This window comes from Nocardia sp. NPDC003979 (assembly GCF_053605015.1).
The window spans coordinates 1-51,175 of sequence record NZ_JBSGIJ010000030.1; the positions used below are offsets into that span (position 1 = coordinate 1).

At 68.2% G+C, this 51,175-nt stretch carries 47 protein-coding genes and 1 tRNA gene; 17 read left to right on the forward strand and 31 right to left on the reverse strand.

Features of this window, described 5'->3' with window-relative positions; genetic code table 11:
• Positions 1-106: 106 nt before the first annotated feature.
• The gene (locus ACWEVR_RS31990; RefSeq protein WP_452469987.1) at positions 107-334 is read right to left on the reverse strand and encodes a mycoredoxin; all 228 of its coding nucleotides are present in this window, start codon (positions 332-334) and stop codon (positions 107-109) included.
• 90 nt (positions 335-424) lie between these two features.
• Between ACWEVR_RS31990 and ACWEVR_RS31995 the strand changes: the two genes are divergently transcribed.
• The 3 genes from ACWEVR_RS31995 (at position 425) to ACWEVR_RS32005 (ending at position 3,487) form a co-directional block, all read left to right on the forward strand.
• A complete protein-coding gene (locus ACWEVR_RS31995) occupies positions 425-2,581 on the forward strand; it encodes an ATP-dependent DNA helicase UvrD2 (protein ID WP_452469988.1) in 2,157 nt (718 codons plus the stop codon).
• A 110-nt stretch (positions 2,582-2,691) separates the two neighbouring features.
• Complete coding sequence (locus ACWEVR_RS32000; protein WP_452469954.1) at positions 2,692-3,024, forward strand: hypothetical protein; 333 nt, start codon at positions 2,692-2,694, stop codon at positions 3,022-3,024.
• 136 nt (positions 3,025-3,160) lie between these two features.
• Positions 3,161-3,487: a WhiB family transcriptional regulator gene (locus ACWEVR_RS32005; protein WP_279537537.1), complete on the forward strand. Its 327-nt coding sequence runs from the start codon at positions 3,161-3,163 to the stop codon at positions 3,485-3,487.
• 148 nt (positions 3,488-3,635) lie between these two features.
• Here ACWEVR_RS32005 and ACWEVR_RS32010 read toward each other — a convergent pair whose 3' ends face one another.
• From ACWEVR_RS32010 to ACWEVR_RS32020, 3 genes are all read right to left on the reverse strand, one after another.
• Positions 3,636-4,985, reverse strand: coding sequence for an ABC1 kinase family protein (locus ACWEVR_RS32010; RefSeq protein ID WP_376739939.1), 1,350 nt, complete (start codon positions 4,983-4,985; stop codon positions 3,636-3,638).
• 49 nt (positions 4,986-5,034) lie between these two features.
• The gene (locus ACWEVR_RS32015) at positions 5,035-5,910 is read right to left on the reverse strand and encodes a hypothetical protein (protein WP_452469955.1); all 876 of its coding nucleotides are present in this window, start codon (positions 5,908-5,910) and stop codon (positions 5,035-5,037) included.
• A gap of 207 nt (positions 5,911-6,117) precedes the next feature.
• Positions 6,118-7,536 carry a zinc-dependent metalloprotease gene (locus ACWEVR_RS32020; protein WP_452469956.1) on the reverse strand — a complete coding sequence of 473 codons (1,419 nt, stop codon included), beginning with the start codon at positions 7,534-7,536 and terminating at the stop codon, positions 6,118-6,120.
• Between the two features lie 127 nt (positions 7,537-7,663).
• Here ACWEVR_RS32020 and ACWEVR_RS32025 point away from each other — a divergent pair, with 127 nt between their 5' ends.
• A complete protein-coding gene (locus ACWEVR_RS32025) occupies positions 7,664-8,689 on the forward strand; it encodes a YlbL family protein (RefSeq protein ID WP_452469957.1) in 1,026 nt (341 codons plus the stop codon).
• 24 nt (positions 8,690-8,713) lie between these two features.
• On the opposite strand, the gene ACWEVR_RS32030 is transcribed toward ACWEVR_RS32025, so the two are convergent.
• Positions 8,714-9,292, reverse strand: a complete 579-nt coding sequence (locus ACWEVR_RS32030; RefSeq protein ID WP_067491592.1) for a PPA1309 family protein — start codon at positions 9,290-9,292, stop codon at positions 8,714-8,716.
• Between the two features lie 157 nt (positions 9,293-9,449).
• Here ACWEVR_RS32030 and ACWEVR_RS32035 point away from each other — a divergent pair, with 157 nt between their 5' ends.
• Complete coding sequence (locus ACWEVR_RS32035; RefSeq protein ID WP_452469958.1) at positions 9,450-12,431, forward strand: UPF0182 family protein; 2,982 nt, start codon at positions 9,450-9,452, stop codon at positions 12,429-12,431.
• A 69-nt stretch (positions 12,432-12,500) separates the two neighbouring features.
• Here the strand turns inward: ACWEVR_RS32035 and ACWEVR_RS32040 are convergent, their stop codons facing one another.
• Positions 12,501-13,049, reverse strand: a complete 549-nt coding sequence (locus ACWEVR_RS32040; protein WP_452469959.1) for a transglycosylase family protein — start codon at positions 13,047-13,049, stop codon at positions 12,501-12,503.
• 354 nt (positions 13,050-13,403) lie between these two features.
• Here ACWEVR_RS32040 and ACWEVR_RS32045 point away from each other — a divergent pair.
• Together ACWEVR_RS32045 and ACWEVR_RS32050 are read left to right on the forward strand one after the other, a co-directional pair.
• Positions 13,404-13,477, forward strand: a tRNA-Met gene (locus ACWEVR_RS32045).
• Positions 13,478-13,722: 245 nt separating this feature from the next.
• Positions 13,723-15,054 (forward strand): lipase family protein, encoded by a 1,332-nt coding sequence (locus tag ACWEVR_RS32050; RefSeq protein WP_452469960.1) that lies wholly within the window; start codon positions 13,723-13,725, stop codon positions 15,052-15,054.
• 73 nt (positions 15,055-15,127) lie between these two features.
• Here ACWEVR_RS32050 and ACWEVR_RS32055 read toward each other — a convergent pair whose 3' ends face one another.
• The 5 genes from ACWEVR_RS32055 to ACWEVR_RS32075 all read right to left on the reverse strand — a co-directional run bounded on the left by ACWEVR_RS32055 (position 15,128) and on the right by ACWEVR_RS32075 (position 19,980).
• Complete coding sequence (locus tag ACWEVR_RS32055; RefSeq protein ID WP_357151226.1) at positions 15,128-15,385, reverse strand: HPr family phosphocarrier protein; 258 nt, start codon at positions 15,383-15,385, stop codon at positions 15,128-15,130.
• Positions 15,386-15,427: 42 nt separating this feature from the next.
• Entirely contained in the window at positions 15,428-17,695 is a 2,268-nt protein-coding gene (locus ACWEVR_RS32060) for a PTS fructose transporter subunit IIABC (RefSeq protein WP_452469961.1), read from the reverse strand.
• Between the two features lie 45 nt (positions 17,696-17,740).
• On the reverse strand, positions 17,741-18,724 hold the full coding sequence (locus ACWEVR_RS32065) for a 1-phosphofructokinase family hexose kinase (protein ID WP_452469962.1): 984 nt from the start codon (positions 18,722-18,724) through the stop codon (positions 17,741-17,743).
• Entirely contained in the window at positions 18,721-19,488 is a 768-nt protein-coding gene (locus ACWEVR_RS32070) for a DeoR/GlpR family DNA-binding transcription regulator (protein ID WP_452469989.1), read from the reverse strand. The genes ACWEVR_RS32065 and ACWEVR_RS32070 overlap by 4 nt, the downstream gene beginning before the upstream one ends.
• A 282-nt stretch (positions 19,489-19,770) precedes the next feature.
• Entirely contained in the window at positions 19,771-19,980 is a 210-nt protein-coding gene (locus ACWEVR_RS32075; protein ID WP_067637281.1) for a hypothetical protein, read from the reverse strand.
• 122 nt (positions 19,981-20,102) lie between these two features.
• Between ACWEVR_RS32075 and ACWEVR_RS32080 the strand changes: the two genes are divergently transcribed.
• Both ACWEVR_RS32080 and ACWEVR_RS32085 read left to right on the forward strand, forming a co-directional pair.
• Positions 20,103-21,278, forward strand: a complete 1,176-nt coding sequence (locus ACWEVR_RS32080; RefSeq protein ID WP_439267245.1) for an alpha-hydroxy-acid oxidizing protein — start codon at positions 20,103-20,105, stop codon at positions 21,276-21,278.
• A 138-nt stretch (positions 21,279-21,416) separates the two neighbouring features.
• A complete protein-coding gene (locus ACWEVR_RS32085) occupies positions 21,417-22,178 on the forward strand; it encodes a DUF6319 family protein (RefSeq protein ID WP_067491611.1) in 762 nt (253 codons plus the stop codon).
• A gap of 4 nt (positions 22,179-22,182) precedes the next feature.
• Here ACWEVR_RS32085 and ACWEVR_RS32090 read toward each other — a convergent pair whose 3' ends face one another.
• On the reverse strand, positions 22,183-23,685 hold the full coding sequence (locus tag ACWEVR_RS32090; protein WP_452469964.1) for a diguanylate cyclase domain-containing protein: 1,503 nt from the start codon (positions 23,683-23,685) through the stop codon (positions 22,183-22,185).
• Between the two features lie 262 nt (positions 23,686-23,947).
• Between ACWEVR_RS32090 and galK the strand changes: the two genes are divergently transcribed.
• The 3 genes from galK to ACWEVR_RS32105 all read left to right on the forward strand — a co-directional run bounded on the left by galK (position 23,948) and on the right by ACWEVR_RS32105 (position 27,189).
• A complete protein-coding gene (gene galK / locus ACWEVR_RS32095; RefSeq protein WP_452469965.1) occupies positions 23,948-25,060 on the forward strand; it encodes a galactokinase in 1,113 nt (370 codons plus the stop codon).
• 152 nt (positions 25,061-25,212) lie between these two features.
• On the forward strand, positions 25,213-26,934 hold the full coding sequence (locus tag ACWEVR_RS32100; RefSeq protein ID WP_452469966.1) for a sodium:solute symporter family protein: 1,722 nt from the start codon (positions 25,213-25,215) through the stop codon (positions 26,932-26,934).
• 12 nt (positions 26,935-26,946) lie between these two features.
• Positions 26,947-27,189 (forward strand): hypothetical protein, encoded by a 243-nt coding sequence (locus ACWEVR_RS32105; RefSeq protein WP_356986626.1) that lies wholly within the window; start codon positions 26,947-26,949, stop codon positions 27,187-27,189.
• Here the strand turns inward: ACWEVR_RS32105 and ACWEVR_RS32110 are convergent.
• The 10 genes from ACWEVR_RS32110 to ACWEVR_RS32155 all read right to left on the reverse strand — a co-directional run bounded on the left by ACWEVR_RS32110 (position 27,186) and on the right by ACWEVR_RS32155 (position 37,896).
• The gene (locus tag ACWEVR_RS32110) at positions 27,186-28,766 is read right to left on the reverse strand and encodes an alkaline phosphatase D family protein (RefSeq protein WP_452469967.1); all 1,581 of its coding nucleotides are present in this window, start codon (positions 28,764-28,766) and stop codon (positions 27,186-27,188) included. The two genes, ACWEVR_RS32105 and ACWEVR_RS32110, sit on opposite strands and share 4 nt — an antisense overlap.
• Before the next feature lie 111 nt (positions 28,767-28,877).
• Positions 28,878-30,317 (reverse strand): PepSY-associated TM helix domain-containing protein, encoded by a 1,440-nt coding sequence (locus tag ACWEVR_RS32115; protein ID WP_452469968.1) that lies wholly within the window; start codon positions 30,315-30,317, stop codon positions 28,878-28,880.
• Positions 30,318-30,757: 440 nt separating this feature from the next.
• The gene (locus ACWEVR_RS32120; RefSeq protein WP_452469969.1) at positions 30,758-31,312 is read right to left on the reverse strand and encodes a hypothetical protein; all 555 of its coding nucleotides are present in this window, start codon (positions 31,310-31,312) and stop codon (positions 30,758-30,760) included.
• 49 nt (positions 31,313-31,361) lie between these two features.
• A complete protein-coding gene (locus tag ACWEVR_RS32125; RefSeq protein WP_452469970.1) occupies positions 31,362-33,020 on the reverse strand; it encodes an acyl-CoA synthetase in 1,659 nt (552 codons plus the stop codon).
• A 128-nt stretch (positions 33,021-33,148) separates the two neighbouring features.
• Positions 33,149-34,792, reverse strand: a complete 1,644-nt coding sequence (locus ACWEVR_RS32130; protein ID WP_452469971.1) for an acyl-CoA synthetase — start codon at positions 34,790-34,792, stop codon at positions 33,149-33,151.
• Positions 34,793-34,872: 80 nt separating this feature from the next.
• Entirely contained in the window at positions 34,873-35,364 is a 492-nt protein-coding gene (locus tag ACWEVR_RS32135) for an ArsR/SmtB family transcription factor (RefSeq protein ID WP_452469972.1), read from the reverse strand.
• A gap of 91 nt (positions 35,365-35,455) precedes the next feature.
• On the reverse strand, positions 35,456-36,076 hold the full coding sequence (locus ACWEVR_RS32140) for a hypothetical protein (protein WP_067491624.1): 621 nt from the start codon (positions 36,074-36,076) through the stop codon (positions 35,456-35,458).
• Positions 36,077-36,177: 101 nt separating this feature from the next.
• Positions 36,178-36,555 carry a hypothetical protein gene (locus tag ACWEVR_RS32145; protein WP_452469973.1) on the reverse strand — a complete coding sequence of 126 codons (378 nt, stop codon included), beginning with the start codon at positions 36,553-36,555 and terminating at the stop codon, positions 36,178-36,180.
• Positions 36,552-36,866, reverse strand: a complete 315-nt coding sequence (locus tag ACWEVR_RS32150; protein ID WP_452469974.1) for a type II toxin-antitoxin system Phd/YefM family antitoxin — start codon at positions 36,864-36,866, stop codon at positions 36,552-36,554. The genes ACWEVR_RS32145 and ACWEVR_RS32150 overlap by 4 nt, the downstream gene beginning before the upstream one ends.
• Positions 36,867-36,912: 46 nt before the next feature.
• Positions 36,913-37,896: an AurF N-oxygenase family protein gene (locus tag ACWEVR_RS32155; RefSeq protein WP_452469975.1), complete on the reverse strand. Its 984-nt coding sequence runs from the start codon at positions 37,894-37,896 to the stop codon at positions 36,913-36,915.
• 137 nt (positions 37,897-38,033) lie between these two features.
• Here ACWEVR_RS32155 and ACWEVR_RS32160 point away from each other — a divergent pair, with 137 nt between their 5' ends.
• Positions 38,034-38,996 carry a DUF5996 family protein gene (locus ACWEVR_RS32160; RefSeq protein WP_452469976.1) on the forward strand — a complete coding sequence of 321 codons (963 nt, stop codon included), beginning with the start codon at positions 38,034-38,036 and terminating at the stop codon, positions 38,994-38,996.
• Positions 38,997-39,255: 259 nt separating this feature from the next.
• On the forward strand, positions 39,256-39,846 hold the full coding sequence (locus ACWEVR_RS32165; protein ID WP_452469977.1) for a maleylpyruvate isomerase family mycothiol-dependent enzyme: 591 nt from the start codon (positions 39,256-39,258) through the stop codon (positions 39,844-39,846).
• 56 nt (positions 39,847-39,902) lie between these two features.
• Here ACWEVR_RS32165 and ACWEVR_RS32170 read toward each other — a convergent pair whose 3' ends face one another.
• A complete protein-coding gene (locus ACWEVR_RS32170; protein ID WP_452469978.1) occupies positions 39,903-41,117 on the reverse strand; it encodes an acyl-CoA dehydrogenase family protein in 1,215 nt (404 codons plus the stop codon).
• 33 nt (positions 41,118-41,150) lie between these two features.
• The gene (locus ACWEVR_RS32175; protein WP_372462137.1) at positions 41,151-42,548 is read right to left on the reverse strand and encodes an acyl-CoA dehydrogenase family protein; all 1,398 of its coding nucleotides are present in this window, start codon (positions 42,546-42,548) and stop codon (positions 41,151-41,153) included.
• A 127-nt stretch (positions 42,549-42,675) separates the two neighbouring features.
• On the opposite strand from ACWEVR_RS32175, the gene ACWEVR_RS32180 reads away from it, so the two are divergent.
• On the forward strand, positions 42,676-44,142 hold the full coding sequence (locus ACWEVR_RS32180; RefSeq protein WP_452469979.1) for a glycosyltransferase family 39 protein: 1,467 nt from the start codon (positions 42,676-42,678) through the stop codon (positions 44,140-44,142).
• 19 nt (positions 44,143-44,161) lie between these two features.
• On the opposite strand, the gene ACWEVR_RS32185 is transcribed toward ACWEVR_RS32180, so the two are convergent.
• Positions 44,162-44,923 (reverse strand): alpha/beta fold hydrolase, encoded by a 762-nt coding sequence (locus ACWEVR_RS32185; RefSeq protein WP_452469980.1) that lies wholly within the window; start codon positions 44,921-44,923, stop codon positions 44,162-44,164.
• A gap of 60 nt (positions 44,924-44,983) precedes the next feature.
• Here ACWEVR_RS32185 and ACWEVR_RS32190 point away from each other — a divergent pair, with 60 nt between their 5' ends.
• Positions 44,984-45,364, forward strand: a complete 381-nt coding sequence (locus tag ACWEVR_RS32190; protein ID WP_452469981.1) for a MerR family transcriptional regulator — start codon at positions 44,984-44,986, stop codon at positions 45,362-45,364.
• A 69-nt stretch (positions 45,365-45,433) separates the two neighbouring features.
• Here ACWEVR_RS32190 and ftsX read toward each other — a convergent pair whose 3' ends face one another.
• From ftsX to ACWEVR_RS32220, 6 genes are all read right to left on the reverse strand, one after another.
• The gene (gene ftsX / locus ACWEVR_RS32195; RefSeq protein ID WP_452469982.1) at positions 45,434-46,336 is read right to left on the reverse strand and encodes a permease-like cell division protein FtsX; all 903 of its coding nucleotides are present in this window, start codon (positions 46,334-46,336) and stop codon (positions 45,434-45,436) included.
• Positions 46,336-47,016, reverse strand: coding sequence for a cell division ATP-binding protein FtsE (ftsE, locus tag ACWEVR_RS32200; protein ID WP_210740346.1), 681 nt, complete (start codon positions 47,014-47,016; stop codon positions 46,336-46,338). Before ftsE ends, ftsX begins: the two co-directional genes overlap by 1 nt.
• 70 nt (positions 47,017-47,086) lie before the next feature.
• On the reverse strand, positions 47,087-47,236 hold the full coding sequence (locus ACWEVR_RS32205; protein WP_157102088.1) for a hypothetical protein: 150 nt from the start codon (positions 47,234-47,236) through the stop codon (positions 47,087-47,089).
• The gene (locus ACWEVR_RS32210; RefSeq protein WP_452469983.1) at positions 47,223-48,080 is read right to left on the reverse strand and encodes a mechanosensitive ion channel family protein; all 858 of its coding nucleotides are present in this window, start codon (positions 48,078-48,080) and stop codon (positions 47,223-47,225) included. The genes ACWEVR_RS32205 and ACWEVR_RS32210 overlap by 14 nt, the downstream gene beginning before the upstream one ends.
• A 128-nt stretch (positions 48,081-48,208) precedes the next feature.
• On the reverse strand, positions 48,209-49,327 hold the full coding sequence (gene prfB / locus ACWEVR_RS32215) for a peptide chain release factor 2 (RefSeq protein WP_452469984.1): 1,119 nt from the start codon (positions 49,325-49,327) through the stop codon (positions 48,209-48,211).
• A 54-nt stretch (positions 49,328-49,381) separates the two neighbouring features.
• The gene (locus tag ACWEVR_RS32220; protein WP_452469985.1) at positions 49,382-50,239 is read right to left on the reverse strand and encodes a helix-turn-helix transcriptional regulator; all 858 of its coding nucleotides are present in this window, start codon (positions 50,237-50,239) and stop codon (positions 49,382-49,384) included.
• Between the two features lie 145 nt (positions 50,240-50,384).
• On the opposite strand from ACWEVR_RS32220, the gene ACWEVR_RS32225 reads away from it, so the two are divergent.
• Positions 50,385-50,969: an NADPH-dependent FMN reductase gene (locus tag ACWEVR_RS32225; protein WP_452469986.1), complete on the forward strand. Its 585-nt coding sequence runs from the start codon at positions 50,385-50,387 to the stop codon at positions 50,967-50,969.
• The last annotated feature ends 206 nt before the right edge of the window (positions 50,970-51,175 follow it).

The following is a 51,175-nucleotide window of genomic DNA, read 5'->3' on the forward strand; positions in this document are numbered from 1 at the left end:
CGGCCGTCCCGACGATCAGGTGCCGTTGCGTACGCGACGAAGGAGCAAGCAACGGTGCCTGATCGTCGGGACCGGTGGGGCCGCGAACTCGAGCGCGCCAGCGCTCCTAAGACCGAGCTAGGGCCTGCTTCACCTGGGCGAGCGTGGGGTTGGTCGCCGTGGAACCGTCGCGGTATTTCACCGTCGGGACCACGTGGTTGCCGTTGTTGACGCTGCCGACGAAATCGGCCGAGGCGGGGTCCTCTTCGATGTCGATCACCGTGTAGGTGATGCCCGCCTCGTCGAGCTGGGTCTTGAGGCGGCGGCAGTAGCCGCACCAGGTGGTGGAGTACATCGTCAGGTCAGGGGTTGTTTCGCTCACGCGATGTGCAACGTCTCGACCGGCCCTGGTGTTCCGGCCGGGTTCTTGTCGGCGGGCGCTGTCATGATGGTGGCCGTGTCAGCACTCGATCTCGCCGCCCTCGACCCGGAACAGGCCGCCGCGGTGCGGGCACCGAGGGGACCGGTGTGTGTGCTCGCGGGGGCGGGTACCGGCAAGACCAGGACCATCACCCATCGCATCGCACACCTGATCGCGGGCGGTCACGTGAAGGCCGACCAGGTCCTGGCGGTGACGTTCACCGCGCGCGCCGCGGGGGAGATGCGCGGCAGGCTGCGGGCGATGGGCCTCGGCGGTGACGCCGGGCAGGTGCAGGCACGCACCTTCCACGCGGCGGCGCTGCGCCAGCTGCGGTACTTCTGGCCACAGGTCGTGGGCGATGTGCCGTGGCGGTTGCTCGACAGCAAGTTCCCCGTGGTCGCGCAGGCCGCCAACCGGGCGGGGCTGGGCAGCTCGACCGAACTGATCCGCGACCTGCTCAGCGAGATCGAGTGGGCCAAGGCCTCGCTGATCGCCCCGGAGGACTATCCGGCGGCCGCCGCGAAATACCACCGCGACGCCCCCGTCGAGGTCACCCGGGTGGCCCAGGTCTACGCCGGGTACGAGTCGGCGAAGACCTCCGCCGACGGCCTGCTGCTCGACTTCGACGACCTGCTGCTGCACACCGCCGCCGCGCTGGAGGACTACCCGGCTGTCGCCGACGAATTCCGCGGCCGGTACCGCAGTTTCGTCGTCGACGAGTACCAGGACGTCACGCCGCTGCAGCAGCGGGTGCTCGACGCCTGGCTCGGCGAGCGCGACGACCTCACCGTCGTCGGTGACGCCAACCAGACCATCTACTCCTTCACCGGCGCCACCCCCAACTACCTGCTCGACTTCTCCCGCCGCTTCCCCGACGCCACCGTCATCCGGCTCGAACGCGACTATCGCTCCACCCCGCAGGTGGTGTCGCTGGCCAATCGGGTGATCGGGGCCGCGCGCGGCCGCATCGCGGGCACGCGGCTGGCGCTCGTCGGGCAGCGACCCGACGGCCCGGAACCCGAATTCGCCGAGTACCCCGATGTGCCCGCCGAGGCCGCGGCCGTCGCGGGCAAGATCAAGAAGCTGATCGCCGCGGGCACACCGGCAGCCGAGATCGCGGTGCTCTACCGGATCAACGCCCAGTCCGAACCGTTCGAACAGGCGCTCAACGAGCGCGGTATCCCGTTCCAGGTGCGCGGCGGCGAAGGGTTCTTCCAGCGCCAAGAGGTGCGCCAGGCCGTACAGAAGCTGCGCCAGGCCGATACCCGCGACGACCTGCCCGACGAGGCGCGCAGCGGCGGCGGGCTCATCACGCTTGTCCGCGCGGAGCTGGCCTCGGTCGGACTCACCGCCGAGGAACCCGCCGGCGCCCAGGCCAAGGAACGCTGGTCGGCGCTGCTCGCGCTGGTACAGCTCACCGAGGAACTCGTCGGCCACGACCCCGAGATCGACCTCACCGGTCTGCTTCGCGAGCTCGCCACCCGCGCCGAGGCCAAACACCCGCCGACCGTCGAAGGCGTCACGCTGGCGTCGCTGCATGCCGCCAAGGGCCTGGAATGGGATGCGGTGTTCCTCGTCGGCGTCAGCGACGGCACGCTCCCGATCCAGCACGTGCTCGGCGACGACGGCAGCCCGGCCGACCAGGCAGGCCTGGAAGAGGAACGCCGGCTGCTCTACGTGGGTGTTACCCGCGCGCGCGAACACCTCATGGTCTCGTGGTCGCTGGCCCGCGCCGAGGGCGGCCGACGGGTGCGCAGGCGTTCCCGGTTCCTCAATGGCCTCGTCCCCGACGACTCGCCCGCCTCGCGCATCGCCGCGACGGCCACGGGTCCCAAGGACGCCGACGGCAAACGCCCGCTGTGCCGGGTCTGCGCGAAACCGCTGATCGGCACCTACGCCTCGATGCTCGGCCGCTGCAGGCGCTGCCCGGCCGAACTCGACGCCGACTTGCTCGCGGCCCTGCAGGAGTGGCGCGCGGAGAAGGCGGAGGTCCTGCGCGTGCGCGACTTCGTGGTGTTCACCGACACCACCCTCACCGCCATCGCCGAACAGCTCCCCGCCGACGACAAGGGGCTGGCGGCTATCGCGGGCATCGGCCCGAAGAAGATCGAGCAGTACGGCGCCGACGTGCTCGCGATTGTCGCGTCGCGGATGCGGGCAAAGACACAAAACCCCAGGTAGAAAATAGGTTGTTCGCTTATCGATCTTTGCCTATGGTGGACAGCACGCACCGAGAGTGATCTCGGCGCGCGGAAACTATCAGCACACGAGTTCAGGAGGGAGGCAGTCAGATGAACAGCAACACCGCATTCGTCGCGATGGGCAATCGCGACCTGGTGAACGAATTCATGGTGTCCGCCTCCCGGGGGGTCCTCGCTCTGCAGGGGACCGGTCTGTCCGGCGTCGATACCAACGCTGTCCCGATGACTGTCATGCATCAGCACAGCCCTGTTCGTCTCCAGGACAAGCCCATTGTGGGTTGGCAGCCGACCGCCGTTCCGGCATCGGCAGACACGTTCGCCGATGAGGCCGGATATGCACCGGCGATCTTCGGCGGCGCAACCCGCCTCCGCGTCCACCCAGCGACCGTGCTCAGGTCTCGACACAGATGTCGAACTAGGTAGGAATTCCTCCCTAGACCTCCTGGCCACGGATCGCGAGAAGCGAAATCCGTGGCCATTGTTTTCGGCTCCTCAGCCGCAGGCTCCGGGTTCGCACACCGAACACCACGACCGCTGCAACGAGCTGAAGGAGAACGACGTGTTCACCGCCCAGGACTGGCCGACGGCCACTACTGACGTGACATGCCGAACCGTGGCGCAGACCCCTCGCGTCCGTGAGGTCACCACCAAGACCCTGCCCTGCCGGGCCGGAAACCCCGATCTGTGGTTCGCCGAGAGCCCCACCGATCTCGAGCAGGCCAAGCAGCTGTGCGCCTCCTGCCCGATCCGTAAGGGCTGCCTGACGGCGGCCATCGACCGCGGTGAGCCGTGGGGTGTCTGGGGCGGTGAGATCTTCGACCAGGGTGTCGTGATCGCCCGCAAGCGCCCGCGCGGTCGCCCGCGCAAGGTCGCGATCCCGGCATGAGCGGTCAGCGGCCGGAGGCGGCAGCGGAGTGTAACCACGTAGGCCGCCCGAACATGCCGCATGAACACCGCATGAACCCGGGAAAAGGGTTGTACCGCAAGCGAACCGCTCACCGTGCGTCGGTGGGCGGTTCGTTTGTTCTGTGCGGCTAGGAGGCTTGCTCCGCCGGGAAGCCGGGCACCCAGGTGCGGACAAGCCGCATGAAACCCAGTTCCGCGTCGAGCTGGGCGAGGATGCCGACGGAGCCGCCGAGTACCCGGAAGACCATCACATATTCCGCCGGAAGTTGCAGCGCCCGAGCGGTTTTCATCTCCGGACTGGAGAATTCCGACGCCTTGCCCGCGACCCGCTGCATCCAGGCCCTGGTGAAGTGGAAGGTGTCGGTGCGGATCGGGTCGCTGAACGGGCGCAGGTAGGCCTCGATCTCCTCGTGCGTCACCTTGCGACCCGGAATCACCCAGCCGTGCTCGTAGAGCAGCCGGGTGAGGGCCTCGTGGTCCTCGGCGACCGCGAGCGCCAGCATCTCGCCGAGGATGCGGGGAAAGCCGTCGGGCATCGGAGCGCAGGCACCGAAGTCGAGGACCGCCAGCTTGCCGTCGGGGCGCACGAGGAAGTTACCCGGATGGGGGTCGCCGTGCAGCAGGCCGGCCAGCTCGGGGGAGGAGAAGTGGAAGGTGCCCATCAACTCGGCGATCCGATTGCGTTGCGCGCGGGTGCCTTCCGGGTCCTCGGCGCCCGCCTTGATCAGCGCCGAGACCGGTGTGCCGTCCAGCCATTCGGTGACGATCACCTTCGGCGCACCCGCCACGACCTTGGGGACCACGATGTGCGGGTGCCCGTCGAAGGCGGCGGCGAAGCGGCGCTGGTTGGCCGCCTCGATGCGATAGTCGAGCTCTTCCTCGGTGCGTTCGGTGATCTCGGCGAGCAGCGGCTTCACGTCCGCGCCGGGGATCACCGACGCCAGCAGACCCGACATCCGCGACAGTGTCTTCAGGTCGGCACGCAGCGCCTCGTCGGCACCGGGGTACTGCACCTTCACCGCCACCGCGCGCCCATCCGACCACACCGCCCGGTGCACCTGACCGATGCTGGCCGACGCGGCGGGGGTGTCGTCGAAGGACTGGAAACGATCACGCCACTTGGTGCCGAGCTGCTGGTCCAGGACCCGGTGCACCGTTTCGATCGGCATCGGCGGTGCGGCGGCCTGCAACTTGGTGAGGGCCTCGCGATAGTGCTCACCGAATTCCTCCGGCACGGCGGCTTCCATCACACTCAGGGCCTGGCCGAACTTCATCGCGCCACCCTTGAGTTCACCGAGCACGGCGAACAACTGCTCGGCGGCCTTCTGGTTCAATCCGGCGTTGATCTGCTGCTTGTCACCCCCGACGAGCTTCTTGCCGAACCCGACGGCGGCTCGCCCCGCGATGCCGAGCGGAATTTTGGCCAACTTGGCATTGCGGCTTGAGCTGCGGCGCACGATCTCGGACACGCTACCCATCATGGCCGAACCTGCGGCCGCTGTGCCATGGGAATGCTCACACCGGCGATCATCGGGCCACCTCCGCGCGATGACCGGCCAGTGTCCGGCAGCCGCACTCCGTGTGCGGTGGCCACGGTCTGCGGTGCAGTTCGTGCGAATCGAGGTCGAGTTCCATGGTGGCGTCCAGGGTCGCGGGTCGTCGTCGCGGTGAGCATTCGACGATGGCTTCCAGCTCGCCGAGCGCCAGTGCGGCGGTCGCCGCCACGCCGGCGGGGGAGGCGTGGCCGGTGCGGCCCAGCAGTTGCGCCGCCAGGTGCGGCCAGTCGTGGTCGAGGCCCGCACGGGTGAGGTCGGCACACCGCAGACAGCTGGTCTGACCGGGTAGGACGAGGGGACCGACGACGCCGATACCGTCGCGCACCCGCACCTGCAGGTGCGGCACCCGGCGCAACACCAGGTCGACCGACAGGCGCGGGTCGATCATCAGCGCGTCGGTGAGTACCACCAGATCGCAACCGGGGGCACCGACCACCACCTCGGGGCGGAACGTGCGCGATCGAGAGGGCCGCAAACCCATGCGGCGCAACCCGATCGTCACCGCGTCCGACAACGGGCCGAGCCCGTGCACGGTGATCGACCGGATCTTGGCCTGTTTGCGCTCGGGTTGCAGCAGCAGGCCCGCCCGGTCGATCGCGGTGAGCAACGCGACGGTGCGATCGGGGGAGATACCGAATTCTCCGGCGCGCCAGATGATCTGCGGCCGGGACTGCAGACCGTCGAGCAGCCGGAGGAAGGCGAGCACCGTGCCGGTGTCGAGCTCGGTGGTCTCGAGGACGAGCGCGCGTTCGGGGTCCCAGCCCAGTTGCACCGTGCCCGATGGCCGGACCAGGGTGGTCACCCTCGGGTGCAGCATCGGGCCGCGCAGTGGTGTTGTGGTCGTCATGCCAGAAGTATCGGCATCGCCTGGAATGCGACCAGGGCCCGAAAGCCCAGTTATCCACAGGTTTTGGGCGTGTCGTTTCGGCGATCTCACCTTGTGAACAGACGATGTTCCGCCCGTCGTCACGGCGATTCGAGACGACGCCACGCCGAAAAGCCGTGTCGCGCAACCGCCGACGGAAAGTTGTTCACCGCCGGTGGTCGCGCACCGTCACGAGTGGTCGGAGTCCGGGTCGTCGCCGGTGTCGTCGGACTTCTTCTCGTCCTGCTGCGCCTGGTCGCGCTCGCGGGCCTCGGTCTCGGCGAGCTGGGCCAGTGGATCGTCGAAAGCGCCTGTGCCGCCGCCGATCACGGAGTCGATGAACCCGGCGGGGGAGTCGAGGTCGGTGGAATCGGGCAGCAGGTCGGGGTGTGCCCACACTCCGTCGCGACGCTCCATGCCCGCGTCGTCGGTGAGCCTGCGCCACAGCGCCGAGGCCTCACGCACCTTGCGCGGTCGCAGCTCGAGACCGACCAGCGTCGCGAAGGTCTGCTCGGCGGGCCCACCGGTCGCGCGGCGACGACGCAGCGTCTCCGACAGCGCCGTCGCACCGGGCAAACGCTCGCCGACCGCGTCGGCGACCACCACGTCGACCCAGCCCTCGATCAGCGCCAGCAGCGTCTCCAGCCGTTCCAGCGCGGCCTTCTGCTCGGGCGTGGTCTGCGGTTCGAAGGTGCCCTGCGAGAGCAGTTCCTCCAGCTTGGACGGATCGCTGAGCATCATCGGATCGATGTTCTGCGCGGCGTCCTCCAGCGCGGAGAAGTCCATCTTGATGCCGCGCGCGTACGCCTCGACCGCCCCGAGCACCTGCTGACGCAGCCACGGCACATGCGCGAAGAGCCGCTGGTGCGCGGCCTCCCGCGCGGCGAGGAACACCATGATCTCGCTCTCGGGCTGCTCGAGTCCCTCGCTGAACGAGGCGATCGCGCTCGGCAGCAGCGCGGCGGTTCCGGCCGGTCCGAGGGGCAGACCGATATCGGTGGAGGTGAGCACCTCCTTGGCCAGCTGACCGAGCGCCTGGCCCAGCTGCGAACCGAACGCGAGCCCGCCCATCTGACCGAGCATGCCGACCATCGGACCGGCGAACTGCTTGGCCTCCTCGGGCAACTGCGCGGTCCACATGCCCGAGATCTGCTCGGCCACCGGGTCGCACAGGCGCTTCCAGGTGGGCAGCGTCTCCTCGATCCAGTCGTTGGCCGTCCAGGCCACGGTCTTGCTCGCACCTGCCGGAAGGACGGTCGAACCGTCGAGCCACAGCTCGGCCAGGTGCGCCGCGTCGGCGACGGCGGAGGAGGTCTTCGCGGCGATCGGTGCGACGGTGGCACCGAGTTGCTGACGCGCCAGCCGCTTGGCCACGTCGTAGTTGACCGGGCCGGACTGGGCGCCGCCGGGGGCGCCACCCTGGCTCATGCCGCTGATCATCTGGCCGAGCTGGGTCAGCATCTGACCCAGCTGCGACGGGTCGAAACCGCCCGTGCCGCCCGCCCCGAAACCGAACGGATCCGATCCGCCGGGTCCGTTCGCCTCGTCGCGACGCTTACCGGACTCGTCGTCGTCGCGGTTCGAGAAGCCGAAGGGGAGATCGCTCATGCCTCTTACGTTACGCGGGACCTGCCGGTCCACGGTGTTCGCGCATCGCGAAATCCTCGGCGGGCCCGACGGCGCAAAAGCGTGGCACTGCCGTCGCCCGGCGAAGGTGATCACTACTGTGGTCGGAGTGAATCGTCGGATCCTCACCCTGATCGTGGCCCTGGTACCCGTCCTCGTGCTCGGCGTGGTCGGCAGTGTGGTCACCGTCCCGTTCGTCGCACTCGGCCCCGGCCCCACCTTCGACACCCTCGGCCAGGTCGACGGTAAGCAGGTGGTCGACGTCACGGGCGCACCCCTCGATCCGACCACCGGTCAGCTCAATATGACCACCGTTTCGGTGCGCGACGAGCTGAACCTGTTCGAAGCGTTCGGCTTCTGGGTGAGCGGTGAGCACGGACTCGTCCCGCGCGCCGAGGTGTACCCGCCCGGCGTGTCGCGCGAAGAGGTGGACAAGTCCAACCAGCAGGACTTCAAGGACTCCGAGAGCAATGCCGAGGTCGCCGCGCTGCACCACCTGAAGCTGCCGACGGTGGTCCTGGTGCGCGGTGTCGTCGAGGACGGCCCGGCCAAGGACATCCTCGCCGCCGACGATCAGATCATCAGCATCGATGGCAAGCCCATCACCGCACCGCAGGAAGTGATCGACCTGGTCGGCACCAAGCGTCCCGGCGACGTCATCCGCGTGGTCTACCGCCGCGGCGACGTCGAACAGACCACTCCCATCACCCTGGCCGCGCGCCCCGACGACGGCGAAAAAGGCTACCTGGGCATCGGCCTGGGCGAGGGCGGGCGTCCGCCGCTGAAGGTGGAGTTCAACCTCGCCGACATCGGCGGTCCCTCGGCCGGGCTCATGTTCAGCCTCGCCCTGATCGACAAGCTGTCACCCGGTGAACTCAACGGCGGCAAGTTCGTCGCGGGCACCGGAACCATCGACCAGGAGGGCAAGGTCGGCCCGATCGGCGGCATCCAGTACAAGATGATCGCCGCGCGTGAGGCGGGCGCCGAAACCTTCCTCGTGCCCGCCGCCAACTGCAACGAGGCAGCTCAGCGCATCCCGGAGGGGCTGCGACTGGTGAAGGTCGACACCCTCGACACCGCGATCACCGCCCTGTCCGACATCGAAGCGGGCCGCGAACCCCTCAGCTGCAGTTGACATGGTGGCCGGCGCCGCGGTCGATCACTCGAGAGTGTGGTGCAGGGCCTCGACGAGGCCCGGTGCCAGGTTCGGGTAGGTGCGCAGGTCGAGGTCGCCGAAGCCGTCGTCGTCCTCGGGGCGGATCTGCAGCAGGCACAGCGACGCGCCCTGGCGCAACACGCCCGCGATGAGGCGGGCATCGCGGCGGCCCGGGTGGGCGTGGGCGGCGGCGCGCCCGGCGGCGTCGGCGGCTTCGTCGTCGGCGAGCAGCGGAACGAGCGCCTCGTCCAGATCGCTCTCCGCGTCCGGCGGCAGCACCACGATCTCCTGGACGAGCACGCAGCCCTCGACCGCGGGCGGCCAGGTGGTGGTGGCCAGGAATTCGTCGAGCGCCATCGAACCGCCGGTGATGTCGTCGGGGAAGGCTTCCTGGGCCACCGGTGTCAGTTCGCTGCCGTCGTCGAGCTGATCCTGCAGATCCGGTTCGGCCGCGGCCAGGTCGGCGGTCGGCACCAACGCGAACATCTGCGGCGGATTGCCCCAGCCCTCGGCGTCGGCGAACTCGACGACCTCGCGCACACAGCGGGCGAGGAGAACTTCGGCGTGCTCGTCATCGGTCACCCGACCATCCAATCATTTTCGGCCCTGCCGCTTGCACGGTGTCCGATTTCCGTAGAGTGGGCGCCAACGATCCCGAACAGGATCACCCGCAACATCGGACTGCGGTGTCCGCGCCCGGAATCGGTCGCGGAACCGCCGGAGCATGGAGAGTGGCACCGTGGGCATGCGGCCCCCCACCGGCTTACCTTCGTTGTCCCGACGCAGCCGTGTGCTGCTGGTGACGGCTGTCGTCCTCGCGGCGCTGCTGCTGCTCGGGCCCCGCCTCACCGACGCCTATACCAACTGGTTGTGGTTCGGCGAGGTCGGCTATCGCAGTGTGTATCTGGGCGTGTTGCGCACCAGATTCATCTTGTTCGTCGTGATCGGCCTGTTCGTCGGGCTCGTGGTGTGGGCGGCGCTGCTGCTCGCCTACCGTTCGCGTCCGGTGTTCGTGCCGGTCGCCGGGCCCAACGATCCGATCGCGCGCTACCGCACCACCGTGATGGCGCGACTGCGCTGGTTCGGCATCGGCATCCCGGTGCTGCTCGGCCTGCTGTCGGGCCTGGTGGCGCAGTCGAATTGGGCGACGGTGCAGATGTTCCTGCACGGCGGCGACTTCGGTCAGCAGGACCCGCAGTTCCATCTCGACATCGGCTTCTACACCTTCGACCTGCCGTTCTACCGGATGGTGCTGAACTGGCTGTTCGTCGCGGTTGTCATCGCGTTCTTCGCGAACCTGGTGACCCACTACGTGTTCGGCGGGCTGCGCCTGGCCGGACGCGAGGGCGCGCTCACCCGTGCCGCGCGGGTGCAGCTGGCCGTGATCGCCGGGATCTTCGTGCTGCTCAAGGCCGTGGCGTACTGGTTCGACCGGTACGACCTGCTGTCGAGCACACGCAAGGAACCCACCTTCAGCGGTCCGTCGTTCACCGACATCAACGCGGTACTGCCTGCCAAGCTGATCCTGCTGTCCATCGCGGTGATCTGCGCGATCGCGTTCTTCGCCGGCATCGTGCTGCGCGATCTGCGGGTGCCGGCGATGGCGGCGGCGCTGCTTGTGCTCTCCTCGATCCTGGTCGGGGCGGTGTGGCCGATGGTCGTGGAGCAGTTCTCGGTGCGACCCAACGCCGCCGAGAAGGAAAGCCAGTACATCGAGCGCAATATCCAGGCCACGCGCGAGGCTTACGGCATCACCGACGACAAGGTCGAGTATCGCGACTACCAGGGTGTGAGCACGAAGAGCCCGCTCGAGGTCCCCGCCGACGCGGCGACCATCGGCAATGCCCGGCTGCTCGACCCGAACATCCTCTCGCCCACGTTCACCCAGCTGCAGCAGCGCAAGAACTTCTACGGCTTCCCGGAGTCGCTCGACATCGACCGCTACAACGTCAACGGAGAGTTGCAGGACTACATCGTCGCCGCGCGCGAGCTGCATCCGGCGGCACTGTCGGGTAACCAGAAGGACTGGATCAACCAGCACACCGTCTACACCCACGGCAACGGTTTCGTCGCCGCACCCGCCAACCGCGTGAACAAGCCGCAGTCCGACGCGCAGAGCGCATCGGGTGGCAGCGACTCGGGGTATCCGCTGTTCACGGTGAGCGACCTGTTCACCGAGAAGGACAAGCAGCAGATCAAGGTCGACCAGCCGCGCATCTACTTCGGCGAACTGATCTCCCAGACCGACCCCGACTACGCCATCGTCGGCGCGGCCGAGGGTGAGGCGCCGCGCGAATACGATTCCGACACCGCGCAATTCACCTACGACGGCAGCGGCGGCGTGCCGGTGGGCAACTGGTTCAACCGGTTGGCCTTCGCCGCCAAGTACGCCGAGCGCAACATCCTGTTCTCCTCGGCGATCAGCGACGACTCCAAGATCCTGTTCAACCGGTCGCCGCGCGACCGGGTGCAGAAGGTGGCGCCGTGGTTGACCACCGACGGCAACGCCTACCCGGCGGTCGTCGGTGAGCGCATCGTGTGGATCGTCGATGCCTACACCACCCTCGACAAGTACCCCTACGCGCAGTCGACCTCGCTCGACGGCGCGGTCGAGGACAGCATCGACAAGAAGACCGGCCGGGCTATCCCGCGCAAGGAGGTCAGCTACATCCGCAACTCGGTGAAGGCCACCGTCGACGCCTACGACGGCACCGTCACCCTGTACGAGACCGACACCAACGACCCGGTGCTCAACGCCTGGCAGGGTGTCTTCCCGGACGCGGTGAAGCCCGAGAGCGAGATCTCGGCGGAACTGCGCGCCCACTTCCGCTACCCGGAAGACCTGTTCAAGGTGCAGCGCGAGATGCTCACCAAGTACCACGTGGACAACCCGCGCGAGTTCTTCACCAACAACGCCTTCTGGTCGGTGCCGAGCGATCCCACGATCGAGGGCGGCAACTTCAAACAGCCGCCGTACTACGTGCTGCTGGGCGACCCGAAGACGAACCGGCCGGTGTTCAATCTGACCTCGCCGATGGTCGGCTACAACCGTGAATACCTCTCGGCCTACATCTCGGTGCGGTCGGATCCGGAGGGTTACGGCAAGTTCACGGTGCTGCAGCTACCGGGCGAGACGCAGACGCAGGGTCCGCAGCAGACGCAGAACTCGATGACCACCGCCGACGCGGTGTCACGGGAGAAGACGCTGTTGTCGAACTCGAACAAGATCCGCTACGGCAATCTGCTCACCCTGCCGGTGGCCGACGGCGGCATCCTGTACGTGGAACCGTTCTACAACGAACGCAACACCGGTTCGTCGACGTTCCCGCAGCTGCTGCGCGTGCTGGTGAGCTACCGCGACTCCGGTGGCGGTGTGAAGGTGGGTTACGCGGCGACCCTGGCCGATGCGCTCAATCAGGTGATCCCGGGCGCCGGTTCGCTGGCGACACCGTTCGGCGGCGACCCGTCGGTGAAGCCGAAACCGGGGGCGACCCCGCCGGTCGACCAGGGCTCGACTCCGCCCGCCGGTGGCGTCGTTCCGCCGCCGCCCGCGACGGGCACCCCGTCGACGCCGACTCAGGAAGCCGCTGCGGCCGAGCTGAGCCGCAAGATCGAGGCGGTGCGCACCGCGATGCGCACGGGCAACTTCGCCGATTTCGGTAAGGCGCTCGAGGAACTGGACAAGGCCGTGCAGGCCTACCAGGACGCGGGCGGCCGGTAACGGTCCGCGACACAAGAAGGCCCCGCCGGACTCGGCGGGGCCTTCTTGCTGCAGGGGGAAACGAGTGGATCAGCCGGCGATCTGTGCGATCAGCGGGGCGTTGGCGTTGAGCAGGTCCTGGTACTGACCGGCGACACCGTACTGCTCGGCCAGGGCGCGGCCCGCGGCGGTCGCCTGGTCGACGGCGGCGCGCACCTCGCTGGGGGCCTCGGCGGGCAGCTCGACCGGCAGCTCGACGGCAGGCTCTTCGATCGGGGCCGGGATGTGCTCGGGCTCGGCGGCCTGGAGGTACTTGCCGCAGTGCGGCCATGCGCCGACACCCTGGGTGGCGAGCACGTTCTCCGCGACGCGGATCTGCTCTTCCTTGCTCGCGGTGTGGGCCGAGCCCTGTCCGCCGTTGGCAGCCCAGGTGCTCTGCGAGAACTGCAGGCCACCGTAGTAACCGTTGCCGGTGTTGATGCCCCAGTTGCCGCCGCTCTCGCACTGGGCGACGCCGTCCCAGTTGTGGGCGGCGGCGGAGGCGGTGCCGGTGGCGAGGCTGAACGGAACGGCAACCAGGGCGCCGGTGACGGCGGCGACGCCGAGGGCACGGGTGCGGAATTTCCGGGTTTCAGTCATGGGGGAGACGCTAACCAAGAATTGCGCGCCGATCACATCTTGATAACGGACACATTGTGTGATTGGAACAGTTGTCTTTTCGAGGTTTATGCCGCGTATCCGGCGGGAATACATAAGTGCCGAGTGGTTTGTGATCGCACCGTTATGTGCCCGAGATCACGGCGAAATAGTGATCCCGGTCACCGATCCAGATGTCCGGTCCGGGTTTGACCAGATTCGGGTGATGGTCATCACAATTGAGCGCTCTGTCGACGACCCCATGTTCGCGAAGATCGCTCCGCAACCGCGAAAAACCCGGCCTGACCTGACGATTTGGCATCTACGCTAACCCCTGTGTAATGTTGTATTCACCGACGCGGGGTGGAGCAGCTCGGTAGCTCGCTGGGCTCATAACCCAGAGGTCGCAGGTTCAAATCCTGTCCCCGCTACAAACGAAGACGGTCCTGACCAAACGGTCAGGACCGTCTTCTTTTTTTGTCCAGGCGCCGGACGGCTGAGTCTTGCGACCCTGTTGACCGTCACCGTTCCCGCTGTTCACCGTCGGTGACATGTACAAGGGCGCAGCCGACACCGTGTTCCCCAGGGATTCCCCGGCATAGGTTCGAGACGGCCTCGATGGCCGCGTGGGGTCGACCGCCCCGCGCTTCGGCTGATGCTCCTGGGGAGGGACCACATGTCGCGGCCCGGTAGTTTGCGAACCTGCGCGATCACCGCGCTCGCCGTCGCGGCGGCGATCACGGCAGCCCCGGCCTGGGCAGGGCCGTCGCTGGTCGACGACGTCCTGCCGGCCCCCTCGCTGCCCGCGGCGTCCACACAGCTGGTCAAGGACATGCCCGCCGACGTCGCCGCCCTGTGGCAAGCCACCCGCGCGACCCCCACCGGCGACCCCCTGTTCGACGCGTGGCCCGCCGACCTCGCGGACCGGCGCCCGGGCGAGATCATCGAACAGCGCGATGTGACGGCCACGGCGGCGCCGTTCGCGGTCGTGCCGATCCAGCAGGCCGTGCTGCTGAAGTTCCGCACGACCGACTCGCGCGGTGCGCCGTCCTTCGCGACCGCGACCCTGCTCATTCCCACCGCTGCGCCCCCGTCCGGAACGACCAGACAGGTGGTGGTCAACGCACTGCCGATCAACTCGCTCGGCGCGTCCTGCACGCCGGGATACGGGCTCGCCCACGGTGCACACCCGAAATTCAACATGGGCGACCTCTTCCCACCGACGATGGCCTGGGCGCTGGACCGGGGCCATGCGGTACTCGTGCCCGATCACGAGGGACCGTTGATGGCGTACGCGGAACCCACGGTCGCCGGGCACGCGGTGCTCGACGCGATCCGCGCGGTGCGCGCGGTGCGCCCCGAGGTATTCGGCGACAGCCGGTTCGCCGTCGGCGGATACTCCGGCGGCGCGATCGCCGCCTACGGCGCCGCCGTGCTGCAACCCGAATACGCGCCCGAACTGGGCGACGCGCTCGCCGGGGTCGCCATGGGTGGGCTGATCAGCGACTACCCCGCCATCGCCGCCCGCTTCAACGGCAGCTTCGCCTCCGGAATCCTGATGGCCGCGGGCTTCGCCGTCGCCCGCGAACACCCCGCCCTGCTCGCCCAGCTGAACCATCTCGGTCAGTGGGTGGCGACCTCGCCGATCCGCGACCTCTGCGGCGACAGCAACGGTCCGCTCGGTCTGCTCGGCCTGCCGGTGGACGTCGGGATGTCACCACCGAACCCGCTCGCCTCCGACGCGATCCGGGAGATCTTCACACGCACCGACCTGAGCGGCCGCACCGCCGACGCGCCGCTGTACATCTATCACGGCCAATTCGATTTCGGCGTACCACCGGAGCAGGGCCTCGCCGTCGCCAGGCGGCACTGCGCCGGCGATACGCAGGTGGTCTTCCGGTCGTTGCCCACCGAACACAGCCTCGGGATGATGGCAGGTTGGCCCGGTGCGATGGAGTGGATGGATGCCCGGCTGACCGGGACACCGGCGCCGCGGGAGTGCCCCTGACCGTGGCCGTGCGGCAAAAGCCGACGGCGCCGCCCCTGGTGGGAGTCGGCGCCGTCGGCGGTAGGGCGGGTGGTCAGGCGTCGAGGTCGCTGGCCACCAGTTCCGCGATCTTGTCGAGCGTCGGCTGATCGTCGGAGCTGATGACGACCTCCGCGCCCTGACCCGCGCCGAGGGTCATGATCATCAGCGCCGACCCGGCATCGACCGGATCACCGCCCGCGAGCGCGATGGTGACGGGCACACCCGCCGCGCCGACCGCTTCCGCGATCAGGGCGGCGGGGCGCGCGTGCAGGCCGACCGAGGAGCCGACGGTGACGGTGGTGCTTGGCATGGTTTCTCCTTGTTGTCCGAGGTGACGTTGTGCGAGGGGGACTTACGCGGTGGCCAGAGCGGGTGACTTCTTGCCGGTGAACTCCTTGGCGAGGGTGACGCAGGCGGCGCCGACGACGGTGCCCGCCAGCACCGACACGATGAACCACAGCACGTGGCCGATGGCGAAGAACACGAAGATCCCGCCGTGCGGTGCGCTCAAAGTGACCTCGGTGGCCATGACCATGCCGCCGGTCACCGCGCCGCCGACCATCATCGACGGCAGCACGCGCAGCGGGTCGGCCGCGGCGAACGGGATGGCGCCCTCGGAGATGAACGAGGCGCCGAGCAGCCAGGCCGCCTTGCCGTTCTCCCGCTCGGCCTCGGTGTAGAGCCGGGGCCGCAGCGTGGTCGACAGCGCCATCGCGAGCGGCGGAACCATGCCCGCCGCCATCACCGCGGCCATGATCCGCAAGGTGGTGTTGTCGGTGACCGACAGGCCCGCGGCGGCGAACGAGTAGGCCGCCTTGTTCACCGGGCCGCCGAGGTCGAAGCACATCATCACGCCGAGGATCACCCCGAGCGCGATCGCCGAACTACCCGAAAGACCGCCGAGCCAGTCGGTGAGCGCGTCGGTGACCGCCGCCAGCGGCTTGCCGAGCAGCACGAACATCAGCACACCGACGATCAGCGAGGCCAGCAGCGGAATCACCACCACGGGCATCAGTCCGCGCGCCCACGTGGGGACGGGCAGTTTGCTCACCCACAGCGCCGCGAAACCACCGATCAGACCGCCGACGAGGCCGCCGAGGAAGCCCGCGCCGACGACGAGGGCGATCGCGCCCGCCGTGAAACCCGGCGCCAGACCCGGCCGGTCGGCGATGGCGAAGGCGATGTACCCGGCCAGCGCCGGAACGAGGAAGCCGAACGCGAGCACACCGATCTGGTTGAGCACGGCGGCGAAATAGGTGGCCAGACCGCCGTCGGGCAGGTCGGTGAGCGAATTGTTCAGCACGATGTCTTTGGCGCTGTCGGAGATCTCGTAACCGCCGAGCAGGAAACTCAACGCGATCAGCAGACCGCCCGCCGCGACGAACGGGATCATGTAGCTCACGCCGGTCAGCAGGATCTGCCGCAGCCGCGTACCCCACCCGATGCCCTTGGCCGCCGTCTCACCCGTCGCGGGTGACGCCCCGCCGACCATGGTGGCGCCGGGGGTTCGTGCGGCCGCGACCGCCTCGGCGATCATGGTGTCCGGTTCGTTGATGGCTCGTTTCACGCCGGATTCGATGACCGGTTTCCCCGCGAACCGGCTCCGATCCTTCACTCCCACATCGGTGGCGAAGATGACCGCGTCGGCGCCGGTGATGGTTCCCGGATCGAGTTTGTCCCCACCGCTGGATCCCTGCGTCTCCACCGCGAGGTCGACGCCTGCCCGTTCTGCGGCGGCGGCGAGGGAATCGGCGGCCATATAGGTGTGGGCGATGCCGGTCGGGCAGGCCGTGACCGCCACGATCTTCATCGGTGTTCCTGCGCCGGCGGTCTCACTCGCGTCGCCTCGACGAGTCGTGCCGTCGGCACCCACCGCACCACCCGTCGCCGCTTTATTCAGGTCCGTCGCGTCAGCTGGGGTAACCGCGTCACCGCTCGATGCCGCATGACCGGCGGCATCGGATGAGTCATCTCCACCGGACGCGGAAGTCGCTCCCGCACCGGTCGCTCCCGCGTCGGACGATGAGGCAGTGGCCGTACCCGCACCGACAGCATCGGTCGTGCCGGCTGCCGCTGATGCTGCGGCAGAGCTCGCACCGGTGGCACTGGTCGCACCCGCTGCCGAATCTGCCGCGCCCGCGGCTGTGGGAGCGCCGGACGCAGGCTTGGGATTGATCACCCCGTCGACCAGCGCGACAACCTCGGCGGGCGTGACAGCCGAGCGAAGGTCGTTGACGAAGGCAGGGCGGACCAGCGCCCGGGCCAGGGACGACAGCAGCTTCATGTGGTCCGCGCCCGCGCCTTCGGGGGCGGCGATGAGGAACACCAGGTCGGCCGGTCCGTCGGGTGCGCCGAAGTCGACCCCGGGAGAGAGACGGGCGAAGGCGAGCGAGGGGGCGGTGACGGCAGCGGCCCGGCAGTGCGGGATCGCGATGCCGCCGGGTAATCCGGTCGCCGATTGGGCCTCCCGGTTCAGCGCGGCTTCGCTGACGGCGCCCGCGTCGGTGGCCCGGCCCTGCGCGGCCAGCGTGCCTGCCAGTGCGGTGATGACCGATTGCTTGTCGGCGCCGAAGTCGGCGTCGAGCGTGACCAGGTCTTGGGTGATGATCGAATCGGCCATCGTCGTGTCTTTCCGGTGTCGGGTGGAGCGGGATCGAACGGGAGGTCAGCTGGTCGCGGTGTCGCCCAGTGCCTTCGGCAGCGCGTCCGGGAGCGGGTGGGCCATGACGGCTTCGAGCAGGATGTCGGCGGGGCCCGGCAGTTCCGTCCCGGGCAGCGCGGTGGCGGCGCTGCCGTAGGCGACGGCGGCGCGCAGCCGATCGGCCGGGTCGAGGCCCGCCAGATCGGCGAGCAGGTACCCGGCCAGTGCGGAATCGCCGGCGCCGACCGTGCTGCGCGCGACGATCGGCGGCGCACCGGCGAACCAGGCGCCCTCGGCGGTGACCAGCACTGCTCCCGCCGCACCGAGGGTGGCGAGCACGGCACCGACGCCGTGCTCGATCAGTGACGTGGCGGCCTGCGCCGCGGCCGTGGGATTCTCGAGGTCGACAGCGTCGAGCCCCGTGAGCTGGGCCAGCTCCTCGCTGTTCGGTTTGATGAGATCCGGTGCGGCAGAGCCCGGTTCGTCGAACAGGGCGAGCAAGGGCGCCTCGGAGGTGTCGACCGCGATCCTGGCCGAGCCGGTGGCGGACAGCTCACCCACGAGCCGCGCGTACCAATCCACGGGCACACCGGGCGGCAAGGAACCGGACAGCACGATCCACGAAGCGCCCGCGGCTGCCTCTGCCAGCGCACTGGCGAGCGCGTCGAGTTCCGGTGCTCGCAGCGGATGACCGGGTTCGTTGATTTTCGTTGTGGTGCCGTCTATTTCGGCGATCGTGAGATTGGTCCGTGGGGCGCCGACGGTCGGCACGGCACGGAACGCGATGCCCGCGCCGCGCAGTCCGCTCACCACCGGGTCGTCCTCGGTGCCCGGCAGGACGGCGAGCGCGGACACTCCGCCCGAGGTGAGCACGCGTGCCACGTTGACGCCCTTGCCGCCGGGCTGGGAGGTGACGTTCGCCGCGCGGTGCACCTGCCCTGGGCGCAGCGGTTCGGTGAGTGTCACCGTCCGGTCGACACTCGGGTTCGCGGTCAGTGTGACGATCATGCGAGCACCACTTCGATTCCCTCGGCGATCAGTTCGTCGTGTGCGGCGGGCGGTATGTCGGTGTCGGTGACCAGCACGTCGATATCGGCGGTGGTACCGAAGCTCACGAAGTCCTCGCGTCCGATCTTGGAGGCGTCGGCGACGACGACCACGCGGTCGGCGGCCGCGATCATGGCCCGTTTCACGGCGGCCTCCTCCGGGTCGGGGGTGGACAGGCCGTGCCGAACGGTGAGCGCGTTGGTGCCGACGAACGCGACGTCGACGCGTAATTCACCGAGTACGCGCAGGGTTTCGGCCCCGACGGCGGCTTGGGTGACACCGCGCACGCGCCCACCGAGCAGATGCGTCCGCACCCCGGCGTACCCGGTGAGGCGCGTGGCGACGGGCAGCGAGTTGGTGACGGCCACCAGATCCAGATCGACCGGCAGGGCGGCTGCGACCCGCGAGGTCGTCGTGCCCGCGTCGAACAGCACGCTGCCACCGGACGCGGGCAGGTAGCGCTGGGCGAGTTCGGCGATGCGGTCCTTCTCGGCGGCGCGGGTGCTGTCGCGTTCGACGGTGCCCAGCTCGATGGTGGTGAGCGCGCCCGCCCCGACCGCTCCGCCGTGCACTCGGCGGATCAGCCCGAGCCGGTCGAGTACGGCCAGGTCGCGGCGGACGGTTTCGGTGGTCACCCCGTATTTGTCGGCGAGTTCGGCGACGGAGACGCGACCGCGCTGCCCGACGAGGGTCGCGATGGCCTGTTGCCGTTCCTCGGCGTACATGGTTCCTCCGGTTCCTGAATGTGTACTCATGTTGTTTTATGCCCACTTGTGTGGCTTTGTCAACGATTTTTGGTGAGCCGAGTCACAATCGTTGCTGAAGGGTATGACGGTGCCGTGGCAGCCGGGCGAGAGAGACATCCGCATAACGCGGGCAGAACGGAAGGCGGCCGCACAGTCGGGGCCGGGACGGGGCCGCGCGATGGGGCCTGCGCACGGCTGCGCGCTCTACGGCGCGGAGCCGAAATTGTCGAGCGTCGAGCGCTCGGAATTCAGGGGGAGTTGTCAGTCGAAGCCGAGGTCGCTGGTGAGCGGATCGCGTAACGCGCCTTCGGCGGCGCGTAGTCGATCGGTGACAGAGGTGAGCAGATCCATCGAATCCTGGGACAGGCCGAGGGCGAGCCGGGTCAGGTGGCGCACGCGGTCGCAGTTGATGCGTTCGGCCAGTGCTACATCCGGATCGGCGGGAGCGGCCGAGTGTTCGACGACGGTCACGACAGGGGCACTCACAATCTCGGAACGCGCTGCTGGGGGTAGGTGCTGCCTACGTTGGAGTATGACGCACCTTACATGGCCCCGGCGGCGCGCGAGGGCGGGTCGCGTGCGAAAGTTCAGCGATGAGTCAGTTCGCCGACTATCAGAACGAGATCTATCTCACCGCGCTCGGGGGTGTTCTGCCCGAATTCCCCATGGACTACGCCACTCTCGAGCGTAAAGCCACCGCCGCCCTGCCCGATACGCTGCTGCATTACATCGCCGGGGGCGCCGGTGACGAGCTCACCCAGCGCCGCAATGCCGAAGCCTTCGCCGATTGGGGGCTGCTGCCGCGCATGCTGGTGGGCGCGACCGAACGCGACCTCACCGTCAGCGCGTTCGGGCACACCTTCGCCAGTCCGTTGTTCCTGGCGCCGGTCGGCGTGATCGGTCTGGTCGGTGAACAGGGACACGGTGACATCGCGATCGCCAAGGCTTCGGCGGAAACCGGTGTGCCCGCGATGTATTCGACGCTGATGGAAGACCCCCTGGAAGAGGTGCGCCCGCACGCGGGTGATACCCCGTCGTTCTTCCAGCTCTACACCCCCAAGAACCGTGAACTCGCGGAAAGCCTCGTGCACCGCGCCGAAGCCGCGGGTTACGCGGGCATCACCGTCACCCTCGACACCTGGGTGCCCGGCTGGCGCCCCCGCGACCTGTCGAGCGGCAACTTCCCGCAGCTGCGTGGCCATGTGCTGAAGAACTACACCAGCGACCCGGTGTTCCAGGCGATGGTCGGTTCCGACGACCCGAAGATGATTGTGCTGCACTGGGTTTCGACCTTCGGCCACTCGCTGACCTGGGACGACCTGACCTGGCTGCGCTCACTCACCGACCTGCCGCTGATCCTCAAGGGCATCTCCCATCCCGACGACGCGCGCCGGGCCATCGACCTCGGCGCCGACGGCATCTACTGCTCCAATCACGGTGGCCGCCAGGCCAACGGCGGGCTCAGCGCGCTGGAAACCCTGCCCGAGGTCGCCGCCGCGTGTGACGGCCGGGTGCCGGTGCTGTTCGACTCCGGCGTGCGTTCGGGAGCCGACGTGGTGAAGGCGCTCGGACTCGGTGCGACGATGGTCGGTATCGGCAGGCCCTACGTCTACGCGCTGGCTCTGGGCGGGGTACGCGGTCTGGTGCATCTGCTGCGGGCCTACGCCGCCGAGGCCGACCTGCTGCTGGCCGTCAACGGCTACCCCGATGTGGCCGCCGTGCGCGCCAACATCCGTCCGAGCATCCACGGCAACGCCACCCGCGGCTGAGGTCCTCGGCCTCCAGAATCCGCTCCCGGGGCTGGTTTTGGGGGCCGGTCCACGGCCTCGGCCGGAACTTGTCGGTGGGGTGCGGCATCATCAGGGGCACACCACGCTCTAGCACGCACCAACCTCCCGGAGTCCACGATGTCCTCGCCGAGCACCAAGTCCGCATCCCGTCGATCAGCTCCTCCGGTACTGTCCGAGGCCGAGCTCGCGCGCATCGCAGGCGAGCTGGCCGAGGGCAAACCTCCGATGGTGTGGTTCACCTCTGCGGCCGTCGGCATCGAGGAGGGCAAGTCCGGCAAGATCGTCGCGCTCGGTGACCCGGCCGACGGCGACTTCCTGCAGGTGCGCCCGACCGGTTCCAAAGACGTGCTCTCGTTCGGCCCGAGCGAGGTGACGCTGACCAAGCCGGCCCGCGGGACTACCGTTGCGCCCGGCGGCGCCAAGCCCGCCACGCACCACGTTCCCGAGCCGAGCAACCGAAAGGACACCCCCGTGACCCAGCCCTCGTCTCCGCCGAGTGCCGCGCCGAAGCCCGCCGCGCCGCGTTCGCTCGCGCCCGTGCCCGACGAGGCCACCGCCGCAGCGAAACCGGCGGCGCCGCGTCCGGCCAAGGCCACGGCGGCGCGCAAGCCCAAGGCGCCCGAGGTCACCGTCACGCTCACCGGCACCGCCGACGGCGAATGGACCGTCGACGTCGTGAACGGCAAGAAGCGCAGCGTCAAGGGGCTCGCGGTGAACAGCGGCGCGGTCGCCCAGGCCGCCAAGATCCTGCACCCGGAGGTCGAGGAAGTGGTCGCCGGGATCCTGGAAGCCGCGCGGGAGGTGCAGCAGGCCAAGGTGGCTCAGCTGCAGGCCGAACTGGAGGCGGCCAAAAGGCTGCTCGCCGAACTAGGGGACTGACACCTCACACCGCCGTACTCGTCGGGTCGGCGGCGCGGCGCAGCGCCCGCCGGAAGCCCGGCCGGTGCATGTCGTCGTGAAAAGTCAGGCCGAGGCGGTGTTCCTTGGCGTGATACATGGCTGCGTCGGCCTCGCGGATCAGGTCGTAGACGGTGGTGTCGCTGGGCCGGGTGCGCACGCACGCCACCCCGATACTGGCGGTGATGGGGATTTCCCCGCAGCTCAGCTCGAAGGGTCGCACGAACGCGCCGAGCAGATGTTCGGCCAGGACCGCCGCCTCGGCGCGGGTGCGCGGAGACAGGACGACGAATTCGTCGCCGCCGTAGCGGGCGGTCACATCGGTGCGCCGCGCCGTGCGACGGATGCGGGACGCGGCCCGCGCGATCAGCTCGTCGCCGATCGCGTGGCCGTAACTGTCGTTGACCATCTTGAAGCCGTCGAGGTCGATGAACAACAGGCACAACGGCTTTCCCGCCCACTGCGCGCGCAGCCGCTGCGGTGCGCGCAGCAGTGCGGCCCGGTTGAGCAGTCCGGTGAGCACATCGTGGTCGGCCCGGTACTGGGCGCGGCGCTCGCTGAACTGACTGCGGGCGATGGCGCGTTCGCTGCGCACGAGCACCCCGACCAGCAGCGACGTGAGCAGCAGGCAGATCACCATCCGGTCGCCCATGCCGAGGTCGGTGCCGACCACGCTCATCAGCGAGGCACCGACCAACGCCACCGCGATCACGCCCGCCCGCCTGCGCGACCGGTGCGGATGGGCTTCGGCGCCGTCGCGGCTCACGCCCATCGTCGGGTGCAGCGCGGCCAGCCCCGCCAGCAGATAGGCCAGCTGGTGCGGCACCAGACCGAATGGGTTCTGGGCTGCGAGAAAGCCTGCCGCCGAGAGACTTTCGACCGCTCCCGAGACCAGCACCGCGAGCAGTGCCACATGCAGCAGCCGCAGGGCGATATCCGACCGGGCGACGGTGACGAGCGAATGCGCCAGCGCCGTGAGCAGCAGCGCGTCGATCACCGGGTAGCTCGCGGCGATCACCGCGTCGACACCGGTGTTGTGGCGCAGAATCGGCGAGATCAGGAACGTCCACGAGGTCAGGAGCGCGCTGATCCCGATGAGGGTCGAGTCGAGCCAGGAGTCGCACGCCCCGGCGAGCCTGCGCGGCTGCAACCAGCCGACGGCGGCCAGCGCGAGGCACACGTAGGCGGCCAGGGTGCTCAGATCGTCGGCCGGGTGCCAGGTGGTGTGCGTGTCCAGTTCCCGGATCGTGGTGCCTGCGGCGAAAAGGGGGATGGACGTGGCGAGCAGGCACCACGGCAGCCGGTTGGCGGGCCGGAACCGGCGCAGGCCGACGCCGATCATCGTCAGACTGCCCGCGGCCACGATCAGGAGCAGCAGGAACGACAGGCGCCGCCCGCCGAGTAGTGGTGCGATCGCGATGACCCCCACCGCGCCGAGCGAAGGCGTCCACCAGCGCGTACCACTCCGATGTGCTGTGCCGACCTTCATCAGATCCCCCTCGATCCGCCGCGGCGCGCCGATGAAACGTGGAGCCGGGAATTCGGTTCGGGGTGTCGGCCGAGGAGCACCGAGTGTCGTTGTCCGAGTGGAATTCCCGGCCGGCGGGCGCGCCGACGCTGAAAAACCTTTACAACTGAGTCGATCATGACACGTCCCGCGCCGTCGCGATGGGGATTCGGCTGCCGCATGGGTAGACGGTGTTTGATGGTCTGCAGGGGTGGTGATCGGGGGCGGTGAGAAGGGAGTGTGGGTGGACAGGTGGATCGCGCCGGGCCGGGTCAACATCATCGGCGAGCACACCGACTACAACGACGGGTTCGTGCTGCCGATCGCGTTGTCGCTGGGGGTGGTGTGCGCGGCCGGGGCGCGCACGGACGGCCGGGTGCGGGTCGGGTCGGCGCAGCGGCCGGGTGAGGACGTCGAACTGGCCCTCGACGATCTTGCCGGGCAACGGGATCAGCTGCCCGGCTGGGCGCGTTATCCGCTCGGTGTGGTGGGCGAGTTCGTCGCTGGTGGGCGCCCGATCACCGGGGTCGATCTCCAACTCGACGGCGCGGTGCCGATCGGTGCGGGCCTGTCGAGTTCGGCGGCGTTGTGTTGCGCGGTGACCATAGCCCTGCGTGACCTGTTCGCGCCCGGCCTCGACGACCGGGCGATGGTGCGGATCGCGCGGGCGGCCGAGAACGGTTTCGCCGGTGTGCCGACCGGCATCCTCGACCAGTCCGCCGCCATCCTGTGTACCGAGGGCCATGCCCTGTTCCTCGATGTGCGTGCCTACCTGAACGCCGAAGCCGGTGCGGTGGAACAGATCCCGTTCGACCTGCGGGCCGCGGGGCTGGCGCTGATCGTCGCCGACACCGGTCACCCACACGACCTGGCCGACGGCGGCTACGCCGAGCGCCGCAACGAATGCGCGGCCGCCGCCGCCGTCCTCGGCGTCCACGCGCTGCGTGACGCCACCGAGCTGAACATGGCCCGGCTGCACGATCCGGTGCTGCGCCGCAGGGCGACCCACGTCGTCACCGAGAACGATCGCGTCCTCGACGTGGTCTCGCGGTTGCGTTCCGGCGCCGACCCGCGCGCCATCGGCCCGCTGCTCACCGCCTCCCACCGGTCACTGCGCGACGACTTCGAAGTCTCGACACCGGCGCTCGACCTCGCCGTGGACGCGGCGCTCGACGCGGGCGCCTACGGTGCGCGGATGGTCGGCGGCGGTTTCGGCGGCAGCGTGCTCGCCCTGGTCGAACGCGCCGATGCCGACCGGATCGGCGCCGCGATCGGTCGGCGCTTCGCGGCGGCGGGCCTGGCCGCGCCACGGGTGATCACGGCCGAACCGGGGGCGGGCGCGCGCAAACTGGATTGAACGGTTGCCCAATTGTTCACCCGTTTCGGGTGTGACGCGGGGCACAATCGCGCACAGTGGTACCAACCGAAAACAGTTCGGCGGGCGTCGCAGCCCGCGCCGTGTGAACGACGCTCTACGCCGCCCGGTTCCCAGTCCAGGAGGGATCCACTGTGCCGCTTGCTCATTCGCCCTCGGTCGTGCTCGATGCCTCGTCGTCGCTGCGGCTGGACGCGGCTCCGGTCGATTACGCGCTTGTCGCCCTGTACTTCGTCTTCGTCCTCGGTATCGGCCTGATCGCGCGCAGCCGCGTGTCCTCGAGCGTCGACTTCTTCCTGTCCGGACGGTCGCTACCCGCCTGGGTGACAGGCCTCGCCTTCATCTCCGCCAACCTGGGCGCGGTGGAGATCATGGGCATGTCGGCCAACGGGGCCCAGTACGGCTTCCCCACGTTCAACTACTTCTGGATCGGCGCCGTGCCCGCCATGCTGTTCCTCGGCGTGGTGATGATGCCGTTCTACTACGGCTCGAAGGTGCGTTCGGTACCGGAGTTCATGCGCAGGCGCTTCGGCACCGGTGCGCACCTGGTGAACGCGCTGAGTTTCGCCGTGGCGCAGGTGCTGATCGCCGGGGTGAACCTCTACCTGCTCGGCACCATCCTGAACGTGCTGCTCGGCTGGCCGCTGTGGATCTCGGTGGCGGTCGCCGCGGTGATCGTGCTGTCGTATGTCACCCTCGGTGGGCTGTCGGCCGCGATCTACAACGAGGTGCTGCAGTTCTTCGTGATCGTCGCCGCGCTGTTGCCGCTCACCCTCGTCGGGCTGCATCGGGTCGGTGGTTGGGACGGGTTGCAGGACAAGGTGAGTGCCTCACCGGGCGGCGCCGACCAGCTGCACACCTGGCCGGGCAACGTGATGAGCGGGTTCACCGACAATTTCGCCTCGATCATGGGCATCGTGTTCGGTCTCGGCTTCGTGCTGTCGTTCGGCTACTGGACAACCAATTTCGTGGAGGTCCAGCGAGCCCTCGCCACACATTCGATCGCGGCCGCGCAGCGCACGCCGATCATCGGCGCCTACCCGAAGATGTTCATCCCGCTGATCGTGGTGATCCCCGGCATGATCAGCGCGGTCCTCGTCCCGCAGATGATCGAGTACAAGCAGCAGGTCGCCGCGAACCCGGACTTCGAGGGCGATGTCACCTACAACCAGGCGCTGCTGTTCCTGATGAAAGAGGTGCTGCCCAACGGGTTGCTCGGGGTGGGGCTGGCCGGTCTGCTCGCGGCGTTCATGGCGGGCATGGCGGCCAATATCTCCGCGTTCAACACCGTGTTCAGCTTCGACCTGTGGCAGCAGTACGTGCGCAAGGACCGGTCCGACGGCTACTACCTGCGGGTCGGCAGGCTGGCCACGATCGGTGCGACGGTGGCGGCGATCTTCACCGCGTTCATCGCGGGCGGGTTCAGCAACATGATGGACTACCTGCAGACGCTGTTCAGCTTCTTCAACGCGCCGCTGTTCGCCACCTTCATCCTCGGCATGCTGTGGAAGCGGATGACCGCGGCAGCGGGCTGGATCGGCCTGGTCAGCGGCACGCTGGCCGCCATCGTGGTGTTCGTGCTCAACGAGACGGGGGTGACCTCGCTGTCGGGACAGGGCGCCAGTTTCGTCGCCGCGGGTGTGGCCTTCGTCGTCGATATCGTCGTCAGCGTGGCGGTGACGATGGTGACCCGGCCGAAGCCGGCCGCCGAGCTGGTGGGCCTGGTGTATTCGGAGACCCCCAAGGCGCTGCGCACCGACGCCGACGCCGACTCGCTGCCCTGGTATCAGCGACCCGTTCTGCTCGCCGGGATCGCGCTCGTGCTGGTGGTCGCGCTCAATATCGTCATCGGATAAGGAGTCGTCGCAATGCTTTTCGATATCCGTACCATCATCGGTGCCCTGCTCGGTCTCTACGGTGTCGTGCTCGTGGTCACCTCACTGCTGCAGGACTCCGCCGCCCAGGAGGCGAAAACCGGTGGGGTCGACGTGAATCTGTGGGCGGGGCTCGGAATGGCCGGAGTGGCAGTGGTATTCGTCGGCTGGGCGCTGCTACGTCCCGTGCAGGTGCCCGAAGTGCCCGAACAGACGCTGGAGGACTTCACCCACTAGGCCTCGATCGTGCCGGGAATGCCGTCCTGCACGACGAAACTGGCACGGGTGCTGATGGGCGCGCCCGGCGAACGCACGTACGGTAGGACCCGGAAGTCGTTGCGCCACAGCTCGTGGTCGAGTTCGACCCGCACATAGCCGCGTTGCTTGTTGTAGAACCGCATGTGCGGATTGGCGGCCAGCAGGGCGCGGCCGGTGTCGGGGAAGTCCTCGCCGTCCCCGCCCGTGCTGATCGAGGTGCCCGTGAACTCGGTGGCCACCACCGGTGATGCGGGATCGGTGTAGTCGCGGTGCAGGTCGGCGACGTAGTTCTCGTGCCGGTCACCGGTGATCACCACCAGGTTGGCCACGTCGTGGTCGACCGCGGCGCCGAGCACGGCATTGCGGTCGGCGATGTAGCCGTCCCAGGCGTCGGTGCCCAGCAACAGATCCGGGCCGGGATCGTAGTCGGATTCGGCCATGGCGACCTGGTTGCCGAGGATATGCCAGCGCGCGGTGGACGCGGCGAAACCGTCGACGAGCCAGTCACGCTGGGCCGCACCGAGAATCGAGCGGCCGGTGGAGTACCGGTCGGTGCAGTCGAGTACCGCTTTGCCGTCGCCGCAGGCCTGTTCGTCGCGGTACTGCCTGGTGTCGATCATGGTGAATTCGGCCAGGTCGCCGAAGCGGTAGCGGCGATGCAGGCGGATCGAGGCACCAGACGGGAGCTGTGCCAGGCGCATCGGCTGATGCTCGTACATCGCCTGGAACGCGGCGGCCTTGCGGCGCCGGAACAGGAACGGCAGGCGGTGCACGTCGTTGCCGAGGCCGGGGTGCTCACCGGCCCAGTTGTTGTCGAGTTCGTGGTCGTCGAAGGTGACCAGCCAGGGGAACGCGGCGTGGGCGGCTTGCAGTGGCGCTTCGGCCTTGGCCTGGGCGTAGCGCAGCCGGTATCCGGCGAGGTCGACCGCCTCGCCCTCGAGCTGCGGCGGCAGCTTCACGCCGCGCCGGGCGACCACCCACGAGGACTCGTAGATGTAGTCGCCCAGGTGGACGACTAGATCGAGGTCCTCGGCGGCCATGTGCTCATAGGCGGTGTAGTAGCCCGAGCTCCACGACTGGCACGAGGCGAACGCGAATCGCATCCGCTGCGTCGGCCGGTCCGGCGGCGGCGCGGTGCGGGTGCGTCCGACCGGTGAGATGGCCGAGCCCGCGCGGAAGCGGTAGTAGTACCAGCGATCCGGCGCCAGGCCGGTCACCTCGGGATGCACGCTGTGGCCGAGCGCGCGGGTGGCCACCGCCGAACCCCGGACGACGACCTTGGTGAATCGTTCGTCCTCGGCGACCTCGTAGTCGACCGTCACCGGGTCGACCGGCATCCCGCCGTACCCGTCGGGAGCCAGCGGGTCGGGGGCGAGCCGGGTCCACAGCACCACACCGTCGGATGTCGGTTCGCCCGAGGCCACGCCGAGGGAGAACGGTTCGCCCAGGAAACGGGGTGCGGGAAAGGGGGCGCTGCTCGCCGCCGACACCCCGACCGCCGCCACGATCGACCCGGCCGCGCCGTATCGGAGGAACTGCCGCCGGTCGATCGCCATGCCCCGATCCTAAGCATCCCGCGCCGGACGGACCGGGCACGCGGGGAAAGCACTGGTTGCCGGGCCGAAAGCGGCTGTCGGCGAGGCGGTTTCACCTCGCCGACAGCGCGCTCAGCTGTTCGGGTAGGCGCGGGCGGCCAGGCCGAGCGCCACGTCGATCAGGAAGAACCCGAGCAGGCTGAGCCCGAGCAAGGGTACGAACCACCCGATCACCACGGCCGCCGCGACGAGCGGAACCGTGATCCACAGCGACGTCTTGCGCAGTACTCCGCGCCGCGGCGGCATCGGCAACGAGCCCGCGCGGGTGGGTCGCCGCTGCCACCACATCCGGTAGCCGAGGACGATCATGACCACGAGACCGAGCATGATCGCCAGCAGCAACAGCTGGTTGACCAGGCCGAACAGCAGCCCCATGTGGAAGGCGATACCCCAGTTGGTGAGCTTGGCCATCAGCGGCCAGTCGGCGTAGGCGAGTCGATCGGTGACTGTGCCGTTGCCGTCGACCGCGACCGAGTCGATCGTGTAGGTGCCCGGCTTGCGTAGCTCCTTGACACCGAAAGCGGCGTCCGATTCCGCCGGAACAGTGATCTCGGCGGCCTGGGTGATGCCGTTGGCCCGCGCGACTTCGTACACCCGGTCGAGTTGTGCGATCCGGAGGTGCTGATCGGCCGGTGCGGCTGTGGTGCTACCGCCGCCGTGGTGGTCGCCGCCGGTCGTCACCGGTGCGGCCGCGCCGGGGAGTGCCACGCTCACCGCCGGGGTGGTCCAGCTCATTTCCTCGCGCAGCTTCGTCACGTTCTCACCGGCATACGCCGACCAGGTCAGACCCGTCGCCGACAGCAACAGGATCACCGGAAGCGTCCACACACCGATCGCACCGTGCCAGTTCATCTTCCGGCGTTTCGGTTGCGAGAGATCCGGTGCCACCAGCCACCGCGCACCGTTGCGTGCACGGCGCTTGCGCACCCGGTTCACCCACAGCACCAGCCCGAACAAGGCGATCACCCACAGCCACGAGGCCGCGAGCTCGCTGTAGAGCCGACCGGGTTCGCCCAGGTGCAGGCTCCGGTGGAACTCGCTGAGCCAGGCCCGCAACGGCAGCGCGCCACCACTGCCGTAGACGACGGCCTCGCCCACCGGCCGGGCGGTGTGCGGGTCGACGAACACCGAGAGGCGTTCGGAATCACCCAGCGCGGGATCGTCGAACAGCACCCGCGTGGTTTCCCCGTCGGCCGCAGCCGGGGCGACGGCCACCAACGCGAGGTCGGGCTTGCCTGCGACCGCCGCGCCCACCTGCGCCGACAATGCTCGATCCGGCCCGGAGGTCTGCACCTGAAGCAGATCCCGCGACACGAACCCTTCGACCGTCGGCGCGATCGCATACAGCGCGCCGGTGAGCGCCGCGATCAGGATGAACGGGGCGACGAAGAACCCCGCGTAGAAATGCAGCCGCATGGCCAAGGGAGCGACCCGCATCCCGCGCCGTGCGCGAGGTGTCCGCTCACCGTCCCCGACCGAACTCTCGGCCGGACGAATATCGGTAATACTCATCATCATTCGTTTCTGAAGTAGTGAAACCCGGTGCTCACCATCGCGAGCGGCAGCCACCGCACGAGCTTTCGCCGAAGCAGACATGGGCAGTCGCACGGAATCAGCCACGACATCCGCGCCGGAAGACACGAGCTACCGTGGCTTTCGCCGGCGTGCTCCGCGAACACGAGGTCCGTGTTGTCGGGCACGAGCCCACCGAACCGCTTCGAGCGGTATGCCTCGGCCGCCGCTGCGTGAGCCACAGTGGCCGACATCGCGAGGCGAACTGCCAGCCGCCGGCACGATGAACCGCCAGATAGGAGTCGCTCGAGTGCACCGACCACCGCGATCACAGCGAGCGGGTGCGCACGAAGCCGGTCGGCCGACGAGACTCACAGCCGCCGAGCACGGGTGCATGCATTGGTGACCAGTGCGCGAGATCGCGCGCACCGGGAGAAAGGTCAGAAGGCGAAGGCGAGAGGCGGGGCTCGGGTGCGCAGTGATCGCGCGGTGAGGACGCGCAGGATGACGCGGTCGCGGTGGGTCAGGCGCAGCGGCCCGCGACCGGGAATGCGCGGGGTGCGGTAGCGCTGGGGGAGCGCGCGGGCCAGCAGGGCGCCCGCGGCGCGGTAGGCGGCTTCGGCGCCGATGACGACCACCGCGGCGAGGACGGCCGCGACGGTGTGGGCCGTGAGCATGCCGAGGCCGAGCGAATCCTCCACGTGGTGTCCGTGACCGGACCAGCTCATCGTGGTGTGACCCACGAGCTGGCCACCCAGCAGCACCACCGCGAGTCCGAGCGCACCGTGACGCACCGGCCCGGCCACCAGCGCGCCGACCACGGCCGACACGGCCGCCAGCAGCACGACCGTTGTGCTGCCGGGCATCGCGCTCCCGGCGGCCAGCCCGTGGGCGGCCAGCGACAAAGCACCCGACATCGAGCCCGCACAGGCACCGCGCACGCGCGCGCCGAGGGCACGCGACGGCGCGGACGCCTGCCGGAACTCGATGATCACCGGCCGATGATAAAGCACCGCCGAGACGGGGCCCGACGGTGCGACGGGATCACTGCCCGTCGATGTCCATCTCGATCAGCGGCTTGCGCAGCAGTTTCCCGGTCGCGTTGCGGGGGAGTTCGTCGAGGAAGATCACTTCGCGCGGCACCTTGTAGCGGGCCAGGTTCTGGCGCACGAAGTCCTTGATCTCGTCGGCATCTCGGGCGGAATCGGGCCCGGGCACGACGAAGGCGCGCAGACGCTTCCCGTAGTCGCGGTCGTCGACACCGACCACGGCCGCTTCGAACACGTCGTGACGGCCCGCGATGAGGTTCTCCACCTCGAGTGGGAAGACGTTCTCACCGCCGGACACGATCATGTCGTCGTCGCGGCCGTCGATGTAGAGCAGGCCGTCTTCGTCGAAATGGCCCACGTCGCCGCTGGACATCATGCCGTCGACCATTTCCTTGGTCCGGCCGTCGGTGTAGCCGGTGAAGGCGAAACCGTTGTCCACGAAGATGGTCCCGGTGACGTTCGGCTCGGTGATGGGCTTGCGGTTCTCGTCGAGCAGCACGATGCGGATACCGACCGGCGGCTTGCCCGCGGTGGTCGGCGACTTGCGCAGGTCCTCGGGGGTTGCCACGGTCATCACCGCGCATTCGGTGGAACCGTAGAGGTTGTAGAGGCTGTCGCCGAAGTAGTCCAGGCAGCGGGTCACCACATCGGGTGCGATGGCCGAGCCGGCCGCGAAGATCACCTTGATCGTGGACGGGTCGTACTTCGCCAGGATCTTCTCGTCCAGGTCGAGGATGCGCTGCAGCATCGTCGGGACGACGACCAGCGAATCCGCCCGGTACTTCACGATATTGGCCAGGGTCTGTTCGGGGTCGAACTTGCGCTGCTGGAAGATCACCCGGTTGCCCAATGCCAGCCCGAGGGTGAACTGCGACAGACCGGTGCCGTGGAAGATCGGCGCCGCCATGATCATCGTGCCGTTGTAGGGCAGCGGCACCCGGTCGACGAACTGGGCCGACGCGAACGGGCTCACCTTGTCGCGCGGCGCGCCCTTGGGAGTGCCGGTGGTGCCGCTGGTCAGGATCACCATGCCGCCCGGCTTGCTCGGCGGCGTCAGCGGTTCGACCGAGCGCCCCGAGATCAGCGATTCGACCGTCGGGATCGACGGATCCACACCGTGCGCCTCGTCGACCCAGGTCAGGATGCGCGGGATCTCGGCGGGAATGGCGCTCATGAGGTCCATGAATTCGCTGTCGTGCAGCACCGCCTTGACCTTCTCGCGGGTGGCCACATCGGCGAACTGCGGTTTGGCGAAACCGGTGTTCATCAGGACCGCGCGCACGCCGAGCTTGCCCGCCGCGAGCAGGCTCAGCACCATGCCACGGTGGTCGCGCGCCAGCACCGCGATGACATCGCCCTCGCTGATGCCGCTGGCGCGCAGCCCGCGGGCCAACGCGCTCGACTGCTCGTCGAGCAGTCCGAAGGTGAGCTCACCGCGTTCGTCGACGATCGCGCCCGCACCGGGGCGAGTCTGGGCGGCGTGCATGACCACACCGGCGAACGGGCCGAATTTCGACACATTGCGGAACGAGCGCGCGGCATGGTCGAGGCGCAGGGGGTTGAACAGCTTGCGGTCGACCATGACCTTGACGCCGAGGGCGAAATCGCCCGCACGCCGAGCCGTGCCGCCTAGCGCGGGCAGAGACAGAGACATCGAACAGCCTTTCGGCAGACCGAGCCCGCGTCACCGCGGGGCCGGACCGCGTCTTCGAGATCCAGTGCTGGTGCTAACAATAGCAAGCACGGGCCTCTTACTGTGTCGCCCGTCTCAGCCCTGAGACATCACTGTGACACCTCATAGTCGATGAGCACCCGGCGCAGGATCTTGCCGGTGGCATTACGGGGCAGTTCCTCGACGAACACCACCTCGCGCGGCACCTTGAAGCGGGCCAGGTTCTCCTTCACGTGGGCCTGCAGCGCGGCGGCGTCGGGAGTCTGGCCGGGTTCGGGCACGACGAAGGCGCGCAGGCGTTTTCCGAACTCGGGGTCGTCGACGCCGACCACCGCCACATCGAACACCTGCGGGTGCTCGATCAGCAGGTTCTCCACCTCCTGCGGGTAGACGTTCTCGCCGCCGGAGACGATCATGTCGTCGTCGCGGCCGTCGACCATGAGCAGGCCGGACTCGGTGAAATGGCCCATGTCGCCGCTGGACATGAAGCCGTCGATGATCTGCTTGTGCCTGCCGTCGGTGTAGCCCTCGAACGGGGCACCGCTGCGCACGAAGATCCGGCCCTTGGCGCCGGGTTCGCGGACCGGCTGGTCGTTCTCGTCGTAGAGGCGGACCTCGCAGGTGATGGGGGAGCGGCCGACCGTGCCCGGCGCCTCCGCCAGCTCGGCGGGGTTGGCGATGGAGGCGATGGCCACCTCGGTGGAGCCGTAGAGGTTGTAGAGCACCGGCCCGAACACCTCGGTGGCCCGGATGCACAGCTCCGGGGTGAGCGCCGACCCGGCGAACAGGATGACCTTCAGCGACGACAGGTCGTACTTCGCCCGGACCTCGGCGGGCAGTTCGGTCATCCGGTGCAGCATCGTCGGCACGCAGACCAGCATCTCCACCTTGTGCTCGGCGATCGAGGCCAACGTGGCCTCGGCGTCGAAACGGCGCCGCATCACGATCTTGTTCGACAGGATGGTGCCGACCAGCCAGGTACCGAGGCCCGTGCTGTGGAAGATCGGCGAGACGATCATCATCACGCCGCGCTTGGGGAAGGGCACCCGGTCGACGAACTGCGCGGTGGCCATCGGCGTCACCTTGGTGCGCGGCGCGCCCTTGGGCAGGCCGGTGGTGCCGCTGGTGAGGATGATGAAACCGCCCGGCTTGCTCGGCGCGGGCAGCGACTCGGCGGAGTTGGCGGCGATCAGGTCGTCGAAAGTTGTCGCACCGGCGGGGATCTCGGTGCCCTCGTCGACCCAGGTGAGGTAGCGCGGCAGGTCGGCGGGCAGGGCGTCGAGCAGGCCGAGGAACTCGCTGTCGTGCAGGACCGCGCGCACCTTCTCGCGCTCGCACACCTCGGCGAACTGCGGTTTGGCGAACCCGGTGTTCATCAGGGCGATGCGCGCTCCGAGCTTGCCCGCCGCGATCATCGACATGATGAGACCGCGATGGTCGCGAGCCAGGACCGCGATCACCATACCCTCGCTGATCCCGGCCGCCTGCAGACCACGAGCCACCGCCGTGGACTGATCGTCGAGTTCGCGGTAGGTGAGTTCCCCGCGTTCGTCGGCCAGGGCGACCTGTTCGGGGGCGACGCGGGCGGAGTGCCGGACCAGGGTGGCCTGCGGGCCGTAGATCTTGGACTCTTTCATCGTCCGCAGGGTCTCGAGCGGCTTCGTGGGATCGGAGACGCCACGCGAACGCAGAACACCGAGGGCTTTCACCGTTTCGAGAAGATGGGCCACGCTCACTCGTCTACCTCCACACATCGTTGGTCTTCGCTGCTCACGGTAGCAGTGTGGTGGCCTGCGTCACAGTGCCAAATTGGGACAATTGGGACAATTCCCAATCATCGCTGAGCGCTGGCCAGCGCGGCGAGCAGCGGAACAAGCCTGCCCTCGGGCACCTCGAAGCGGCCGAGGCCCGCGGTCTGCAACCAGCCGACCGCCGCCAGCTGACGCAGATGCTGATAGATCTCGGCCGAGGTGCCCAGTTCGGCGATGGCCGCCAGGTCCGCGGCGGTGCGGCGACCGTACACGATCTCGCGCAGCAGCCGCAGGCGAACCGGATCGGCAAGGGCGGCAAGGCAATTGGCTGCTTCGATGGTCCAGATGTCGCCGACGATGGCGTCGGTGGCGTACTGCGCCTGCCAGTCCACCCGCTCACCCGTGGGCAGCTTCAGCGCGCCTGCCAGCAGGACGCCGCCGTTGCGGTCGCCCGCGTCGTCGAATTCCGCGCGCAACCGCGCAACCACCCAGGGCAGCCGCTCGTCGGTGTGCGGGGTGCCTTCGAGGGCGGCGACCCGCCGCTCCAATGCCTCGAGTCGCTCGTCCAGATCCACGCGGTCAACCTACGCCACCGCCGGATCCGTTGTTGCCCCGACAACGACACCCCGGGACCATGCGGACCCGGGGTGTCGTTGTCGGTGCGAATCAGCGCGTGACGGCGCCGAACGACGGCTGCTGGATGTGGCCGAGCCGGTAGGCGTAACCGTCGGGCTGGCCGGCGTCGGGCCAGCGGTGCCACAGGCTGCCGTACACCGCGGCGACGATCAGGCCGCCGCCGGTGTTCAGCGGCGCGGTGCGGATGGTGGTGTCGACGGGAACGTCCATGTGCTCGGTGAGCACGGCGGTCCCGCTCTGCCCGTTCGACAGGTTCAGCCACATCACCTCGAGCTTGGCGCCGTTCTGATTCGGCGAGATGGTGCCCGGTCCGCCGAAGAAGCCGAAGCGGAAACCGTCGACATCGAGCGCGATACCCGAGCCGTACACGCCGGGTCCGCCACCGTTCTGGCCGATATCGGAGGTGGCGGGGATCTGGAACGGCTGGGCGGGCAGGGCGACATCGACCGTGCCGTCGGCGACGAGCTGGTCGAGGGCGGCGAGCGCGCCGGGGTTGTCCGCGACGGAGGTGCGCAGCTGGGACACGGCGGCAGCCACGTCGACGGTCTGGGTCTCGGTGGGCTCGGCGACGGCGGGGCCGGCGAAAACAATGGCGGCGGCGACCGAGGTCGCGGCTACCGCGGTGGTGAAACGACGCATGAAACTCTGCATAACCAGCTCTCCTAGAGTGTTCCTGGTACAGCTTTTCCTGTCGCTGGCACCGTAACGGAGACCTGGATCACGTTTATCGCCCGCCCCCGCGAAAATAGAGTTCAGGGCATGGGGGCGACGTTCACCTTGTATCCGCGATACAACTCGGGTTTCGCGGTGAGCACCGGCATGTCGAGATTCTGCGCGGTGAAGACAACCGGGGCGATGAGCGGCCAATCGGTGTGATTGTCGGCGATGGGAACGGTGGTTCCCGTGCGAATGGCGCCCGCCGCGTCGAGATCGGCCCAGCGCACCGCGACCCGGTTGTCGAGCAGGCGGCCGAGTTCGTCGACGTTGTCGACCGCGCGCATGGCGGCCATCAGGCTCACCGTCGGCACCACCATGATGCGGCGCTGCTGGGTGAACTGGCGCATGATGACCTGCCCGAACAGCGGGGACAAGGCAAGCGAGGTGAGGGCGGTGTGGTCGGCGACGCTCACCGGCGGCTCGCGCTCGTGCCGTCGAGCGCGCCCATCACCTTGCTCAGTTTCGCCTCCGCCTCGGCGATGTCTTCGGCGGAATGCTGTCGGATCCGGTCGTCGAGCCTGCCGAGGATCTGTTCGCGCAGGTCGTCGTTGAAATAGGCGGGCGGCAATGCGGCGTGCCGCAACACTTCCGCCGGTACCACTGCGACCAATTCTTTCCCCTCCCTGGTGACGATCACCGGTCGTCCGCTCGCGGACACCCCGTCGAAAACACTACCGAGCTGACCGCGTAATTCGGTCAGCGGAACACTCTCGTAATCGGCCATATCCCACTGTACATCGCTGTGTACAGTGGGATATGGCGAATTCGACTCAGGCGGCCTTGCGGGCCGGTTCGCTGCGGTACCGGGTAACGGGGCCGTCGATACCGAGCAGTCGCCACGCCAGGCGCGAAACCGGGTTCATCAGGCCGCTGTTGGTGGCCAACGCGCGCACATCGCCGAAGATGTTGCGCATCATGGTCTGCGATTCCGGGTTCGACCAGTAGGCGTCACGCATCACCTCGGCGGGGATGTCGAACTTCTCGACGAACTCCTTGGGCGGGGTCATGATCATGTCGAGCATGATCCGCATCGCGACCGGGAACAGCACCGACAGCAGGGATTTGGTGACCACGTTCATGCCCGGCACGTTGCGGCGCAGGTACTCGTGGGCGAAGGAGATGTGGCGGGCTTCCTCGGCCACGTGGATCTGCATCACCCGGTGCACCATCGGATGCAGGTCCACACCGCCGCGCAGCAGCGACTTCTGCAGGTGATCGATCGGTTCCTCGCCGCCGAGAATCATCGTGAAGAACAGCTCGGGGAAGTACTTGACCGCGGGCCAGATGATCATCGTGAGCTTGCGGTCGATCGTGCCCATGCCGATCACATCGCGGTAGCCGATGCGGTTGATCATCTCCTGGAACATCATCGTGTGGTTGCACTCTTCGGCGGCCTCGTGCGTGACGTACCGGAATTCCGGATCACCGTTGGGTACCGAGATCAGGTACTGCATCAGGCCGCGGATGAGCAGCTGCTCGAAATCCAGGCCGACCTTGGCGATACCGGCCTGGCGCCACATCCCGATGGCGATCTGCTTCTCGAGCGGTTGCGCCTTGTACCAGGGGTGACGGCCGAGGGGGTCCTCGTCGGGCATGATCCAGCGCGGGTCGTCGCTGTGCACGGCGAACTCGGGCGAATCCCAATCGATGTCGACATAGGGATCGAAGTGCCGGTTCACCGAGCCTTCGGACAGGTTGCGCAGGATCTCGTGGTACTCGGGATCGGTCGCGGTGTTCTTGACTGTCGACAGCATCAGCGGTGTCTCCTTCGTGTGGCGCAGCTCGCACGTTATATGAGACCCGGGGTCTCAGACAAGTGCCGACTCGCCGTAGGATGAAGCTGCTCCACGGAATCCGACCGCCCGCCGCGTACCGAAGGAGTGAGAACCCGATGGCTCGACTGACACCGGAGAAGGCCCGCTGGCCCGCACTGAAGGTCGACACCTGGTCCGATACCCGCGACACCCTGCACATGTGGTCGCAGATCGTCGGCAAGCTGAAGATGGCCGGTACGCCGCTGATCAACCATTGGTGGAACGTCACGTTCACGGTCAGCGCGCGGGGGTTGGCCACCGGCGCCATCCCGGTCGACGGCCGCATTCTCGACATCGAATTCGATTTCGCCGCACACGAACTCGTGCTGCGCACCAGCGACGGACGCCGGGCCACACTCGCGCTGCGACCACGCACGGTCGCCGATTTCTACGCCGAACTCGTAGACGTGCTCGGACGCTTGGACATCACGGTCGATATCGAGGCCTCACCGAACGAGGTCGACCCCGCGATCCCGTTCGCCGAGGACACCGTTCATCAGTCCTACGACGCCGATGCGGTCGGCGTCTACTGGCAGCAACTGGTGCAGGCGAATCGGGTGTTCCAGCTGTGGCGAGCAGGCTTCGCCGGAAAATCCAGCCCGGTGCATCTGTTCTGGGGCTCGCTCGACCTGGCCTGTACCCGATTCTCCGGGCGTAGCGCGCCGACGCATCCGGGCGGGGCGCCCAACTGCGCGAACTGGGTGATGGAGGAGGCGTATTCGCGTGAATGCGCCAGCGCGGGTTTCTGGCCCGGCGGCACCGAAGGCATGTTCTACGCCTACAGCTATCCGGCCCCCGACGGATATTCGTCGCGGCCCGCGGGACCCGACGGCGCGCACTGGGACGCGGCACTCGGCGAGTTCGTCCTGCCGTACGAGGTGGTTCGTGAGTCGGACGACCCCGACGCCACCCTCCTGCGCTTCCTCGATACGACCTACGCCGCCGCTGCCGACCTGGCCGAGTGGGATCGGGCGCTGCTCGACGTGAACCCGCACCGCCTGGACCGCCGCCTCCACGCCGACGACACGGCAACCATCTGAGGTCACTCCCGTTCGGTGGTCTTCTCCGCTGTTTCCCGGCGCTGCCGATAGAGCAGAATCCCCGCCGCGACCAGCCAGATCACCGCGTAGACGACCCCGCATCGCACTCCAGTTCGCGGCGAGCAATCCGATCGCCACGCCACCGGCCACGCCGAGGATCATCACGGCATTCGGCTTCGAGTTCTTCCCCACGGTGGGAATCATCGCACGTCGATGAGTTTCGGGCCGCCGCATCGTCGGTACCGGTAGCGAACGACGAATGGGAGACGTGGTCATGGACGAGGCGCAGGTGCAGAACTGGGTGCGAGCCGAACGGCTCGCCCTCGCCGACTTTCTCGAAGACCTCACCCCCGGCGAATGGGCCACCCCGTCACTGTGCCCGGGCTGGACGATTCACGACGTCCTCGCCCACGTCAGCACCACCGACACCCTGCGCGAGACCCTCGTGGCCGTTCTGCGCGCCAAGGGCAACTGGAACCGGATGAACGCCGACCTGGCCACCACCCGCGCCGCCCGCCACACCCCGGCCGAACTGCTCACCGAACTCCGCGCCTTCGCCGACTCCACCCGCCGCGCACCCGGCGCGGGCGTCCTCGACCCCCTGGTCGACATCATCGTCCACGGCCAAGACATCGCCCGCCCCCTCGCCCGCCCCTACGAAACCCCCGTCGACCGCGTCGTCCCCGCCCTCGACTACACCATCGCCAGCCGCTTCTACGGCGCCAAGAAACGTTTCCGCGCAACCCGATTGACCGCAACCGACACCGACTGGACCTACGGCGAAGGCCCCGAAGACATCAAAGCCCCCGCCATCGACCTGCTACTTCTCGCCACCGGTCGCACTGCCTGACACAACGAAAAATCGGTGCGAATCAGCTGACTCGCACCGATTTTCGCGCTAACCGATCACTTCAGTTCGGCGCTGGTCTTGCCGAGGACGCGGCGGGCGACGATGAGCTGCTGGATCTGCTGGGTGCCTTCGAAGATGTCGAGGATCTTCGAGTCGCGGCCCCACTTCTCCAGGAGCAGGCGCTGCGAATAGCCGAGCGCGCCTGCGAGTTCCACAGCCTTGAGGGTGACGTCGGTGCCGGTGCGGCCCGCCTTGGCCTTCGACATCGAGGCCTCTAGCGAGTTCGGCTTCTTGTTGTCGGCCATCCACGCAGCGCGCAGGGCGAGCAGGTAGGCCGCCTCGTAATCGGCTTCCATCCGCAGGAATTCGGCCGCCGCGGCGTGCTGGTTCATCGCGGGGGTGTCGTAGGAGATGTCGACGCCTGCCTCGGTGAGGATGGTGCGCAGTTCCTCGAGCGCGGCGCGGGCGACACCGATGGCCATCGCGGCCACCAGCGGGCGGGTGTTGTCGAAGGTCTGCATGACCCCGGCAAAACCCTTCTCCACGTTCACTTCCGGCGAACCGAGGATGTTGTCCTTCGGAATGCGGCAGTCCTGCAGCAGCAGCACCGCGGTGTCGGAGGCCTTGATGCCGAGCTTGTGCTCGAGTCGCGCCACCGAAAGGCCCGGAGCGTCACGCGGGACGACGAACGACTTGATCGCCGCCCGCCCGAGGCTCTTGTCCACCGTCGCCCAAACCACGATGTGGGTGGACCGCTCACCGGCGGTGACGAAGATCTTCTCGCCGTTGAGCACCCACTCGTCGCCGTCGAGGACGGCGGTGGTCGACACGGCGGCCGAGTCGGAGCCGAACGACGGCTCGGTGATGGCCATCGAGGCCCACACCTTGCCGAACCGCTCCAGCTGCTCGTCGGTGGCCACCGCGGCGATCGCGGCATTGCCGAGGCCCTGGTAGGGGATGGTCAGCAGCAGGCCGACATCGCCCCACGCGGTTTCGAGGGTGTTCATCAGCGACGACATGTTGCCGCCGTTGGCGTTGGCTGTCAGCAGGTCGGTCGCGGTGTCGCCACGGCCGCCGGAGGCGCCGCCGATCTGCTGGGTGCCCGAGTCGGCGAGGCCCTCGACCATGGCCGACATGGTGTCGAGTTCGACCGGGTACGCGTGCTCGGCGAGGTCGTACTTGCGCGAGATCGGGCGGAAGATCTGGGCGGCGACCTGGTGGGCCTGGTTGGCGCTCGCCTTCAGCTTCTTGGGGAGTTCGAGATTGATCATGGGAAGTCTCCTGGAAGGTAAGAAAAGCGGCCGCTACACCAGCACGATGCCCTCGGCGACGCCGATGGCACGAAGATCGCGATACCAGCGCTCGACCGGGTGCTCCTTGGTGAAGCCGTGGCCGCCGAGCAGCTGCACACCGTCGAGGCCGATCTGCATGCCCTTGTCGGTGGCGAGCTTGCGCGCCAGCGCCGCCTCACGGGCGAACGACAGGCCCTGCTCCGCACGCGAGGCGCCGCGCAGGGTGACCAGGCGCAGACCGTCGAGCTCGATCGCGATATTGGCGACCATGAACGCCACCGCCTGGCGGTGCGAGATCGGCTCGCCGAACGCCTCACGCTCGTTGACGTAGGGGATCACGTAGTCGAGCACGGCCTGACCGGTGCCGACCGCGAGCGAGGCCCAGCCGAGGCGGGCCAGCTGCACGGCGTCGGCGTACTCGGCCGCGCGGGCGGCGGCGTCACCGTCGCCGAGGATCGCGTCGGTGCCGACCGCGACGTTGTCCAGGATCAGCCGACCCAGACCGGCGGCGCGCAGACCCATGCTCGGGTCGGCCTCCACCACCAGGCCCGCCGCGTCGGACTCGACGATGAACAGTGCCGGACGCCCGTCGAGCTCGGCCGCCACCAGGAACAGTTCGGCGTCGGCGGCCGCCGGGACCAGGCTCTTCACGCCGTTGAGGCGGTAGCCGCTGGGAGAGCGGGTGGCCTTGGTCTGCAGGGCGAACGGGTCGAACAGGGCGCGCGGCTCGCTGATGACCACCGAGGCCTGCGGTACGTTCTCGCCGGTGAAGGCGGGCAGGTAGGTGCGCTGCTGGGCGTCGGTGCCCCACTGCGACAGCGCGACGGCCACACCGCTCGGCGCGAGGATCGGCAGCGCGAGACCCATGTCGCCGTAGGCGAGGGCCTCGGCCACCAGCGAATTGGTGACCGCGCCGCGCTCGGCGGCCGCGCCCTCGAGCTCCTCGGGAACGTTGATCAGGGTGATGCCGAGTTCGGCGGCGCGGTCGAGCAGATCGCGCGGGGCCTTGGCGGCCGCGTCGGCCTCGTAGGCGGCCGGGCGCAGGATCTCACCGGCGAAATCCTTCACCGTCTCGACGATCATCTTCTGGTCGTCGGTGGGGGTGAGGTCGAAGTAGTCCTTGGTCTTGGCCTCGTTGTCGGGTAGTCGCTTGGGCTCGCCGCCGCCGGTGACCTTGCCGAAGGTGCGGGTCGCCGCGCCGAGAGTCCGGAACCCGGTCTTGGTGCCCTCGTAGGTGATGCGTTCGATGGGCTTGCGCAGCTTGTACTTGCCGGCGAACTCCGACCCGGTCACCGTCGTCAAAGCGCGCATCGCAGCGCCCATCCAGTCCCGTTTGGGCTGGTTGAGGCCGACCGCGGACGTGTCGTTCGGACGTCGCTTCGTCGCGCTGTCTCGAGTGCTCATCATCACCTGATTTCCTCGGCTGTCGGGACGCTCCGTGGCCCCACTATCTTACTCTCCGGTAAGACTATCTTACTCCGGAGTAAGAAGTGCAAGGGTGAACCGGGAAATCGCCGGATTCTGTCACGCTGCACAGGTGCGCGTCCTGGTATCGGTGTTCGCGCTCGTCTTGCTGGTGACCTCGGGCCGCTACGGCTATCACCGCGACGAGCTGTACTTCCTCGCGGCGGGTAGGCGGCTGGCCTGGGGCTATCCGGACCAACCACCCTTCGTGCCGCTTCTCGCGCGGGTGATGTCGGCGATCGACCCCGACGCGCTGTGGGTGCTCCGGCTGCCCTCGGTCGTCGCGGCGGCGGTGGTTGTCGTCTGCGCGGGCTGGATGGCGGGGGAGTTGGGTGGTGGGCGTGGTGCGCGGGCGCTGGCGGCCGCGGCGGTCGCGAGCGCGGCGCTGGTGCAGGGCGTCGGGCACTTGCTCACCACGACCGTGTTCGACCTCGCAGTGTGGTCGGTGGTGTGCTTGCTCGTGCTGAAACTGCTTCGGACGAAGGGGGACTCGTCGTCCTCGTCGGTAGCGGTCGACGGCGACACCATCGGTGATCCTCGCTGGTGGCTGTTGATCGGCGTGCTGGTCGGTGTCGGCTTGCTGAACAAGGTGCTGTTGATCGTGCCGGTCGTGGCGCTCGTGGTGGCCCTACTGCTCACCGGGCAGCGAAAGGTGTTCGTCACCAGGTTCTTTCCGTGTGCCGTCGGTGTCGGCGCGCTGCTGACCCTGCCCTATCTGTGGTGGCAAGCGCGCAACGGCTGGCCGCAGTGGGAGCTGAGCCGGGCCATCGCGGACGGTTCGTCGGGGACCTCGGATTCGCCGATCATGTTCGTGCTCTTGCAGTTCGGCTTGTTCGGTCCGCTGCTGGTACCGCTGTGGGTCTACGGGCTGTGGCGGCTGTGGCATTCGCGGTACCGCGCGTTCGCGGTGGCCTACGTCCTGCTTTTCGTGCTGTTCCTCGTGACCGGCGGCAAGGCCTACTACCTCGGCGGGATGTATCCCGTGCTGCTCGCGGCCGGATCGGTCGGCCTGGCCGGATGGCTCGGGCAGGCCGGAAGACGCTGGTTCGCGGTGGCTTCCGTGATCGCGCTCAACGCGGTCATGTCCGCCTCCCTGTTCCTTCCGGTGCTACCCGTCGAGGCGATCCCACACTCGCCGACCCTGGCGATCAACTACGACGCGGGCGAAACCATCGGCTGGCCACGCTATGTCGAACAGATCGCCGCCGCCCATCCGCCCGGCGCTTCGATCCTCACCGCCAACTACGGCGAAGCGGGCGCCATCGAACACTTCGGCACCGAATACGACCTGCCCACACCGCATTCCGGCCACAACGCGTACTGGTGGTGGGGTCCGCCGCCCGATACGGCGACGGAAGTCCTCACCGTCGGGATCGATCGCGAGCGGCTCACCGCGCTCTGTGCGAGCGTCGAACCCCGGGGCGTTCTCGACAACGGCCTGGGGATCGACAACGACGAACAGGGCGCACCGATGTTCCTCTGCGGCAATCCACTTCGTCCCTGGTCACAGGTGTGGCCGGAGCTGCGGAATCTCGGCTGAGTCGCTCAGGTCGTGGGATTCAGAGCCCGTGCCGTTCCAGGAAGTCGGTCAGCAGTTTCTGCCACTCCTCGGGCCGCTCGACCATGACCACATGCCCGGCTGCGATCTCCGCGTATTCCGCGCCCGGGATCGCGGCGGCGAGGGTTCGTGAGTTCGCCGGGTCGACGAGCAGGTCGGCGGTGGTCGCCACGACGAGCGTCGGCACCGCGATCGCGGCGAGATCGGCGGTGGTATCGACGGTTTCGACCAGCGCGGCCTGCGCGCGGGTACCGCCGGGGATCGCGGCGGCGGTCTGGCGGGCGACATCGTCGACGACGGCGGCGGGCAGACCGTTCACGAAGTCGGTGGAAAAGCCGGTGAGCAGGACCAGGCGGGCGAACGCCTCGTGGGCGCCCCGGTCGAGGAGGTCCTGCCAGGCTTGGACGGCGAGGCGGGCGCGATGGTCAGGTGTGGCCAGGCCCGCGGTGAGCAGCAGCCCGGTGACTCGCTCGGGATGGTGGGCGGCGGCACGCACGGCCACCGCGGTGCCGAGGGAGAAGCCGACGATGGTGAAGGTCTCGACGCCCGCGTCGACGGCGGCCGCGACGAGCGCGTCGGCGAGCGCGTCGAGGGTCAACGGGGTGTCGTCGCCGGGGTAATCCGAGGCGACCACGGTGTGACCGGCGGCGAGCGCGGGGATCACGGGGCCGAAATTGCTCTCGATGCCACCGCCCGCGCCGTGGGCGAGCACGATGCCGGGGCCGGAGCCGTGAACGGTGGTGTGCAGTGGAATTGTCGTCATGACGGCGACGTTAGGGATTGACATGGGTGTGAAGGTCAAGCCGAACGTGCCGGTGATCACATGCTGATCGGCGAACTCGCGCACCGCACCGGGGTCGCCACCCGGCTGCTGCGCTACTACGAGGAACAGGGTCTGCTGCGTCCGCGCCGCGACCGCAACGGCTATCGCAGCTATCCCGAGGCAGCGGTCGCCCGAGTCGCCCGAATCCGGGACCTGCTGGCGGCGGGCCTGAACACCGAGGAGATCGCCGACCTGCTCCCGTGCGCCGAGCACGACGGACCGGTCCAGGCCTGCGAGAAATCGGTGCGCATCATGGCCGATCGGACCGCCGAGCTGGACCGCCGCATCGCGGACCTCGACCGTCAGCGCTCGCACCTCGCAGCCCAGCTCGACGCCAGCCTGGCGAACAGCGGCGCACCGATCCCGAGTGCGAGCCGCTAGGCCGACACGCCTCGGGCGGCACCGCCGACCGTTCTCGCACCGCCCCGGACGTCGAGGGCGGCGCAGTACTCATTCGCGTACGTAGAACCGCAGCGTGAGATAAGCGGTGACGGCCGCGAAGACGATGCCGACCGGTGCGATCGTCAGGGCGACCACCGCGATGTCGTCACCGGTGATGCGCGGGAACACATTGCTGTCGAACAGCGGGCCGAGCGCCCGGTCGATCACCAGCGGACGCGCGATCACCAAGCCGAGGACCGCCAGCACCGAACCGACAAAGGCAGCCGCGACCGCCTCGAGCAGGAACGGTAGCTGCGTATACCAGCGCGTCGCGCCGACCAGGCGCATGATGCCGACTTCCGTGCGCCGGGTGAACGCCGCGATCTGCACCATGTTCAGCACCAGCAGCATCGCGGCCAGCGCCATCACCAGCGCCAGACCGAACGCGGCATTGCGCAAACCGTCGAACAGGCTCACGAGCCGGTCGACGAACTCCTTGTCGTTGGCGACGATCCGCACGCCCTCCCGCGTCGCGAACGCGTCGTAGATGTGCTGGTACTGGTCGGCGTCGGTCATCTTCACCCGCAGCGAGGCGGGCAGGGGGGAGTCGGCGATGTACTGCACCATCTCCGGCTGATCCTCGAACAGCTTCTTGGCCTCCTCGAGCGCGTCGGCGCGGTTGAGGAACTGCACGCTCTCCACCCCGGAGGTCTGCTTCATGTCGGACAGCAGGGACTTGCACGGCTCGGCAGCGCAGTCGGGGTCGGTCTCGGAGACCGAGTCGTCGAGGTAGAAGCGCACCTCGAGGCGGCCGATGAAGAAGTTCTCGGTCTTGTCGGCCATCCGCACCGACAGCATGCCGCCGCCGAGCATCATCAACGACACCGCGGTGGTCAGGATCATCGCGACGGTCATCGTCAGGTTGCGGCGCAGGCCGTCGGCGACCTCGGTGAACAGGAAACTCAGTCGCATTATCGCCCCACCCCGTAGACACCGGTCGCCTCGTCGCGCACGAGTCTGCCGTGGTCGAGTTCCACCACCCGCCTGCGCATCGCGTCGACGATGTGATTGTCGTGGGTGGCCATCAGCACCGTGGTGCCCACCCGGTTGATCCGCTCCAGCAGCGCCATGATGTCGGCGCTGGTCTCGGGATCGAGGTTGCCGGTCGGCTCGTCGGCGAGCAGCACCAGCGGCCGGTTGACGAACGCGCGCGCGATCGCCACGCGCTGCTGCTCACCACCGGACAGCTCCGAGGGCAACCGGTTGCCCTTGCCGCCGAGCCCGACCATGTCGAGCACCTCCGGCACGGTCCGCTCGATGAACTGACGGCGCTTGCCGATCACCTCCAGCGCGAACGCCACGTTCTGTTCCACGGTCTTCTGCTGCAACAACCGGAAATCCTGGAACACGCACCCGATGCGCTGGCGCAACTTCGGTACCTTGCGCCCCGGTAACCGGTCGACCCGGAAATCGGCCACCCGGATCTCCCCGGAGGTCGGCGCCTCCTCCTTGAGCAGCAGCCGCATGAACGTCGACTTGCCGGAACCGGACGGGCCGATGATGAAGACGAACTCGCCCTTGTCCACCTCGACGGAGACGTTGTCCAGCGCCGGCCGCGTCGACGTTTTGTACGACTTGGAAACGTTGCGCATGGTGATCACGAGGAGCCAGTGTAGCCAGCGGGCTGCTCGTGACGGGTGCCCCGACGACGTCGGCGGGGCGCTACTGGGTGGGATTCACCCAGGACGGGACGGAATTGATCAGGGTCACCGGCTCGGTGGTCGTGCCGTCGGCCGGCTTCACGAACAGGTAGACGACGAAGGTCGATACCCAGGTGGCGATCAAGATCGCCGTGGACTTACGCGGTTTCACTGATTCCTTCCTTACGCAGGGCGGCGGCCACACGCACGCGCAGCTCACGCCCCACCTCGAATTGTTTGCCTGGCAATGTGCGGGCAACCATCCGAATGTTCATCTCGTCGAGCGACAGATCCTCCACGCCCATCACCGAAGGCTCGTCGAGCAGCAGCGGTTTCAGGCGGGCGTCCTGGTAGGCCTTGGTGCACACCTCGTGCAGCACCTCGTTGATCTTGTTGATATCGGCTTGCGCCGACACCGGCACATCGATCGCGGCGCGTGCCCAGTCCTTGGACAGGTTGGTCACCTTCACGATCTGGCCGTTGGGGATGGTGATCACCTCGCCGTCGGCGTTGCGCAGCGTGGTGATGCGCAGGGTCACGTCCTCGACGGTGCCCTCGGCCGGGTCGGCCGAGCCGGTGACCGCGATCTGCACCACGTCACCGAACCCGTATTGGCGTTCGGTGATGAGGAAGAACCCGGCGAGGATGTCCTGCACGATGCGCTGGGCACCGAAACCGAGCGCCGCACCGAGCACCGCCGCGGGGGCGACGAGGCCGGTCACCGAAAAGCCCAGGCGCCGAAGCACTTCCATGCCGACCAGCACATACACGATGGTCAGCACAACCCAGGTGATGACCTGGGCGAGCGCGTGCCGGTGCTTGGCCGCCTCGGTGCGGACAAGGGCGTCGCTCGAGTGGAACGAGGCATCGATCTTGCTGGTCACCCGGTCGCGCACGAACGCCGCGAACCGGCCGAACAGCATCGCGCCCACGACTAGCAGGACGATCTCCAGGCCGCTGGAGCGCAGCCAGGCGGTGATCTCCGTACCGCCGTTCATCGCGAGCACAGCGTTCATCGCGTCGCCCCGTGGGACGCGCGCAGGCACAGTTCCGGTCCGTTCGAACACACACCAGAAAGGTTACAGGCCGGTCACGGCGCGTCGTCAAACGTGAACAACGACACCATCGGCGAGCGAATCGCTGGCTATGCGTCGGCCTGTTCGCGCATGCGCCAACGGATTCCGGATTCGATGAATCCGTCGATGTCACCGTCGAGCACCGCCGAGGGGTTGTTGACCTCGTAGTTGGTGCGCAGATCCTTGACCATCTGGTACGGATGCAGCACGTAGGAGCGCATCTGGTTGCCCCACGAGGCGCCCTCGTTGGTCTTGAGCGCGTCCATCTGGGCCCGCTCCTCCTGGCGCTTGCGCTCGAGCAGCTTGGCCTGCAGCACGCGCATGGCCGAGATCTTGTTCTGCAGCTGCGACTTCTCGTTCTGGCAGGTCACCACGATGCCGGTGGGGATGTGGGTCAGGCGAACCGCTGAGTCGGTGGTGTTGACGCTCTGTCCACCGGGGCCCGAGGAGCGGTACACGTCCACCCGGATGTCACCGTCGGGGATCTCGATGTGGTCGGTGGTCTCCACCACGGGCAGCACCTCGACCTCGGCGAAGGAGGTCTGGCGGCGGCCCTGGTTGTCGAACGGGCTGATCCGCACCAGGCGGTGGGTGCCCATCTCGACCGACAGCGTGCCGTAGGCATACGGCGACTTCACCGCGAAGGTCGCGCTCTTGATGCCCGCTTCCTCGGCGTAGGAGGTGTCGTAGACCTCCACGCTGTACTTGTGCCGCTCCGCCCAGCGGATGTACATGCGCATCAGCATCATCGCCCAGTCGGCGGCATCGACACCACCGGCACCGGAGCGGATGTTGACCAGCGCGTCACGCTTGTCGTACTCGCCCGAGAGCAGGGTGCGCACTTCCATCGCCTCGATGTCCTCGCGCAGCGACGCCCGTTCGGCGTCGGCGTCGGCGAGTGCCTCGGTGGCGGCTGCGCCCTCCTCGGCCTCGGCGAGTTCGTAGAGCACCGGCATGTCCTCGAGCCGCTGGCGCAGGTCTTCCACCCGGCGCAGTTCGCTCTGGGCATGCGACAGCTCGCTGGTCACCAGCTGGGCGTGCTCCTGGTTGTTCCAGAGTTCGGGATCGGCGGCCTGGTGCTCGAGTTCATCGATGCGGCGGCGCAGTTCCTCGACATCGAGGACCGACTCGACCGTCTTGAGCGTGGTGTCGAGTTCGGCGAGGTCGGCGATAACGTCAGGATGCACGATGTCCAAGGTTACCGGTCGGCACCGACACGGCGAAACACGCGTACCACCACGTCAGCCAGCGACGGCGCGCAGACCACCCGGGCGGCGGCCGACGAGGTCGTCCAGGGCCGCTGCGCTCGCCGCGTCGGCGGGCAGCAGAACGTAGAGCGACTGATCGTCGTCGATCGACAGATCCAGCGACTCATAGGCCAGCCGCAGCTCACCGGCCTCGGGGTGGCTGATGCGGTTGATCCCACCCGATGGCGGCAGGCCCGGCAGGCGCGCGAGGCGGTCGGTGAAGGCGGAGCCCGTGGTGACGGTGAGCTCGTCGACCAGCGCGGCGACCATCGGATCGGCGCGGAACGGGCCCTGCTTGAGCGACGCGACCAGCTTGTCGGCCGCCTGATCCCAGTCCGGGTACAGCTCGCGCGCGCCGGGATGGGTGAAGACGAAACGCGCGATATTGGCGGGTTCGCCCTGGTCGAACAGGCCGCTGGGCCCCATGAGTCTGCGGTAGCCCGCCGTGCAGGCGAGCACTTCGGTGAACCGGTTGGTGATCGCGGCGGGTGCGGGTTCGAGCTGGTCGAGGATCGCGCGGACAGTCGGGCGCACCGTGCGGTTGGGTCCGTTCTCCGCCGCTCCGCAGCTGAAACCGGACATGCCCTTGGTGAGCTGATGCAGATGCACCCGTTCGCGCGGGGTCAACCGCAGCGTCTCGGCCAGCGCCGACAGCACCGGCGGCGAGGGATGCCGGTCGCGTCCCTGCTCGAGCCGGATCAGGTACTCCACGCTCACACCCGACAGCATCGCCACCTCGGCACGGCGCAGACCGGGCGTCCGCCTGCGCGCACCCGCCGGCAGACCGACCTCCGCGGGGGAGACCGACTCGCGTTTGGTGCGCAGGAACAGACCGAGTTCGTTGTCGCTCACCGCACCGACGGTACCGAGCCTCGCGGCGGCGAGAGTGGCCGTGCCACTACCACTCTCAGCGTGGTCTCCCTGCCCGGTCGCCCAGCGAGGAAATTGGGTTGCACCGGCCGATCGGGGCCGGCACCGAAGATTCGAGGAGCACACCGTGTCCGCATTGAAACTCGCGATCATCATCGGCAGCGTCCGCGACGGGCGGTTCGGCCCTGTCGTCGCCGAGTGGTTCGCCGCGCAGGTCGACGATCGGTTCGATGTCGATGTGATCGATCTGGCGGAGTTCGATCTTCCGGCCGAACTGCCCGCCGTTCCGCCTGCGATGGACCCTGATCCCGCGCGGCCTGCCGGGATGGTGGCGTTGTCCGATCGGCTTGCTGCTGCCGACGCTTATGTTGTTCTCACGCCCGAGTACAACCGGAGTTATCCGTCGGCTCTGAAGACTGCTATCGACTGGCACTTCACTCAGTGGGATCGCAAGACGATCGGGTTCGTCGGGTACAGCGGGGGGACCGGGGGTGTGCTCGCTATCGAACATCTGCGTCAGGTTTTCAACGAACTCAACGCACATACTGTTCGGGATTATGTGTCGTTCCCTCGTTATTACCTGTTGTTCGACGAGGATGGTCGGCTGCGTGAGCCCGAGGGGTTCGAGGCTGCGGCGAAAGTGATGCTGGATCAACTGTTTTGGTGGGCGACGGCGTTGGCGGGTGCTCGGTCCGTGGCGGTTTCTGCTTGATCTTTTTTTGGGGGGCGTTTGACGGGTGCTCAGCTGCATGGAGCTACTCGAGGCCGCTGCCTGCCGCACTTCCCGCCGCGTGGAACCACTGCGGTGTTTTGTGCACCACAAAGGTATTGGGCTGTGTTTTTGGAGCGCTGGCGCGCTCGAGCGCGGCCCCTGGGGGGCCGCGCGAACAGCGCTCGAGACTTGCGCTTCGCGCGTGC

What these genes read in the sequence shown, in the direction of transcription:
- ACWEVR_RS31990 (WP_452469987.1), bottom strand. Translation starts at nt 334, where the DNA reads ATGTACTCCACCACCTGGTGCGGCTACTGCCGCCGCCTCAAGACCCAG.
- ACWEVR_RS31995 (WP_452469988.1), top strand. Translation starts at nt 425, where the DNA reads ATGATGGTGGCCGTGTCAGCACTCGATCTCGCCGCCCTCGACCCGGAA.
- ACWEVR_RS32000 (WP_452469954.1), top strand. Translation starts at nt 2,692, where the DNA reads ATGAACAGCAACACCGCATTCGTCGCGATGGGCAATCGCGACCTGGTG.
- ACWEVR_RS32010 (WP_376739939.1), bottom strand. Translation starts at nt 4,985, where the DNA reads ATGGGTAGCGTGTCCGAGATCGTGCGCCGCAGCTCAAGCCGCAATGCC.
- ACWEVR_RS32015 (WP_452469955.1), bottom strand. Translation starts at nt 5,910, where the DNA reads ATGACGACCACAACACCACTGCGCGGCCCGATGCTGCACCCGAGGGTG.
- ACWEVR_RS32020 (WP_452469956.1), bottom strand. Translation starts at nt 7,536, where the DNA reads ATGAGCGATCTCCCCTTCGGCTTCTCGAACCGCGACGACGACGAGTCC.
- ACWEVR_RS32040 (WP_452469959.1), bottom strand. Translation starts at nt 13,049, where the DNA reads ATGACTGAAACCCGGAAATTCCGCACCCGTGCCCTCGGCGTCGCCGCC.
- ACWEVR_RS32050 (WP_452469960.1), top strand. Translation starts at nt 13,723, where the DNA reads ATGTCGCGGCCCGGTAGTTTGCGAACCTGCGCGATCACCGCGCTCGCC.
- ACWEVR_RS32055 (WP_357151226.1), bottom strand. Translation starts at nt 15,385, where the DNA reads ATGCCAAGCACCACCGTCACCGTCGGCTCCTCGGTCGGCCTGCACGCG.
- ACWEVR_RS32060 (WP_452469961.1), bottom strand. Translation starts at nt 17,695, where the DNA reads ATGGCCGATTCGATCATCACCCAAGACCTGGTCACGCTCGACGCCGAC.
- ACWEVR_RS32065 (WP_452469962.1), bottom strand. Translation starts at nt 18,724, where the DNA reads ATGATCGTCACACTGACCGCGAACCCGAGTGTCGACCGGACGGTGACA.
- ACWEVR_RS32070 (WP_452469989.1), bottom strand. Translation starts at nt 19,488, where the DNA reads ATGTACGCCGAGGAACGGCAACAGGCCATCGCGACCCTCGTCGGGCAG.
- ACWEVR_RS32080 (WP_439267245.1), top strand. Translation starts at nt 20,103, where the DNA reads ATGAGTCAGTTCGCCGACTATCAGAACGAGATCTATCTCACCGCGCTC.
- ACWEVR_RS32085 (WP_067491611.1), top strand. Translation starts at nt 21,417, where the DNA reads ATGTCCTCGCCGAGCACCAAGTCCGCATCCCGTCGATCAGCTCCTCCG.
- ACWEVR_RS32090 (WP_452469964.1), bottom strand. Translation starts at nt 23,685, where the DNA reads ATGAAGGTCGGCACAGCACATCGGAGTGGTACGCGCTGGTGGACGCCT.
- ACWEVR_RS32105 (WP_356986626.1), top strand. Translation starts at nt 26,947, where the DNA reads ATGCTTTTCGATATCCGTACCATCATCGGTGCCCTGCTCGGTCTCTAC.
- ACWEVR_RS32110 (WP_452469967.1), bottom strand. Translation starts at nt 28,766, where the DNA reads ATGGCGATCGACCGGCGGCAGTTCCTCCGATACGGCGCGGCCGGGTCG.
- ACWEVR_RS32115 (WP_452469968.1), bottom strand. Translation starts at nt 30,317, where the DNA reads ATGAGTATTACCGATATTCGTCCGGCCGAGAGTTCGGTCGGGGACGGT.
- ACWEVR_RS32125 (WP_452469970.1), bottom strand. Translation starts at nt 33,020, where the DNA reads ATGTCTCTGTCTCTGCCCGCGCTAGGCGGCACGGCTCGGCGTGCGGGC.
- ACWEVR_RS32130 (WP_452469971.1), bottom strand. Translation starts at nt 34,792, where the DNA reads ATGTGTGGAGGTAGACGAGTGAGCGTGGCCCATCTTCTCGAAACGGTG.
- ACWEVR_RS32140 (WP_067491624.1), bottom strand. Translation starts at nt 36,076, where the DNA reads ATGCAGAGTTTCATGCGTCGTTTCACCACCGCGGTAGCCGCGACCTCG.
- ACWEVR_RS32150 (WP_452469974.1), bottom strand. Translation starts at nt 36,866, where the DNA reads ATGGCCGATTACGAGAGTGTTCCGCTGACCGAATTACGCGGTCAGCTC.
- ACWEVR_RS32155 (WP_452469975.1), bottom strand. Translation starts at nt 37,896, where the DNA reads ATGCTGTCGACAGTCAAGAACACCGCGACCGATCCCGAGTACCACGAG.
- ACWEVR_RS32160 (WP_452469976.1), top strand. Translation starts at nt 38,034, where the DNA reads ATGGCTCGACTGACACCGGAGAAGGCCCGCTGGCCCGCACTGAAGGTC.
- ACWEVR_RS32165 (WP_452469977.1), top strand. Translation starts at nt 39,256, where the DNA reads ATGGGAGACGTGGTCATGGACGAGGCGCAGGTGCAGAACTGGGTGCGA.
- ACWEVR_RS32170 (WP_452469978.1), bottom strand. Translation starts at nt 41,117, where the DNA reads ATGATCAATCTCGAACTCCCCAAGAAGCTGAAGGCGAGCGCCAACCAG.
- ACWEVR_RS32185 (WP_452469980.1), bottom strand. Translation starts at nt 44,923, where the DNA reads ATGACGACAATTCCACTGCACACCACCGTTCACGGCTCCGGCCCCGGC.
- ACWEVR_RS32190 (WP_452469981.1), top strand. Translation starts at nt 44,984, where the DNA reads ATGCTGATCGGCGAACTCGCGCACCGCACCGGGGTCGCCACCCGGCTG.
- ftsX (WP_452469982.1), bottom strand. Translation starts at nt 46,336, where the DNA reads ATGCGACTGAGTTTCCTGTTCACCGAGGTCGCCGACGGCCTGCGCCGC.
- ftsE (WP_210740346.1), bottom strand. Translation starts at nt 47,016, where the DNA reads ATGCGCAACGTTTCCAAGTCGTACAAAACGTCGACGCGGCCGGCGCTG.
- ACWEVR_RS32210 (WP_452469983.1), bottom strand. Translation starts at nt 48,080, where the DNA reads ATGAACGCTGTGCTCGCGATGAACGGCGGTACGGAGATCACCGCCTGG.